At 40.7% G+C, this 57671-nt stretch carries 55 protein-coding genes, 17 tRNA genes and 1 rRNA gene (1 of these 73 running past the window's edge); 60 read left to right on the forward strand and 13 right to left on the reverse strand.

The genetic code is table 11. The annotated features are described in order from the left end of the window. Nucleotides 1–173 precede the first annotated feature (173 nt). The 20 genes from rrf to ES896_RS17835 all read left to right on the forward strand — a co-directional run bounded on the left by rrf (nt 174) and on the right by ES896_RS17835 (nt 4469). Nucleotides 174–289: ribosomal RNA gene (gene rrf / locus ES896_RS17740) — 5S ribosomal RNA — on the forward strand. A gap of 9 nt (nt 290–298) precedes the next feature. Beyond that, nucleotides 299–373, forward strand: a tRNA-Asn gene (locus ES896_RS17745). A 4-nt stretch (nt 374–377) separates the two neighbouring features. After that, a tRNA-Ser gene (locus ES896_RS17750) sits at nt 378–468 on the forward strand. A 17-nt stretch (nt 469–485) separates the two neighbouring features. After that, nucleotides 486–560 (forward strand) — tRNA-Glu (locus ES896_RS17755). 32 nt (nt 561–592) lie between these two features. After that, nucleotides 593–668: transfer RNA gene (locus ES896_RS17760), tRNA-Val, on the forward strand. Nucleotides 669–683: 15 nt separating this feature from the next. Continuing rightward, nucleotides 684–760: transfer RNA gene (locus tag ES896_RS17765), tRNA-Met, on the forward strand. A 14-nt stretch (nt 761–774) separates the two neighbouring features. Next, a tRNA-Asp gene (locus tag ES896_RS17770) sits at nt 775–851 on the forward strand. Nucleotides 852–870: 19 nt separating this feature from the next. Beyond that, nucleotides 871–946 (forward strand) — tRNA-Phe (locus tag ES896_RS17775). A gap of 6 nt (nt 947–952) precedes the next feature. Further along, a tRNA-Thr gene (locus ES896_RS17780) sits at nt 953–1025 on the forward strand. 15 nt (nt 1026–1040) lie between these two features. Beyond that, nucleotides 1041–1125 (forward strand) — tRNA-Tyr (locus ES896_RS17785). 13 nt (nt 1126–1138) lie between these two features. Further along, nucleotides 1139–1212, forward strand: a tRNA-Trp gene (locus tag ES896_RS17790). A gap of 24 nt (nt 1213–1236) precedes the next feature. Then, nucleotides 1237–1312 (forward strand) — tRNA-His (locus tag ES896_RS17795). Nucleotides 1313–1321: 9 nt separating this feature from the next. Further along, nucleotides 1322–1393: transfer RNA gene (locus ES896_RS17800), tRNA-Gln, on the forward strand. Between the two features lie 7 nt (nt 1394–1400). Next, nucleotides 1401–1475: transfer RNA gene (locus ES896_RS17805), tRNA-Gly, on the forward strand. 5 nt (nt 1476–1480) lie between these two features. Further along, a tRNA-Cys gene (locus tag ES896_RS17810) sits at nt 1481–1551 on the forward strand. 14 nt (nt 1552–1565) lie between these two features. Continuing rightward, nucleotides 1566–1654 (forward strand) — tRNA-Leu (locus tag ES896_RS17815). A 38-nt stretch (nt 1655–1692) separates the two neighbouring features. Continuing rightward, nucleotides 1693–1774: transfer RNA gene (locus ES896_RS17820), tRNA-Leu, on the forward strand. Nucleotides 1775–2028: 254 nt separating this feature from the next. Beyond that, a complete protein-coding gene (locus ES896_RS17825; protein ID WP_135227117.1) occupies nt 2029–2454 on the forward strand; it encodes a hypothetical protein in 426 nt (141 codons plus the stop codon). Nucleotides 2455–2850: 396 nt separating this feature from the next. Continuing rightward, nucleotides 2851–3645: a phosphotransferase gene (locus ES896_RS17830; protein WP_135227118.1), complete on the forward strand. Its 795-nt coding sequence runs from the start codon at nt 2851–2853 to the stop codon at nt 3643–3645. A gap of 119 nt (nt 3646–3764) precedes the next feature. Beyond that, nucleotides 3765–4469, forward strand: a complete 705-nt coding sequence (locus ES896_RS17835; protein WP_048003255.1) for a hypothetical protein — start codon at nt 3765–3767, stop codon at nt 4467–4469. Between the two features lie 42 nt (nt 4470–4511). Here ES896_RS17835 and ES896_RS17840 read toward each other — a convergent pair whose 3' ends face one another. The 5 genes from ES896_RS17840 to ES896_RS17860 form a co-directional block, all read right to left on the reverse strand. Continuing rightward, nucleotides 4512–5057 carry a histidine phosphatase family protein gene (locus ES896_RS17840; protein WP_056704288.1) on the reverse strand — a complete coding sequence of 182 codons (546 nt, stop codon included), beginning with the start codon at nt 5055–5057 and terminating at the stop codon, nt 4512–4514. A 71-nt stretch (nt 5058–5128) separates the two neighbouring features. Continuing rightward, a complete protein-coding gene (locus tag ES896_RS17845; RefSeq protein WP_045035292.1) occupies nt 5129–5320 on the reverse strand; it encodes a hypothetical protein in 192 nt (63 codons plus the stop codon). Nucleotides 5321–5437: 117 nt separating this feature from the next. Beyond that, nucleotides 5438–5731 carry a hypothetical protein gene (locus ES896_RS17850; RefSeq protein ID WP_024719925.1) on the reverse strand — a complete coding sequence of 98 codons (294 nt, stop codon included), beginning with the start codon at nt 5729–5731 and terminating at the stop codon, nt 5438–5440. A gap of 64 nt (nt 5732–5795) precedes the next feature. Next, nucleotides 5796–6485 (reverse strand): DUF1963 domain-containing protein, encoded by a 690-nt coding sequence (locus tag ES896_RS17855; protein WP_135227119.1) that lies wholly within the window; start codon nt 6483–6485, stop codon nt 5796–5798. An 18-nt stretch (nt 6486–6503) separates the two neighbouring features. Next, complete coding sequence (locus tag ES896_RS17860; protein ID WP_135227120.1) at nt 6504–7307, reverse strand: DUF2262 domain-containing protein; 804 nt, start codon at nt 7305–7307, stop codon at nt 6504–6506. Between the two features lie 534 nt (nt 7308–7841). Here ES896_RS17860 and ltaS point away from each other — a divergent pair. Continuing rightward, complete coding sequence (gene ltaS / locus ES896_RS17865) at nt 7842–9785, forward strand: lipoteichoic acid synthase (protein WP_046527435.1); 1944 nt, start codon at nt 7842–7844, stop codon at nt 9783–9785. A 156-nt stretch (nt 9786–9941) separates the two neighbouring features. Continuing rightward, nucleotides 9942–10508, forward strand: a complete 567-nt coding sequence (lepB, locus tag ES896_RS17870) for a signal peptidase I (RefSeq protein WP_019743962.1) — start codon at nt 9942–9944, stop codon at nt 10506–10508. A 42-nt stretch (nt 10509–10550) separates the two neighbouring features. On the opposite strand, the gene ES896_RS17875 is transcribed toward lepB, so the two are convergent. Next, the gene (locus ES896_RS17875; RefSeq protein WP_019743963.1) at nt 10551–11843 is read right to left on the reverse strand and encodes a homocysteine synthase; all 1293 of its coding nucleotides are present in this window, start codon (nt 11841–11843) and stop codon (nt 10551–10553) included. A 265-nt stretch (nt 11844–12108) separates the two neighbouring features. Here ES896_RS17875 and ES896_RS17880 point away from each other — a divergent pair, with 265 nt between their 5' ends. From ES896_RS17880 to ES896_RS17935, 12 genes are all read left to right on the forward strand, one after another. Beyond that, nucleotides 12109–12264 (forward strand): FbpB family small basic protein, encoded by a 156-nt coding sequence (locus ES896_RS17880; protein ID WP_019743964.1) that lies wholly within the window; start codon nt 12109–12111, stop codon nt 12262–12264. A 162-nt stretch (nt 12265–12426) separates the two neighbouring features. Then, entirely contained in the window at nt 12427–13194 is a 768-nt protein-coding gene (locus ES896_RS17885; RefSeq protein WP_135227121.1) for an ABC transporter ATP-binding protein, read from the forward strand. Nucleotides 13195–13208: 14 nt separating this feature from the next. Then, a complete protein-coding gene (locus ES896_RS17890) occupies nt 13209–14201 on the forward strand; it encodes an aliphatic sulfonate ABC transporter substrate-binding protein (RefSeq protein ID WP_135227122.1) in 993 nt (330 codons plus the stop codon). Nucleotides 14202–14245: 44 nt separating this feature from the next. After that, the gene (locus ES896_RS17895) at nt 14246–15034 is read left to right on the forward strand and encodes an ABC transporter permease (RefSeq protein WP_240688398.1); all 789 of its coding nucleotides are present in this window, start codon (nt 14246–14248) and stop codon (nt 15032–15034) included. A gap of 14 nt (nt 15035–15048) precedes the next feature. Continuing rightward, entirely contained in the window at nt 15049–16191 is a 1143-nt protein-coding gene (gene ssuD, locus ES896_RS17900; RefSeq protein WP_017366897.1) for an FMNH2-dependent alkanesulfonate monooxygenase, read from the forward strand. Between the two features lie 541 nt (nt 16192–16732). After that, complete coding sequence (locus ES896_RS17905) at nt 16733–16945, forward strand: hypothetical protein (RefSeq protein WP_003211695.1); 213 nt, start codon at nt 16733–16735, stop codon at nt 16943–16945. Between the two features lie 115 nt (nt 16946–17060). After that, complete coding sequence (locus ES896_RS17910) at nt 17061–17807, forward strand: ABC transporter ATP-binding protein (protein WP_008349096.1); 747 nt, start codon at nt 17061–17063, stop codon at nt 17805–17807. After that, the gene (locus tag ES896_RS17915; RefSeq protein WP_135227124.1) at nt 17785–19251 is read left to right on the forward strand and encodes a hypothetical protein; all 1467 of its coding nucleotides are present in this window, start codon (nt 17785–17787) and stop codon (nt 19249–19251) included. The genes ES896_RS17910 and ES896_RS17915 overlap by 23 nt, the downstream gene beginning before the upstream one ends. Next, on the forward strand, nt 19235–20140 hold the full coding sequence (locus ES896_RS17920; RefSeq protein ID WP_008349091.1) for a PqqD family protein: 906 nt from the start codon (nt 19235–19237) through the stop codon (nt 20138–20140). The genes ES896_RS17915 and ES896_RS17920 overlap by 17 nt, the downstream gene beginning before the upstream one ends. Then, nucleotides 20137–20418, forward strand: coding sequence for a hypothetical protein (locus tag ES896_RS17925; RefSeq protein ID WP_008349089.1), 282 nt, complete (start codon nt 20137–20139; stop codon nt 20416–20418). Before ES896_RS17920 ends, ES896_RS17925 begins: the two co-directional genes overlap by 4 nt. A 79-nt stretch (nt 20419–20497) precedes the next feature. After that, a complete protein-coding gene (locus tag ES896_RS17930; RefSeq protein ID WP_135227125.1) occupies nt 20498–21154 on the forward strand; it encodes a hypothetical protein in 657 nt (218 codons plus the stop codon). Between the two features lie 127 nt (nt 21155–21281). Next, nucleotides 21282–21355: transfer RNA gene (locus ES896_RS17935), tRNA-Gly, on the forward strand. Between the two features lie 96 nt (nt 21356–21451). On the opposite strand, the gene ES896_RS17940 is transcribed toward ES896_RS17935, so the two are convergent. Further along, complete coding sequence (locus tag ES896_RS17940) at nt 21452–22048, reverse strand: hypothetical protein (RefSeq protein ID WP_017366901.1); 597 nt, start codon at nt 22046–22048, stop codon at nt 21452–21454. Between the two features lie 83 nt (nt 22049–22131). Here ES896_RS17940 and queG point away from each other — a divergent pair, with 83 nt between their 5' ends. From queG to ES896_RS17985, 9 genes are all read left to right on the forward strand, one after another. Next, the gene (queG, locus tag ES896_RS17945; RefSeq protein WP_135227150.1) at nt 22132–23280 is read left to right on the forward strand and encodes a tRNA epoxyqueuosine(34) reductase QueG; all 1149 of its coding nucleotides are present in this window, start codon (nt 22132–22134) and stop codon (nt 23278–23280) included. A gap of 61 nt (nt 23281–23341) precedes the next feature. Next, nucleotides 23342–24244 carry an amidase domain-containing protein gene (locus tag ES896_RS17950; protein WP_035392596.1) on the forward strand — a complete coding sequence of 301 codons (903 nt, stop codon included), beginning with the start codon at nt 23342–23344 and terminating at the stop codon, nt 24242–24244. Nucleotides 24245–24287: 43 nt separating this feature from the next. Next, nucleotides 24288–24761: a tRNA (uridine(34)/cytosine(34)/5-carboxymethylaminomethyluridine(34)-2'-O)-methyltransferase TrmL gene (trmL, locus tag ES896_RS17955; protein WP_003211950.1), complete on the forward strand. Its 474-nt coding sequence runs from the start codon at nt 24288–24290 to the stop codon at nt 24759–24761. A gap of 442 nt (nt 24762–25203) precedes the next feature. Next, nucleotides 25204–27099 carry a PrkA family serine protein kinase gene (locus ES896_RS17960; protein WP_017360374.1) on the forward strand — a complete coding sequence of 632 codons (1896 nt, stop codon included), beginning with the start codon at nt 25204–25206 and terminating at the stop codon, nt 27097–27099. Nucleotides 27100–27239: 140 nt separating this feature from the next. Next, entirely contained in the window at nt 27240–28403 is a 1164-nt protein-coding gene (gene yhbH, locus ES896_RS17965; RefSeq protein WP_135227126.1) for a sporulation protein YhbH, read from the forward strand. A 362-nt stretch (nt 28404–28765) separates the two neighbouring features. Beyond that, nucleotides 28766–29398 carry a biotin/lipoyl-containing protein gene (locus ES896_RS17970; protein WP_007497037.1) on the forward strand — a complete coding sequence of 211 codons (633 nt, stop codon included), beginning with the start codon at nt 28766–28768 and terminating at the stop codon, nt 29396–29398. A gap of 39 nt (nt 29399–29437) precedes the next feature. After that, complete coding sequence (locus ES896_RS17975; protein WP_017360372.1) at nt 29438–31057, forward strand: DHA2 family efflux MFS transporter permease subunit; 1620 nt, start codon at nt 29438–29440, stop codon at nt 31055–31057. A gap of 17 nt (nt 31058–31074) precedes the next feature. After that, nucleotides 31075–31599 (forward strand): flavodoxin family protein, encoded by a 525-nt coding sequence (locus tag ES896_RS17980; protein WP_041507547.1) that lies wholly within the window; start codon nt 31075–31077, stop codon nt 31597–31599. Between the two features lie 13 nt (nt 31600–31612). Further along, nucleotides 31613–31972, forward strand: a complete 360-nt coding sequence (locus ES896_RS17985) for a hypothetical protein (protein WP_135227127.1) — start codon at nt 31613–31615, stop codon at nt 31970–31972. Between the two features lie 111 nt (nt 31973–32083). Here the strand turns inward: ES896_RS17985 and cspB are convergent, their stop codons facing one another. Both cspB and ES896_RS18000 read right to left on the reverse strand, forming a co-directional pair. Next, complete coding sequence (gene cspB / locus ES896_RS17990; RefSeq protein ID WP_008349061.1) at nt 32084–32284, reverse strand: cold shock-like protein CspB; 201 nt, start codon at nt 32282–32284, stop codon at nt 32084–32086. A gap of 211 nt (nt 32285–32495) precedes the next feature. Then, nucleotides 32496–33587, reverse strand: a complete 1092-nt coding sequence (locus ES896_RS18000; protein WP_019743742.1) for a GGDEF domain-containing protein — start codon at nt 33585–33587, stop codon at nt 32496–32498. Nucleotides 33588–33681: 94 nt separating this feature from the next. On the opposite strand from ES896_RS18000, the gene ES896_RS18005 reads away from it, so the two are divergent. Then, nucleotides 33682–34062 carry a hypothetical protein gene (locus ES896_RS18005; protein ID WP_008349057.1) on the forward strand — a complete coding sequence of 127 codons (381 nt, stop codon included), beginning with the start codon at nt 33682–33684 and terminating at the stop codon, nt 34060–34062. A 35-nt stretch (nt 34063–34097) separates the two neighbouring features. Here ES896_RS18005 and ES896_RS18010 read toward each other — a convergent pair whose 3' ends face one another. Beyond that, on the reverse strand, nt 34098–34514 hold the full coding sequence (locus ES896_RS18010; RefSeq protein ID WP_135227128.1) for a spore coat protein: 417 nt from the start codon (nt 34512–34514) through the stop codon (nt 34098–34100). Between the two features lie 153 nt (nt 34515–34667). Between ES896_RS18010 and ES896_RS18015 the strand changes: the two genes are divergently transcribed. Beyond that, nucleotides 34668–35174 (forward strand): YhcN/YlaJ family sporulation lipoprotein, encoded by a 507-nt coding sequence (locus ES896_RS18015; protein ID WP_008349054.1) that lies wholly within the window; start codon nt 34668–34670, stop codon nt 35172–35174. Nucleotides 35175–35330: 156 nt separating this feature from the next. After that, nucleotides 35331–36206, forward strand: coding sequence for a hypothetical protein (locus ES896_RS18020; protein WP_060832204.1), 876 nt, complete (start codon nt 35331–35333; stop codon nt 36204–36206). A gap of 28 nt (nt 36207–36234) precedes the next feature. Here ES896_RS18020 and ES896_RS18025 read toward each other — a convergent pair whose 3' ends face one another. Continuing rightward, nucleotides 36235–36879, reverse strand: a complete 645-nt coding sequence (locus ES896_RS18025; RefSeq protein WP_135227129.1) for a spore coat protein — start codon at nt 36877–36879, stop codon at nt 36235–36237. 144 nt (nt 36880–37023) lie between these two features. On the opposite strand from ES896_RS18025, the gene ES896_RS18030 reads away from it, so the two are divergent. The 3 genes from ES896_RS18030 to ES896_RS18040 all read left to right on the forward strand — a co-directional run bounded on the left by ES896_RS18030 (nt 37024) and on the right by ES896_RS18040 (nt 43974). After that, complete coding sequence (locus ES896_RS18030) at nt 37024–40386, forward strand: CheR family methyltransferase (protein ID WP_135227130.1); 3363 nt, start codon at nt 37024–37026, stop codon at nt 40384–40386. Nucleotides 40387–40468: 82 nt separating this feature from the next. Beyond that, nucleotides 40469–43375, forward strand: a complete 2907-nt coding sequence (locus ES896_RS18035) for a 5'-nucleotidase C-terminal domain-containing protein (protein WP_025207001.1) — start codon at nt 40469–40471, stop codon at nt 43373–43375. Between the two features lie 32 nt (nt 43376–43407). After that, nucleotides 43408–43974: a class D sortase gene (locus tag ES896_RS18040; protein WP_025207002.1), complete on the forward strand. Its 567-nt coding sequence runs from the start codon at nt 43408–43410 to the stop codon at nt 43972–43974. 34 nt (nt 43975–44008) lie between these two features. Here the strand turns inward: ES896_RS18040 and ES896_RS18045 are convergent, their stop codons facing one another. Beyond that, nucleotides 44009–44911 carry an RluA family pseudouridine synthase gene (locus ES896_RS18045; protein WP_135227131.1) on the reverse strand — a complete coding sequence of 301 codons (903 nt, stop codon included), beginning with the start codon at nt 44909–44911 and terminating at the stop codon, nt 44009–44011. Between the two features lie 108 nt (nt 44912–45019). Here ES896_RS18045 and ES896_RS18050 point away from each other — a divergent pair, with 108 nt between their 5' ends. The 3 genes from ES896_RS18050 to ES896_RS18060 all read left to right on the forward strand — a co-directional run bounded on the left by ES896_RS18050 (nt 45020) and on the right by ES896_RS18060 (nt 47886). After that, nucleotides 45020–45361: a DUF5365 family protein gene (locus tag ES896_RS18050; RefSeq protein WP_017366912.1), complete on the forward strand. Its 342-nt coding sequence runs from the start codon at nt 45020–45022 to the stop codon at nt 45359–45361. 306 nt (nt 45362–45667) lie between these two features. Beyond that, entirely contained in the window at nt 45668–46333 is a 666-nt protein-coding gene (locus ES896_RS18055) for an HAD family hydrolase (protein WP_135227132.1), read from the forward strand. Nucleotides 46334–46347: 14 nt separating this feature from the next. Next, entirely contained in the window at nt 46348–47886 is a 1539-nt protein-coding gene (locus ES896_RS18060; RefSeq protein WP_007497061.1) for a bifunctional GNAT family N-acetyltransferase/carbon-nitrogen hydrolase family protein, read from the forward strand. Between the two features lie 45 nt (nt 47887–47931). On the opposite strand, the gene ES896_RS18065 is transcribed toward ES896_RS18060, so the two are convergent. Continuing rightward, nucleotides 47932–48348 (reverse strand): hypothetical protein, encoded by a 417-nt coding sequence (locus tag ES896_RS18065; RefSeq protein WP_007497062.1) that lies wholly within the window; start codon nt 48346–48348, stop codon nt 47932–47934. A gap of 166 nt (nt 48349–48514) precedes the next feature. Between ES896_RS18065 and ES896_RS18070 the strand changes: the two genes are divergently transcribed. The 8 genes from ES896_RS18070 to glpD form a co-directional block, all read left to right on the forward strand. Then, nucleotides 48515–48931, forward strand: a complete 417-nt coding sequence (locus ES896_RS18070) for a VOC family protein (protein ID WP_135227133.1) — start codon at nt 48515–48517, stop codon at nt 48929–48931. An 83-nt stretch (nt 48932–49014) separates the two neighbouring features. Beyond that, a complete protein-coding gene (locus ES896_RS18075) occupies nt 49015–49932 on the forward strand; it encodes an AEC family transporter (protein ID WP_135227134.1) in 918 nt (305 codons plus the stop codon). A gap of 28 nt (nt 49933–49960) precedes the next feature. Further along, on the forward strand, nt 49961–51553 hold the full coding sequence (locus ES896_RS18080) for a PucR family transcriptional regulator (RefSeq protein ID WP_025207008.1): 1593 nt from the start codon (nt 49961–49963) through the stop codon (nt 51551–51553). 241 nt (nt 51554–51794) lie between these two features. Beyond that, the gene (locus ES896_RS18085) at nt 51795–53132 is read left to right on the forward strand and encodes an aspartate aminotransferase family protein (protein WP_017360357.1); all 1338 of its coding nucleotides are present in this window, start codon (nt 51795–51797) and stop codon (nt 53130–53132) included. 327 nt (nt 53133–53459) lie between these two features. Beyond that, complete coding sequence (locus tag ES896_RS18090; protein ID WP_008349014.1) at nt 53460–54017, forward strand: glycerol-3-phosphate responsive antiterminator; 558 nt, start codon at nt 53460–53462, stop codon at nt 54015–54017. A 216-nt stretch (nt 54018–54233) separates the two neighbouring features. Next, nucleotides 54234–55049: an MIP/aquaporin family protein gene (locus tag ES896_RS18095; protein WP_135227135.1), complete on the forward strand. Its 816-nt coding sequence runs from the start codon at nt 54234–54236 to the stop codon at nt 55047–55049. Between the two features lie 15 nt (nt 55050–55064). Next, complete coding sequence (gene glpK / locus ES896_RS18100) at nt 55065–56561, forward strand: glycerol kinase GlpK (protein ID WP_007497075.1); 1497 nt, start codon at nt 55065–55067, stop codon at nt 56559–56561. Between the two features lie 139 nt (nt 56562–56700). After that, nucleotides 56701–57671: the 5' portion of a glycerol-3-phosphate dehydrogenase gene (gene glpD / locus ES896_RS18105; RefSeq protein WP_017360355.1), read on the forward strand. The gene runs 691 nt beyond the window's last position; 971 of the gene's 1662 nt are visible here — the first part of the coding sequence; its start codon is at nt 56701–56703; the stop codon falls past the right edge of the window.

Genomic DNA, 57671 nt, shown 5'->3' on the forward strand with positions numbered 1-57671 from the left:
CTGAGGTGGAAGCGTGGTGACACGTGGAGCTGACAGATACTAATAGATCGAGGACTTAACCTATATTCTAATGTGAAGCATGAACATTGTTATCTAGTTTTGAGAGAACATTTTTTGAAATATCTCTTGATTTATTTGTAATACATAGTATAATATCTTTTGTCACTAAATTGTCTGGTGATGATGGCGAAGAGGTCACACCCGTTCCCATACCGAACACGGAAGTTAAGCTCTTCAGCGCCGATGGTAGTTGGGGGTTTCCCCCTGTGAGAGTAGGACATCGCCAGGCTTTCTTCATTCCGCAGTAGCTCAGTGGTAGAGCTATCGGCTGTTAACCGATCGGTCGTAGGTTCGAATCCTACCTGCGGAGCCAATTTGGAGAGCTGTCCGAGTGGCCGAAGGAGCACGATTGGAAATCGTGTAGGCGGTAACCCCGTCTCAAGGGTTCGAATCCCTTGCTCTCCGCCACAATTTACATAATAAAGGGCCCGTTGGTCAAGCGGTTAAGACACCGCCCTTTCACGGCGGTAACACGGGTTCGAATCCCGTACGGGTCACCATTTTTATAGAAATACATACCAGCATTTTATTCGGAGGATTAGCTCAGCTGGGAGAGCATCTGCCTTACAAGCAGAGGGTCGGCGGTTCGAGCCCGTCATCCTCCACCATATCTTTTATATCGTCGCGGGGTGGAGCAGTTCGGTAGCTCGTCGGGCTCATAACCCGAAGGTCGCAGGTTCAAATCCTGCCCCCGCAACCAAATTTCTCTTTATTGGTCCGGTAGTTCAGTTGGTTAGAATGCCTGCCTGTCACGCAGGAGGTCGCGGGTTCGAGTCCCGTCCGGACCGCCATTTTTCAAAAAGAATACTTGGCTCGGTAGCTCAGTTGGTAGAGCAACGGACTGAAAATCCGTGTGTCGGCGGTTCGATTCCGTCCCGAGCCACCACTATTTGCCGGTGTAGCTCAATTGGTAGAGCAACTGACTTGTAATCAGTAGGTTGGGGGTTCAAGTCCTCTTGCCGGCACTGTTTTTCAAATGTGGAGGGGTAGCGAAGTGGCTAAACGCGGCGGACTGTAAATCCGCTCCCTCCGGGTTCGGCGGTTCGAATCCGCCCCCCTCCACCATTTTTATTTTCATAGGGGCATAGTTTAACGGTAGAACAGAGGTCTCCAAAACCTCCGGTGTGGGTTCGATTCCTACTGCCCCTGCCAATTATATGATTCATAACATCTATGGCGGTTGTGGCGAAGTGGTTAACGCACCAGATTGTGGCTCTGGCACTCGTGGGTTCGATTCCCATCAATCGCCCCATTTTATTATTGGGCTATAGCCAAGCGGTAAGGCAACGGACTTTGACTCCGTCATGCGTTGGTTCGAATCCAGCTAGCCCAGTTGATATGCGGAAGTAGTTCAGTGGTAGAACACCACCTTGCCAAGGTGGGGGTCGCGGGTTCGAATCCCGTCTTCCGCTCCAATTATGGCGGCATAGCCAAGTGGTAAGGCAGAGGTCTGCAAAACCTTTATCCCCGGTTCAAATCCGGGTGTCGCCTTTTTTGAAAAGACTGCCGGGGTGGTGGAATTGGCAGACACACAGGACTTAAAATCCTGCGGTAGGTGACTACCGTGCCGGTTCAAGTCCGGCCCTCGGCACCATTTTTTATTTATTATAAGTTGCGCTCTTTAATGATCATGCCGGTGTGGCGGAATTGGCAGACGCGCACGACTCAAAATCGTGTTCCTCACGGAGTGCCGGTTCGACCCCGGCCACCGGTATCTAGTTTAAGATATTCTTTATTATCGTCAATTACAGAAGAATTAAGGAATATTAACGTTTAAAACGTCTTTCTACAAATTGTAGGAGGGCTTTTTTTATTTGTTGTTTACCTGATTTTTCACACGAAAAAATTACTTCAAATTGTGTTCAAAGGAGATTAACTTTTACTTTATTGATGGTTACCTTATGATTAAACTAAAGGGGCAGGACAATTGAAGATGGATTGGATCAATTGTACATAGGAGGTGTTGTAATGATTACGGTTAAAAATGCTGAAAGTTATCTTAAAGATAGCATCGGTGAAGATACCGATGAGATAAATAAGGTTTGGGAAACATTTAAGGCTTTTTCAAAGGAGACCATTGAGGGCGAAGAAGATAAAGAAATTTTATTTCAGTGTGGTGTCTATGATTTTACAGGAGAGGAACTATTTCATCTTGATTTTGTACGTCAGTTTACAATTTATGAAGAAGATGATTATTCTCACATGGAACAACTGCACTGTGAATTTTTATTTAAACCAACAAGCGAGTTAAAAAAGTTAAAGGTAGTAGAAGAATGGTCAATGGATTATGACGATATAGATCATTTTTTTCATCATATTGAAAGTATTCATGAGTTTAAAATTCCTTTGACTTTAAAGCCGATAAAATCAGCAATATATCAAGAAGAACTTTAATTCTTATTTCATTAACGGCTGCTTTACTTTCAGAGAGTATACCTTGCCTTTTTGGACTCATTTATCACGGAGTGTCGGTTCGACTCCGGCCACCGGTATCTATTATAATTTTGTTTTTTACCGTGAACCTAACGTTTCACCCTCGTGGTGAAACGTTTTTTTGTGGTTTAAATGAGTTATTTAGATGAAAATAGAATCCTATTAGAATAGAATGAGCATGTACTAATTTTAACAGAATAAACTTTAGATGATTTGCAACATTTGGTACGATACATTTAACCATATAAGGAAACAGAATGGATTGGCGCATTCACATAAAACAGTGAATTACCTTTGTGGGTACATGCACATCTTTAGCTGGCATCATCATTGTGACCCAAGTTTGGGGGAGAATTTATGAAAAAACAAAATGATCATGAAGAGTTATTGACAGGTGGAAATGTCTCCAACGTATATCGTTCGGGAGATACGGTTCGCAGAGAGGGAAAGTCAGACAATATGAATATACAAAAGCTGCTAAAGCATTTAGAAAAAAAGAATTTCTCCTATGCTCCAACATTTTTAGGGGTTGATGAAAAAGGTAGAGAGATCTTGTCCTTCATTGAAGGGGTGGCCGGTCATGATCCCTTAAAAGAATACATGTGCTCTCACAATGCTTTAAAAGAAATAGCGAAAATGCTTAGACTGTATCATGATGCTGTTTGTGATTTTCCCATTTCAGACGATTGGGAACGAATGGACAATACGCCTAACAACATAGAGGTTGTGTGCCATAATGATTTTGCGATGTACAATATTATTTTCAAAAATAAAAAGCCAGTGGGAATCATTGATTTTGATGTAGCCGCCCCTGGTCCAAGGCTTTGGGATATTGCATATACTCTCTATACTTGTGTCCCTCTCAGTAGGTTTTTTCGTACTGTAACAGGGGAGGTCGTAAATTATCATTCGTTAGAGCATGCAGCCCATATAAAGTATAGAGTCAAACTGTTTTTTGAAGCTTATGGTGAGGAAATACCAGAAGATTATGTGGACATGGTGTTGCTGCGTTTAGAAGGTCTATGTCAATACATGAAGCGAAAAGCGAATGAAGGGGATAGAGCCTTTCAAAAAATGATTCATGACGGGCACCTTGAACATTATCAAAAAGACATACAATTCATTCATGAACACAGAAAAGAATGGATTTGAGGATGCCAAGGGTTTTATAAAAGAAAAAGGACAACTCATTTTTTTACTAGTTTCATGTGGATGTTACAATTGGTTATAATAGTTCAATAAAATGAATGTAAAGAGGCGGAGTTGTTATTTTGCAAATGAAGACGATATTACAGACTATGATTGAAGATGAGCGATCACATGATTATCCGCTTTTTAGACAGTACTGTGTAAGGAAAGAACAGGGGCTGCGTAAAGATGCGTTAAAGGTTCTTCAGTCTTTTGTTGAAGAGATGAATAAGAACGAATTTACAGCACGGCGTTCATTTGTTGTTTGGCTGTTTGATTACATTGAACGTTTTGAGGATGGTCATCATTTGCTTGTGTATCCATTGGTACATGGGGTGATCCATCCTGTTATTCGAGAGTGGGAAAATATTGATCCAATGGATGTGAGACCGTATCGCTGGCAAGGCTTGTTTGTGCATCAGGGGGAAGGGCTGCCCTATTTATTGAAGGCACTAGAGATGGGAGGCAGCAAAGAGCAGCGAGTGATTGTTCAAATTTGCGAAACCTATTTCTCGGCTTTGTGGTATTCGTTTCATCATATACATGAAGATCTTTATTTAAGTACCTATGAGAAAGATCATGAGCGAATTCAAGGGATTCAAGATGTCATGAAACTGATCGAAGATAAAAAGGTTCAAACCAATGTTGAAAAACTAGCAGTCTACTATAACCAACTTTTATCGGACTGGAAGGAATTTCAGCAGACGGAGACAAGAGGCTTTGTGAAATGGTGTGCGGATCGTAAGAAGCCCTATGAGTGGGTACAGACATTTTACTATAATCAATAGTTGTTTTTCATAAGAAAAAGGCTGGGGTCAACCCTGCCTTTTTTATTTATGCCATATTCTTTCTATTTCTACATGGTCTGCTTTAAAATATTTCAGGATGTAGACATCAGGATTGCTTAGTTGTTCCCACTCCTTGAATCCAATTGCAGGATCGGCGTGTTTTAGAAGCAGGCTCATAATATTGCCATGAGTGGCGAATAAAGTATGATCTCTTCCTAAGTTTATTTGTTCATAGAGTGCCTCTACAATACGATTCATCGCTTCTTGGCTCGACTCTCCGCCTTCACAGGTCATATGCAAGTCCGAAAAACTGAGCTTTAGTTTTTCATACCAATCTTCCATTGGTTGACTGCTTAACCTACGTTCAGAGAGACGCTTATCCATTTGTACCTTTATCTGTTTGGCATGAGCAAGGGGCTCAGCGGTTTGAATCGCTCGTTTATAAGGACTTGAGATGATCTGGTTGAGCTGAATGTCGGAAAAAAACTGTGCGAGTTCATGCGATTGTGTGATGCCTTGAGGCGTTAAAGACGCATCCTCGGATTGTCCATCTGCTTGACAGTGTCTGACGAAATAATATGTCTTCATAGGGGGGACACCTTCCTCTAAGTATAAAAAAATCATCCAATATTGGATGAGGGTTCACGAAAGTTGAGGTTCTATTTGTTCGTGTCTGCTTCTTTGTATGGATCTATCAGTTTGGAGGTTAGGTCTAAGTTGAACAAAAAATCATCTACGGTGTCTGTGCCAAAGGGAAGGGCAGAAAAATTAATTGGGATGCTGTCTTCTTGCGTATCTGAAGTAATCGGCTGTTTGTGCTGCTTTTTTCTCCAGTTCTTAAACAAGCGCATGTGAGGCCCCCTTTTCTAAAAAAAGATGGATTTATACATAATATACGGGGAGAGTTGTCCGAGCGTCAATTGTTTTCTTCAAAAGGATTTACTACATTTGTACGGAAAGAGCCACAGCTAAGTGCGGATCTTTCCGTGTTTTGACATGGCACGGTGTATGGCTTGTTGTACCTTTCGTTCGCATCTGATGTTGTATGGCTTCTTATGGAGTTTACTCGTCTTAAATTGACCAATTACACGGCGGACTCCTTGATCATAAATGATCAGCTCTCTGCTCGTTTGATCACTTAATAACGCTTGAAACCAGCTGTATTTTTTTAGCTGAGCTGCATTTCGTGATATATCATCTTCATCTACCTGTAAAAAAGGGATATACAGAGCAAGATTGAAGATGTCTAAAATGAATCCCATATTACCGGCCCCCTTCATATCGTTTATTACGATTAGAAAGGGGAATGGTTCCATACAGTTGGTTTTAAAAACAATCCCAGTGCATGAACCATTCTTTATTGTTTTTGTCATAATAGAAATACATCGTGCCGTTATCACCAATCATGAACCGAGGTTTTTCTTCTGAGGCGATTTGCAGCATGAATTCTCCTGACATCTGGTGGGGAGGAGATTGGATGTAAGCTCCGTATCCACCGATTTTTGTGAACGAGTAGTTTGAGTAATACTCGAAGAAATGATCTGTCGCTTCTTCACTTTCATTAACCTCTGATAAGTCAACGTATGACCAAGCTTCCTCCCAGCATGGATAATCCGGTTGTTCCCCTTCGAGCCACTCTATCTGGAAAGGTTTCATTCCTTTCACGTCTTCAGGGGTCTCAGCGATTTCTAATCCTTCCATTGATGAATATTCAATGAGTTTCCAGCCCTCACCGTTTTTGGCGATATCGATCGGAAGGTTTTTCTTGTTGATGAAAATTTGAATCATCTTACATTCATCAAAGCCGTTCATTCCCCCTGGTACTTCGGGTAAATACATTTGTAAAATGGGAATCATAGCTCCATCTTGATCTGCCGGCCACCCTTTATCACGTTGGATGAAAAAATGACCAGCAAACCAGCTGTACTTAGAAGGATCAGGGCGAAACTCGCCTATTTTGGCTACAATAGGTGTTTTTCCTAGTTGATTTAATTCGTCAAAAGCTTTGATCTTCATTTATCCATCCCCCATTCTTTAGCCAGCAATGTGTGCATCTTGAAACGTTCCATTCATATTGCCAGAGACAATGATGACATGTCCCCAAAATAAATCTCCGTCATGATAGTAGGCTTCGAATTCTCCATTTGGATAAGCATGGAGGCTTTCAAGAGAGATGCGGCTGATAAATTGATCCGGTGTGATCTCTTCTGAATGTTCAGCGGAGTCGTCTTGTTCCTGCCAATCTTTTGCTAGTTCAATCAGCTGATTTGCTGCATATGACTTCATGGAGGCATCCCATGTTGTCTGCTCTTCTACGAGTTGTCTAGCCGTTTTCAGAGAGTCATTCATTTCTTCCTCTTCTTCAAGATTGAAGTAAAGAAGGCACTCCTCATTGCTCCACTGGATGGTTGTTTCAAATAAGTCTAGTCCTTTCACTAATTCAAAGGTACCCAGCTTGTCATCGTGGTAAAAAATAGGTTGTTGAGCTTCTTCTAATATTTCTTGAAGTTCCTTATCTTCAGTATCTGTATCAACAAGTGAAACGAGCATAAATTCACCTTCACCTTTACGTACTTGAAGTGTGACGATAGATTCTTTATGTAATTGCGCTTGTTTTTCTCGTAATCCCTTTTCATCTGTTAACCAGCACAGTCTCACTTTTTCGGTTATGATGCGGTCTTTTTCCTTCCATGCAATGAGTGGGATTGAAGCAGTCCAAAGAGTTTCTTTTCCTGCTTTTCCTGCGCCGACTCCAGAAGGTCCTGTAACAGCCATGATGTCTATCACTTCTTCTGAGAATCTTTGTTCAAATATGTTGATTTGTTTGTTTGATTTCATAGGATGTCCCCCAGCTTGATTTATTTGATGGAGCTATACCTTTATCACACCGTACATTGGCAGAGGAAATCAAGCTTTTTTTGTTTAAAACTGTTTTTTAGGTTTGTGGCAACAGAGAGGATACATGGATTGCTGGAGGTTGAGTCACAATAAAAAAGCAAATCGGTTCGGATTTTGTATAAATTTGGCTAAGTGAGTCGAAAAGCCTAGGTGATTCTTCCTTTTCTTTATAATTACTTTGACACGATTAGATGAAAAAAGTAAAGTAGTACTGAGTGATTTACAAAACCTTCATCATTCTCTCAAACATGAAGCGGCAGTAAATTTAATGTAAATGGATATTTTTCCTTTTATTTACTCGTATTTTTTTTGAAACTTATGATGCTTCTTATTCGTTATATTAAAGGAGCACATGTAACCTGCGGAGAAAAGAGCATCGGAATGCTTGGTGCAGAAGATTTACATTTGCAAAATCAATGTAAATTTTTTATGATTTCATTTATATCAGATCGAAAATAAGAAAGAAGAGGTTTTATGAAAAAAATATTTGCGAACAAATATAGCTTTTTTGTTTTGGCTGTCCTTTTATTTTGGGCAAAATCGTACACAGCCTACAAAATGGACTTTAATTTAGGAGTGAAGGGATCTTTTCAAGAGGGTCTTCTCTTATTAAATCCATTCAGTTCAGCCATCGTGTTTTTAGGACTTGCTCTCTTTTTGAAGGGGCGTAAATCGGCCATTGTTTTAATTGTCATTGACTTTATTATGACCGCACTTTTATATGCGAATGTAGCGTACTATCGTTTCTTTGATGATTTTTTAACATTCCCGACAATGAAACAAGCCGGTAATCTTGGGGGAGGTATGACTGGCGGTGTGTTAGCAAGTATTAAGCCGCATGACCTTTTGTACTTCCTAGATATCATCATTTTAATTGCCATTGTCATTTGGAGACCAGAAGTGAAGAAGTTCCAAATGAAAAAAACTTTCGCACTGCTGATTGTGGCTACAGGTGTTGGACTGTTCTTCGTTAACCTACACTTAGCTGAAAAAGATCGTCCAGAATTATTGACGAGAACATTTGATCATAAGTACATTGTGAAATATTTAGGTGTTTATAACTATGCGATTTATGACGGCGTGCAAACCGCACAAAATGCAACGCAGGTAGCAAATGCGAGCAGTGATGATTTAACGGATGTCGTGAACTATACGACTTCTCACTATGCGAAACCAAATGCAGAATACTTCGGTCAAGCTAAAGGGAAAAACATCATCAAAATCCATTTAGAAAGCTTCCAGTCATTTTTAATTGACTACAAGTTAAATGGAGAAGAAGTGACGCCATTTTTAAACAAACTAGCTCATGGAAAAGAAGATTTTACGTATTTTGATAACTTCTTCCACCAGACTGGTCAAGGGAAGACTTCTGATGCTGAGCTCATGATGGATAATAGTATGTTTGGCTTACCAGAGGGTGCAGCGTTTGTGACAAAAGGTGAAAATACTTTCCAATCACTTCCTGCCATCTTAGATCAAAAAGCAGGCTATACGAGTGCAGTGCTTCACGGGGATTATAAATCTTTCTGGAACCGTGATACGATTTATAAACATATGGGAATTGATCAATTCTTCGATGCATCTTATTACAACATGGATGAAGAAAACCTTGTAAACATGGGTCTGAAGGATAAGCCATTCTTTAAAGAATCAATCCCAATGTTAGAATCAATGAAAAAGCCATTTTATGCACACTTAATGACATTGACCAACCATTATCCATTTAATTTAGATGAGAAAGATGCGACAATCGCTAAGGCAACAACTGGCGATAAAACAGTGGATAATTATTTCCAAACAGCGAGATACTTGGATGAGTCATTAGAACAATTCTTTAAGGACTTGAAAAAATCGGGTCTGTATAAAGACTCAGTGATTCTATTATATGGTGATCATAACGGTATTTCTGAGAACCATAACCGTGCAATGAGTGAGATTCAAGGGAAAGAAATTACGCCATATCAAAATGCACAAAATCAGCGTGTACCGCTCATGATTCGTATCCCTGGGAAACAAGGCGGCGTGAATCATACGTATGGCGGTGAAGTAGACGTGATGCCAACGCTTCTTCACTTACAAGGTATTGATTCAAATGAGTACGTGAATTTTGGAACAGATTTATTCTCTAAGAAGCATGATCAAACTGTTGCATTCCGTAACGGAAATTATGTGACACCAAAATATACCCTTGTAGATAATACGGTCTACGATACAAAAACGGGTAAAGTGGTGAAACAAAACAAAAAGACAGAAGCGATTAAAGCCCGTGTTGATAATCAGTTAAGCTTGTCAGATAAAGTACTGTACAGAGATCTTCTTCGATTCCATAAGCTATCTGATTTTAAACCAGTGAATCCATCTGATTATTTCTATGGTAAAACAAACAAAGAGACAGAAGCGGATTCTTCTGCTAACTAACTGAGTTTTGGGCAAGCACAGAAAGGTGCTTGCCTTTTTCTCTCTTACAGCTTGATTTGTTGGCAAAATATGTTTATATTTAGGGAGAAACAAGCGTGGCGTCAGCGATCAGCTGGCGATAACTCATTTTGTCCTAGGGGATTTCAGGAGGAGCTTATGACAACAAATACAAAAACACAAAAAAAGAAATCAGAATTATGGGGCTGGATTAAAGCCATCTTAATCGCATTTATTGCTGTTTTTATCATTCGTAACTTTTTATTCGCACCGTATATTGTAAAGGGGACTTCTATGGAACCGACACTGCATGATACAGAGCGGGTGTTTGTGAATAAAACAGTCGATTACTTCGGCGATTATAAACGCGGACAAATCATTGTTCTTGATGGGGAAGAGCGCAGTACTCACTATGTGAAACGATTGATTGGTTTACCTGGTGATAAAATCGAAATGAAAAATGATCAGCTATATGTAAACGGTCAAAAAGTGGCAGAGCCTTATTTAGCATCAAACAAAAAGAAAGCTGCCGCAGATGGCACCTTGCTGACACCTGATTTTGGTCCTCTTACAGTCCCTAAAGGAAAGTACTTTGTCATGGGTGACAACCGCCAAAACTCAATGGACAGTCGCAACGGTTTAGGTCTTTTTACAAAGAGTGATATTCAAGGGACAACATCATTCGTGTTTTATCCCTTCCAAGATATTCGATTAATCAATCACTAGTCAATAAGAAAAAGCACACAGGCGTGTGCTTTTTTTGTTTGGTTAAGACTGGCTTTTTGAAATCGCCTGTTCTAGATCTGCCAGAATATCTTCAATCGCTTCTGTTCCAACAGATAAACGAATAAGTTCTGGTGTCACCCCTGTGGCTTTTTGCTCTGCTTCACTTAATTGCTGATGCGTTGTGCTGGCAGGATGGATGATGAGTGACTTAGAGTCGCCTACGTTTGCAAGATGTGAGAAAAGCTGAACCGAATCAATGAGTTTTTTTCCTGCGTCTTTGCCACCTTTAATGCCGAATGTGAGGATGGCACCTTGTCCTTTTGGTAAATAAGTTTGAGCCAGCTCAAAGGATTCATGGCCTTCAAGACCTGGATAGCTGACCCATTCTACAAGAGGATGATCTTGTAAAAATTGTGCTGTCTTCAATGCATTTTCACTGTGGCGTTCAAGGCGAAGATGCAATGTTTCTAAGCCTTGCAAGAGTAAAAATGAGTTGAATGGTGATAAAGCCGCCCCTAGATCACGTAAGAGCTGTACACGTGCTTTTGTGATATAAGCCGCTTCGCCAATTGCTTCCGTATACGTCAGGCCATGATAGCTTGGGTCTGGTTCAGTCAGTCCTTTGAACTTATCGCTATCACCCCAAGGAAACTTACCGCTGTCGACGATGACTCCGCCAATGGATGTGCCGTGGCCGCCGATGAATTTCGTCGCTGAATGGACGACAATGTCTGCGCCAAATTCAATCGGTCTTAACAAATAAGGGCTTGCAAGTGTGTTATCCACAATTAGAGGGATGTGGTGCTTGTGTGCAATGGCTGATACGGCTTCAATATGTAAAATGTCGCCTTTTGGATTTCCGATGCTCTCTGCATACACTGCTTTTGTTTTATCTGTAATGGCTGCTTCAAGTTCTTCAAGGTTTGAGGAATCCACAAACTTTACTGTTATTCCAAGCTTTTTCAAGGTATGCGCAAATAAATTATATGTGCCGCCATACAGACTGCTGGAGGATACGATTTCGTCACCAGCTCCTGCAATGTTTAAAATGGAGTAAGTGGTCGCTGCTTGTCCTGAGGAGACAGCAAGTGCACCAATTCCACCTTCAAGCTCAGCGATCCGTTTTTCAAACACATCATTTGTCGGGTTCATAATACGTGAATAAATATTACCGGGTTCCTGAAGTCCGAATAAATTCGCCGCATGCTCACTATCTCTAAAACCGAAAGAGCTTGTTTGGTAAATAGGTACAGCTCTTGAATAGGTGGCTGAATCCAGTTCTTGACCTGCGTGTATTGCTTTTGTTTCTAAACGAAATTGAAGTTCTTCTGACATGTGTGTATCCTCCTTTTGTTAGATAAAACCAACTACTTTAATAAGAAATATTTAATAAGACTATAAATCTTGTTTATTGCCCGGTCAATCATTTTTTAGATAAATCTGAAAAAACAATAAATATAGTTGACATGTCGGAATAGTATGTATTAACATAAGCATACTGAAAATACCAACAAGAATCGCTGATCGGTCAACCGAAGGCTCGTTCACTCAAGCATGAGTGAAGGGCCTTTTTTTATTTTAATCAGGAGGGAAGTTGAAGATGGAGAAAAAGAAAAAACGAAAAAAATACAGAAAACATTTGGATATCACATTAGACATTTTGATTGAGCGAAACAAATATGAGATTTACAGCAATCAAGAACGAATAGAAGCCATTTACGATCGTATTGATGAAAAGCATACAAGGTCGAAATAACTATTTTATAAAATATAGTTGATTTATAGGAATAATATGATTTAGGATGGTGCTAACAACTCAATATGAATAGCTGATCGGACAACACGAAGGCTCTTATCTCTCTTTTGGGATAAGGGCCTTTCTGTGTATCTATCTGATGACAAGAGGAGTGAACTTGCAATGACTATTTCCATTGATATTGTGGATAAGTCTTTTTGGAAAGACAAACAAACCATTCAAGTGCTTGAAAACGTAAGGCTCACCATCGTTCCTGGTGAATTCGTAACGGTGATTGGTCCGAGCGGATGCGGGAAAAGTACATTGCTGAAGATGATTGGAGGCCTTGATACAGATTATGATGGGCAGATCGTGATAGGAGAAAGGCGTGTGGTAGAACCAGGAATGAAACAGGGCTTTATCTTTCAAGAGCATCGCTTGTTTCCATGGCTGACGGTCGAAGAAAATATCGCTGCCAATTTCAATTTAAAACAAGCAGCTGTTCGCCGCAAAGTGGACGAATTAATTGACATTGTTCGGTTAAAAGGTTTTGAACACGCCTATCCACATGAGCTTTCAGGCGGGATGTCACAACGTGTTGCTATTGCAAGAGCACTCCTGCGTGATCCGGAGATTTTATTGCTTGATGAACCTTTTGGTGCGCTAGATGCATTTACACGGAAACACTTACAGGATGTGCTGCTGGATATTTGGCAGGAGAATAGAACAACGATGGTGCTTGTCACTCATGATATTGACGAATCCATTTATTTAGCCAATGAAATTGTGCTGTTACAAGCAAGACCCGGCCGAATTCATAAAATCCTTCCCGTGAACTTACCATTCCCGAGGAATAGAACGTCAACAGCTTTTCAGAGCTTAAGACAAAAGGTGCTTTCAGAATTTGAGAAAACAGATGAGCTGTTACTGACGAATGGCTCAGGAATTTAAGGAGGTCAAATCGAATGAAAAGGCAAAAAAGGATCGTTCTCTTTCTGGGTATCCTCCTTGTATTAGCTGGGTGTGGTCGTCAAGCAGCGAATGGATCAGAAGACAAGCCGAAAGAGATTCGGATTGGGATTCAGCAAAGTCTAAGCCCACTTCTTTTAGCAAAGGAAAAAGGGTGGTTTGAGCAATCATTTGAAAAAGAAGGTGTGAAAGTCAAGTGGGTGGAGTTCCAAAGTGGTCCTCCCCAATTCGAAGGGCTTGCCGCCAATCAATTAGATTTTTCACAGGTTGGTAATTCACCTGTTATAGCTGGTCAGGCAGCAGGTATTGATTTTAAGGAAATTGGTTTATCTCAGGATGGGTTAAAGGCGAATGGGATTTTAGTGAATAAGAACAGTGAGATTCAAAAAGTAGAAGATTTAAAAGGGAAAAAAATCGCCGTTGCCAAAGGAAGCAGTGGTTTTGACTTTTTATACAAAGTATTAGATCAGGCAGGTTTATCTGCAAAGGATGTCCAGATCATTCAGCTTCAGCCGGATGAGGCAATATCTGCGTTTGAAAATGGGTCAGTTGATGCTTGGTCGATCTGGGAGCCGTTCTTATCACTTGAAACGATAGAAAAGGGAGCAAAGCTACTGGTTAATGGAGAAGCGACCGATTTATATTCACCTGGATTCACACTTGTCAGAACCAAGTTTGCCGATGAGTACCCTGAACTAGTGGTGCAATTTTTAAAAGTATATGACAAAGCGGTGAAATGGCAGAAAGATCATCAACAGGAAGCCATTACACTTTATGCTCGTTTGAAACAATTAGATCAGAAGGTGGTGACACAAGTATTAAACAATACAGAGCCGCTCAATGAGCCCATTTCTAAGAAGATCATAAACGCTCAGCAGCATACAGCTGATTTTCAATATCAAACAAAGGCGATTCAGCGGAAGATTGATGTCAATCAGGTGGTAGATAATTCGTTTATTGAAAAAATGCTGAAAGAGGAGAAGAATTGATGAAAGCTGCATCTAACCCAGCCCTTGTGACTAAAACCGAGCGAATGAAGAAAAAAAGGAGAAAAGCTTCATCCTTCATCATGTTAAAAGGACTTGTATTACCTGCTTTACTCATTGCGATTTGGCAGGGAGCTGCTGCTTCCCAAATCGTTTCTTCTACTGTACTACCTTCACCCACTGTCATTGCGGAATCTTTTCGTGAGTTGATTCGTTCCGGTGAGCTGTTTGGCCATCTTTACATCAGTCTCTACAGAGCAATATGCGGGTTTTTACTTGGGGGAGGTTTAGGATTTGTGATGGGTCTGTGTGTCGGTTTTTCTAGGAAAACCGAGCAGTATGTAGATCCGACCTTGCAAATGCTGAGAACAGTTCCTCATTTAGCGGTGACTCCTTTATTTATTCTTTGGTTTGGTTTTGATGAATCAGCGAAAATTTTATTGATTGCACTTGGGGCTTTTTTTCCGATCTATATCAATACCTTTCTAGGAATTCGCAGTGTAGATAACAAGCTGTTCGATGTGGCTCGCGCTTTAGAGTTTAATCTGTATCAAAATATCACAAAGCTCATTTTACCTGCTGCCCTTCCTCATATTCTTCTGGGCGTGAGGCTTTCATTAGGCATTGCCTGGCTTGGTTTAGTGGTGGCTGAATTGATGGGGTCGAGTAGTGGAGTTGGCTACATGATTATGGATGCAAGACAATTCTCGCAAACGGATAAAGTGTTTGTAGGGATTATCATCTTTGCGGTAGTTGGTAAGATGACTGATTCATTTGTACGGCTGTTAGAAAAGCGACTGCTCAAATGGCGCACAAGTTATCAAGGTGGAAAATAATAGGAGGCGATATGATGAATATTCTATGGTTTATTCCAACGCATGGGGATGGGCGTTATTTAGGATCATCGAAAGGGGCAAGACAGGCAGACTATCCGTATTTTAAACAAATTGCTCAAGCTGCCGATCAGCTTGGGTACACAGGGGTCTTGCTGCCTACTGGTAGATCTTGTGAAGATCCATGGCTGACAGCGGCCGCTTTAGCTGCAGAAACAACTCATTTAAAGTTTCTTGTGGCTCTTCGGCCAGGGTTGATGCAGCCGTCTGTTGCTGCTAGAATGACCTCCACATTTGATCGGCTTTCAGGCGGGAGACTGCTGATCAATGTTGTAGCGGGAGGAAGTAAAGAAGAACTTGAAGGAGACGGGCTATTCATTTCTCATGATGAACGCTATGAGGCAACAGAAGAATTTTTGACCATATGGAAGAGATTATTGAAAGGAGAGAATGTTCAGTTTCAAGGGAAGCATCTGCAAGCACAAAATGGACGTCTGCTATTTCCACCAGCTCAAACACCACATCCACCCGTTTTTTTTGGAGGATCATCAGAAGCAGGCATTCAAGCAGCTGCAAAACATACAGATGTTTATTTAACTTGGGGCGAGCCGCCTGCACAAGTAAAAGAGAAAATCGCACAAGTGAAAAAGCAGGCTGAAAAGGAAGGAAGAACGGTGAGGTTTGGTATTCGACTTCATGTGGTCGTGAGAGAAACGGAAGATGAAGCTTGGCAGGCAGCGGAACATCTGATTCGTCATTTAGATCAAGAGACTATTGATGAGGCGCAAAAGACTTTACAAGGGATGGACTCAGTAGGGCAAAAACGAATGGTTGAATTACATCAAGGGAATAAAGAGAAGCTTGAAATTAGCCCTAATCTTTGGGCAGGCATTGGCTTAGTTAGAGGAGGGGCAGGGACAGCGCTCGTCGGGGACCCGCATACAGTAGCAGAACGTATAATAGAATATCAATCTCTAGGTATTGATACATTTATCTTTTCTGGTTATCCGCACTTAGAAGAATCTTATTATTTAGCAGAACTTGTTTTCCCGCTTCTCCCATTTAAAAGAAATGGTGATGCAGGACCACACGTTCCTGCTGGTGAAATTATTGGGAACAATTACTTTCCTGATACAGCCTCTGCTGCAAGTTCCTCATAAATGAAAGCAAAGCAGTCATACTTGTCGGGCTGCTTTGCTTTTTTTATAGAAAGAGAAGCAAGTAAAATGATATGTGCTGTGGAAGAAGGCAAGGGCTTTTTTCCCAACAGGTTTTCTTGTATATACATATTTTAAGAGACAAGAGAAGAAGGAAAATATGCTCACTCTTTTGTCGGAATTATCAGTTAATATGTCGTATTTGATGTGTTAACGACATATAATTAGGACTTTTATATCTGATATATCGGGGGAATTCTTTCTATCTCAAAAAAATGAAAGATTAAATAGAAGAGATGATGAAAATGAACTATTTGAAAAAAGGCAGAAAAAAGATGGATTTATTGCCAATATATGGGTTTGATGGTTCTTATGTTGTAGTTAAAAATAGTAAAAAAGGGAGAATTTATACAGTTGAACATGAATAATTGAATAAAAAGTCACATTTTACACGAAAATATGTTCGGTCAAAAATGGGATCTTCTGTTGATGTTTGGAGTGTGACGCCTATGATACGATCATCATAAGCTGGGAGGTGAAAAGTATGACTTATGCAGCGCCGCAAGTTGACTATTCCACTATGGAACCTGCTATTATGGACCAAGCTTGGTTCTTAGTATTTGTTGCTGTCCTTCTTGGATTGGGAGCAACAGTTGTTCTAGGAGCAGCAGTTTGGTGTTTAGCAAACGGCAAGGGTAGCTTTACAGGAGCCGTTCAGTGGGAAAGTGGCTTAAAAGTCCAAATTGAATGTAAGTAGCTATACTTAGGATTCATCTTTTTACTTCTTAGATAAGACACCAGGGCTAAACCGTCTGTGGCGGGCGGTTTAGCCTGATCTGTTTTTAAAGAATATGCAGACACTTGGAGGTTATATGTTTACGATCGAGAATTTAACCAAGACGTATAAAAATAACGTGACTGCTGTCAATGATTTTCATTTAAAAATTGCCCCTCATCAAATCGTTGCTGTGGCTGGACCAAATGGATCCGGTAAAACAACGATGATTAACTGTGTACTCGGCATCATTAAGCATACAGAAGGAACCATTCATATCAAGGATGTCACAAATGATGATCCATCCTTTAAAAAACAAGTCGCCTATGTTCCAGATGATCTGCTGCTCCCTGAAGCATTGACTGGTGCTGAATATTTAGATTTTGTTTCTTCTATGTATGAATGTAAAACAATTCAAAGAAGAAATCAACTAATTGAATTGTTTGATATGGAATCAGCTTTATCAAGACCGATTGAAACCTATTCCCATGGAATGAAAAAAAAGACACAGCTGATTGCTGCCTTTATGCTTGAGAGTCAATTAGTGATCATGGATGAGCCCTTTAGAGGACTTGATATTGAAGCGGTTATAAACACAAAGAAACTAATGAAACGTTATGCCGAGCACCATGGTGCAATCTTGCTTTCAACGCATGATATGCTTTCAGCGGAAGAGCTGTGCCACAAGATCGCCATTATTTCTAAAGGAAATAAAATGGATGAAGGGACGGTTTCAGCCTTAAAAGAAAAGTATCAATCAAGCACATTGGAACAGGTGTTTCTGAAAGCTTCAATGTTAAGTGATAGGGGTGCACATTTTGATGAAATCATTAATCATTTCTAAAATGATGCTTAAAATGTGGCAGCAGGAGATGTATAAGCTCTTTGATACTCAAACGAAGCGAATCATTGTGGTCTTATTCTTTTTGTTTGCAGTCACAATGGGAGCCATCATCGGATACAGTTTTACGGGTGTCTTTATGAAGGCTTTCTTAAATGGAGATGAACGTTCACTTGGGTTGTTGGTTGTGTCGATGGCAATCAATGCATCCATTTTTACAAGCTTGTTATTTGTGCTGATCAAAGTCAGAACACCTGAACAAGACCGTTTTTCTATGCAGCTCAGCTGGTTTCCGCTGTCTACCTTTCAAAAAAGTCTTGGTTACTTCATTCCGATGGTGACAGTCGTGACAGGGCTTGTTTTATTTTTCATCGGGATCTTGCTTTTACCTAATTTTATTGCACAAGGGATTGGTATTTTCTTTATTCTTACATTCTTTTTGATGGTGCTGTTGCAATCGCTCTTTGTCTTAACACTGCTTCAGCTCATTTACAACGTGACTTATTTACTCGTACTAAAATTAAAATTACCGTTGCAAAAATTTGCAGCGATATTTGTTTTATTAGCGCTAGTTGTAGCGTATGGAATGACGCATTTCGACATCAATCAAATACAGCAATCATATGTACAGTTTGATTATCATTTGATGTATTTTACAGCACCGTTTTTCTTAGCGGCACAAGGGATGTCTCCTGACGGGGTGAATTATGCGATTTTGATCCTCTTCATCTTATTATCTGCGGGAGGCGCATTTATTTCTCTTGCTTTAATGCCAATTATGGCTGAGAAAAAAGCGTTAACCTTTCTGCACAAACTGCCATTTTCCTCTTCGAAAAAGTGGTCACTCATTGTAAAGGAAATAAAGTCACAAGTGAGAAATGAAGAAAATATTTTAAACTTTCTCATCCTCCTTATTGTCATTTTATTTGTTCGTTATCAGTTTGCCTTCCGCTTTGAAGGAGAAGCTTTTTTTGTCCTATGTGCGCTAGCTGGATTAACAGCTTTTAATTCATTCGGCAATGATAAACGAATGCTGGGGATGTATAAAACGTTCGGTCTAAGATCGAGGGAAGTGGCTCTTTATAAGTTTCTCGGGCTTTTGCTCGTTGGTGTGATCCAAATTGTTTTATTTATGATCACAACACTGACGCTCCCCGATCAGATCTGGATCGTGTTGATTGGCGCTGCTGTCTTGTGTAATGCAACGGCTCTCTTTTATGTGGTGGGTATTTTATTGCCCCTTGATCGAAATAATCCATACACAGGCATTTTCTCGTTTGGAGCGCTTATTTTAATCATGATTCCGATTGTATTTATTGGAAACTATGTGCTAGGGGAATCGAGTCAAATGCTTCAGTGGCTGCTTGTGGCAGGATTTGAATGTCTGCTCATCTTTGCCATATATAAAGGTTTTTCATGGAGGTATTCACATGATTCAACTTCTTAACAATAAGCTAAAGATTGAGCGGGTGCCGGCACTTGCGCCATATGTGACTTTACAAAAAAGACATTTGACTGATACGCAGTACGGAAGTTCGCTTCCGATTAACGAAAGTGCATATCATATGTTAACGAAAGTGGATGGTCAAAGGACAGAGGCGAGTATTACGGCAGAGCTCGCCGATTTGTTTCAGGTCGATGAGTCTGTGATTGCCCGCGATTTTTATCAATTGATGATGGGGCTGAATCAGCATCACTTGCTGTCGATTCATTATCAATCGCCATATCGGACTGTCACAGCCTTCTGTCAATTTTTTAAGCAGTATCAAGTAAAGATGAAAGAGCGGTTTGACTGCACGGGTCATTCATTTCTTCACATATTGGGTACGGCTCTGCTGATGGTGACGCGCAAAATCATCTTTTTCTGGGTGCTTTTTATGATCATGGCGGGAATCGCCTTTTTATTTATTCCTGATCCATCGATTGCAGCCATTGCGATTTATTTTACGATTATTTATTTCGGATTAATTACTGGAACTGCCTTGCATGAGGCGGCGCATGGGTATGCACATCGGAAGTTCGCCGGCCGGGATGGCCCTCAAGGCTTTTTTGCGAGCGATATGATGTCTGTGAAATTTGTGAGGCCTGTTTTAGATCCGTTTCAGAAAAAACAGGTGTGGATTACACTGCTTGGTCCGCTTTTGCCGGGGCTCATTGGCGCAGCCGGAATCATTGTGACTGTTTTATTTCTAAAAGAAAATCCAATTTCGACAGGGTTTTTCATTTTTTCAATCACGTATTTTATTCAATTGCTCTACCTTCTTCCGTTTATGGGGGATGGTAAGTCTATTATGAAGCAGTTATTGCTTGGTGGAATGGGAGGACAACGATCATGAACGTTCAGGCAATGAAACAAGGTGCAATTGTTGGTAGTTTCCTAGGTTTCTTAGGTTTTCCGATGCTGACCATTGGTGTTCTGTTCTATCACTTATTTCAATCAAAAACAAATAATGAATTATTATTTAACAGTCTTGCTTTTGAAATGGAAGGTTCGTCTGCATTTACGTTCCAAATCAAACCAAACTTTTTTATTTATATGGTTGTCATTTTTGCTGTCAGTTTTCTCATTGTGGCATTCCTATCAGCCATGAAACAGAAAAAAGCGAAAGATTAGGAGAATTCTCCTAATCTTTTTTTGTATATTAAACCAAATTTTAGTATAATAAAAAATAAATATATAAAAGGGGATATCAATGATTAAGAAATGGAGCATTCTTTTATTTACTGTTTTTCTATTAGCAGGATGCGGCGAGAAGGCTGCAGAAACAACAACGACAGAGAAAACGGTCTCTAAAATAGAAACAGAGTCTGACTCTAAAAACCAAGTAACTATTGAAAAAATGAAATTGACAAAGAAAGAAAAAAACTTACTAGAGGCATCAACGACGAATGAAATAGTAGCTCTTACACTTAAAGGATTAACGAAGAATGATAAGAGTATTACTTTTATCGGGAGCCACTACAAAAATGGCCGGCTAGTTAATAAAGAGGCATCTTCTTCGACTTTTACGTTACATCAGGATGGTACCGACCAAACGATGAATGTACTTTTACAATTAAGGCATGAGAAAGATACATATGAATCACAATTTAGTATGTGGTCAGATAACAAGAATGAGGGAATGACAAAAGCAACAGCAAGCTTTCCATTCAAAGTAAGTGATTATGTTTTTTCTGCACAATCTGATACTGTCAAAGTCTCTTCTGGAGGAAAGGCACTAATTGCATATACAGCGGCAATGGGGAAAGACGGAAATTCACCAATGATTGAAGTGATTGAGAAAAATCCTAAGCAAGCGCTGAAGAATAAGTCACATGCCTACTTATTTTATATCCAGCTCGATAAATAACTATCGTAATATATATGGAGAATATGAAATTTTTTGACGAAAAATCTTCATATTCTCTTGACGAATTGTTAAGAAAGTTGTAACATAATAAAAGTCAACGCAATGACGATGTCTTTAAAAGATTGATGCGGGTGTAGTTTAGTGGTAAAACCTCAGCCTTCCAAGCTGATGTCGTGAGTTCGATTCTCATCACCCGCTCCAATACATAATTTTGTTTATAACGCAGTATTTCGTTTCATAGATAAACGAAGTGTTGCGTTTTTTATTATGTCAGTATAATGTAAAAAGCACTGTGACCTACAGTGCTTTTTCAATGAGTTCATATTTGCTTTCTCCACCATGTATTTGTATAAACATCTTCGTCAAGGATTGTATAAGTGCCTCACTCTTTTCCCGGGAAATAGATGGTGGGAAGAGAATGATTTGAAGAATGTTTTTTGTGTCTTGAGAAATTTGAGCTTTACTTGCTTGAGAAAATAACCCTTTAAGCTCTGCGCCATCCTGCCATTCAATATGACCAGTTTCATTTTTGGATAATGAAAGAGGCCCTTTCAATTGATCGGCATCTAATGTGAGGATAGGCAAGAAATATTTTAGTGAGAAAAATATCGACAAATCCTGTACGGAATTGGTCGAGTTAATAAATTGTTCTTTTTGAATATCAGCAAGAAGCGGAAGAAAGGGGATACCTTCTAGAAGATTCGTCCATTCTTTGATCGCTGGTACTTCTTCCAAAGTTTGATCTTCATATTCAAAAAACAAAGATTCTTGAAACAGGCGCAGTCGGCCTTTTAACATTTGAGGGGATTTCCCTATCTCAATATGTGAATATTCAATCTGTCCAACATGGATAGACGGGCTTTGAGGTTGGGAGATTTCCAGTTGTATCTTCACAGTGACTCACTCCAATCGGTCATGATACACTCGTATTATACTGAAAACAACTGAAGAAACAAAGAAAGGAGGTTTGCAAGGTGATTCATGTTGGACAATTAAAAGAAGAATTAATTCAATATGCGAACGAAATTGGTGTCGATAAAATTCGATTTGCAAGTGCTGATACATTTGATTCATTAAAGGACCGCCTCATCTTACATGAATCGTTAGGGTATTTGTCCGGTTTTGAAGAACCTGATATCGAAAAACGAACAAATCCTGCTTTGCTGCTTCCAAAAGCAAAATCAATTGTCGCCATTGCGCTCGCATACCCTTCCAAAATGAAAGATGCTCCCCGAAGTACAAAGGATGCAAGAAGAGGGATTTTTTGCAGGGCTTCATGGGGAACTGATTATCATGTTGTGCTGAAAAAAAAGCTCGACATGCTTGAAGAATTTTTGCGCAGTAAACACGAAGATATACGGACAAAATCAATGGTGGACACAGGTGAATTGTCTGACCGTGCTGTAGCCGAACGTGCTGGCATTGGCTTTAGTGCAAAGAACTGTATGATTATCACACCAGAGTTCGGATCTTATGTCTATTTGGCTGAGATGATTACAAATGTTCCATTTGAACCGGATGAGAAAATAGAAGACCAGTGTGGAACTTGTAATAAATGTGTGGATTCATGCCCAACGGGTGCTCTTGTGAATCCAGGCCAGCTCAATTCTCAAAGGTGTATTTCGTTTTTAACACAGACAAAAGGGTTTTTACCTGACGAATTTCGCTCGAAAATAGGAAATCGGTTGTATGGATGTGATACGTGCCAAACGGTCTGCCCAATTAATAAAGGGAAAGACTTTCATCTACATCCTGAAATGGAGCCGGACCCTGAAATTGCAAAGCCGCTCTTAAAGCCACTGCTGACAATCAGCAATCGTGAATTTAAAGAGAAGTATGGTCATGTTTCTGGATCATGGCGAGGGAAAAAGCCTATTCAGCGGAATGCCATTTTGGCACTTGCTCACTTTAAAGATACATCTGCTTTGCCAGATTTGGTTGACCTGATGCATAAAGATCCAAGACCGGTCATTCGAGGCACGGCTGCTTGGGCAATCGGTAAAATTGGCGATGGTCAGCAGCTTTCAGAACTGGAAAAAGCCCTTGAGTGGGAAAGTGATGAAGAAGCAAAACAAGAGATCATCAAAGGGATTGAATTGTTACAAACACCTTTAAATACTAAATAACCTCCCATTGAACATAGAATGAACCAAACAGAGATGTTAAAAAAAGTTTGGTGGTGTCTGTGTGAAACAATTATTAGAACAAACGTTAGAAGACAGACTGGCATATTTATTAAATGGCAGTACGATCAAACAGCCGCAGCTGATGTCTGATGTGGACGCTGTGGAGCGAAAGAAAGAGCTGTTTGCAAGAAGACAAGTTGAGATTGTCAAGGCGAAAGCAAAAGCAAAACTTCTCGATTCAGCTATTCAAGATGATGGAGCTCAGCAAGTACAATATCTCGCTCACCTCACTTATGTCTGTAAGGATATAGACGATTCTTTTTATTTAGAGGAACAGGTTGAGAAAAGAGAAGCGTTTCTTTATAACGACATGCTTGTGAAAGATCGGATGATGTTAGAAGAACGACAAAAGGAAGATCAGGTGGATGAGCGCTTCCAAAAAGATGACCAATTTGGAAGAGCTTTTCACTATGACCGGCGTGCAGCTGTTCAATATGCTGAGACGTATTGGAATAAACGGAATCCAGCATATAAAAATTTTGAAGATAACTGTACGAATTTTATTTCACAATGTCTAAAAGCAGGGAATGCGCCAACGAGAGGATATCCGAACCGTGGATCTGGCTGGTGGGTTCGTCCACATACATGGAGCTACAGCTGGACGGTGGCACATTCGATGAAAAATTATTTAGCCAATTCCAAAGCGGGGTTGAGAGCAAAGAAACTCAACGAGCCGCAAGAGCTTCAAATAGGTGATGTGATTTGCTACGATTTTGAAGGTGACGGTAGGTATAATCATACAACCATTGTCGTTGATCATGATAAAGGCGGAATGCCTCTTGTGAATGCACAAACGTATGACAGCCGTATGCGTTACTGGTCGTATGAAGATTCAACGGCTTATACACCTAATATTCGTTATACGTTTTTTCACATTTTGGACGATGCTCCAAAGGATAGTTAATGGTATAATGTTGAGCGGAAAAGAAAATTAGAGGTGAACTTTTTTGGGACTTCATGTCGTTTTATATCAACCAGAAATTCCAGCTAATACTGGAAATATTGCGCGAACATGTGCAGCAACAAATACAACACTTCATCTGATTCGTCCGCTTGGTTTTTCGACAGATGATAAAATGCTGAAGCGTGCAGGACTCGATTATTGGAAATATGCCAATGTCGTCTATCATGATTCATTAGATGAATTGTTTGAGGCTCATCCGAAGGGGCAATTTTTCTATATCACAAAGTTTGGGCAAAAGCCGCATACAACGTTCGATTACTCGCAACTAGATGAAGACTACTTCTTCGTATTTGGCAGAGAGACAAGTGGATTGCCAAAAGATTTGATTGAACGGAATATGGATCGCTGTCTACGTTTACCAATGACAGAGCATGTTCGTTCACTGAATCTATCGAATACGGCAGCGATTCTTGTGTATGAGGCGCTTCGCCAGCAGCAATACCGAGATTTGATATAAGAACATGATAAAAGCCGAGATCCGATCTCGCTTTCAGTGAATATGTAAGTACTGAAAATATGAACGAAATGAAAAAGGATGTTCCGCTGATGGAACATCCTTTTTTTCATTTACCAGGCTTGCCTTCGTAGCCAGCTGTGAAAATGGATACTAAAAACGTAATGATGACGCCCATCATAATGACCGTTCTCATATAAGCTCCCCCTTATCCCTTTGTTCCTTCGCTGCCGGTTTCATATGTTGTGAAGTTCGCCTTGAAAAGCAGGAGATGAAGATCATTTTTCTCCTGTTTTTCCTTTATTATGAAGGGTCTTGCGGATGGTTGTCAATTCAGTTTGCCAATTCGTCATTTTGAAGAACGAAAGCATGTAATAGGACGCCTCCGCATAGATTGTAAAACAGTATCTGATTTCTAGCTTCAATCTTGAAAGAGGAGGTTCATATGGATATTTTAAAGAAAATTGAACAGCACAGAGAAGAAGAGCAGCGACTGAAATGGGAAGGCACCTTCAGCGAATATTTAGATATTATTAAAGAAAATCCACTTGTCGCTCAATCTGCTCATTCTCGCGTTTATCATATGATTAAGGACAGCGGGATTGAAGAGGAGAATGGGGTCAGAACCTACAAATTTTTTGATCAGGAGCTTTTTGGTTTAGAGGAATCATTGGAAAGGCTAGTGGAAGAGTATTTTCACCCTGCGGCTAAACGTTTAGATGTCAGAAAGCGTATTTTATTGTTAATGGGGCCAGTCAGCGGCGGGAAATCGACGCTTGTCACAAGGCTGAAAAGAGGGCTGGAAGAGTATTCACTAACAGATCATGGCGCAGTCTATGCGATTAAAGGCTGCCCAATGCATGAAGATCCGCTTCATCTCATTCCGCAAAATCTGCGGGAGGATTTCTATAGAGAATACGGCATACGTGTGCAGGGGAATTTATCACCTTTGAACTTGATGAGGCTCGAAGAGGAATACGGTGGCCGCATTGAGGATGTGAGAGTGGAACGAATTTTTTTCTCAGAGGACAAACGGACCGGCATTGGTACCTTCAGCCCGTCTGATCCGAAATCTCAGGACATTGCTGACTTAACAGGAAGTATTGATTTTTCAACGATTGCTGAATTTGGTTCAGAGTCAGACCCGCGTGCGTACCGGTTTGATGGAGAGCTCAATAAAGCGAACCGTGGAATGATGGAATTTCAGGAGATGTTAAAGTGTGATGAGAAATTTCTATGGCATCTTCTTTCATTAACGCAGGAGGGAAATTTTAAGGCGGGGCGTTTTGCGTTGATTAGTGCGGATGAATTGATTGTTGCACATACGAATGAAACGGAGTACCGATCATTTATTTCGAATAAAAAGAACGAGGCTTTACACTCAAGAATTATTGTGATGCCGATCCCTTATAATTTAAAGGTGACAGAGGAAGAACGCATCTATCATAAGATGATTTCAGAAAGTGATGTCTCAGATGTTCATATTGCGCCGCATACGCTAAAGGTAGCTGCGATGTTCTCTATTTTGACAAGGCTGAAGGAGCCGAAGCGGTCTGATATCGATTTGGTGAAAAAAATGCGACTGTATGATGGGGAAAGTGTCGAAGGTTTCCAATCTGTTGATATTGATGAGATGAAAAAGGAATTTCATGACGAAGGAATGAGCGGAATTGACCCGAGATATGTCATTAACCGCATTTCATCCACCATTATTCGAAAGAACATGGAATCCATCAATGCACTGGATGTCCTCCGTTCCTTAAAAGAAGGACTCGATCAGCATCCATCGATCTCAAGTGAAGATCGGGAACGTTATTTGAATTTTATTTCTGTCGCACGAAAAGAGTATGACGATATGGCGAAGAAGGAAGTTCAAAAGGCATTTGTGTATTCCTATGAGGAGTCTGCGAAAACTCTCATGGATAATTACTTAGATAATGTTGAGGCGTACTGCAATAAAAACAAACTGCGTGATCCGTTAACAGGTGAAGAAATGAATCCTGACGAAAAGCTCATGCGTTCAATTGAGGAACAGATCGGCATTTCTGAAAACGCCAAAAAGGCATTCAGAGAAGAAATCCTTATTCGGATTTCAGCTTATGCAAGAAAGGGCAAACGCTTTGATTATAATTCTCATGAGAGATTAAGAGAAGCCATTCAGAAGAAGCTCTTTGCCGATTTGAAAGATGTCGTGAAAATTACGACATCGACGAAAACGCCGGATGAGCAGCAGTTGAAGAAGGTCAATGAAGTAGTGGCGCGATTGATTGATGAGCATGGCTATAATTCCACAAGTGCAAACGAACTCTTAAAATATGTAGGTAGTCTTCTGAATCGTTAATAAATGAAGGAGGCATTATTGGCGCAAACCAGCACCAGTAATGTCTTTTTTAGAAATCGTCGTCATTTCGACGACGGCCAGCATACGATAATGGAATCGATGGTTACAAGAATTGTCCAAAAAGGTGAGGAGGGGGATGGATGTCCCGGCAAGAAAAAAGTCAGTTTATTGTGTCTCAGGAAGACTGGTCCCTCCATCGAAAAGGCTTTGATGACCAGCAGCGTCATCAGAAAAAAGTCAAAGAGGCGATTAAAAACAATTTGCCGGATCTTGTCACAGAGGAAAGCATCATCATGTCTAATGGCAAAGATGTGGTCAAAATTCCGATCCGTTCTTTAGATGAATATAAAATTCGGTACAACTATGATAAGAATAAGCATGTAGGTCAGGGGGATGGAAACAGCCAGGTTGGCGATGTGGTCGCTCGGGATGGATCTGACAGTAAGCAAGGGCAGGGAAAAGGGCAAGGTGCTGGAGATCAAGCCGGTGATGATTATTACGAAGCAGAAGTCTCATTAATGGATTTAGAGGAAGCGCTGTTTCGTGAGCTGGAGCTACCAAATCTTAAACAAAAGGAACTTGATGATATCGTTGTCGAGGAAATTGAGTTTAATGATATTCGCAAAACGGGGTTAACCGGTAATATCCATAAAAAACGAACAATGCTGTCAGCATTTAAACGAAATGCCATGACAGGAAGCCCTTCCTTTTATCCCATTTATCCAGAGGATATTAAATATAAGACGTGGAATGAAGTCACCAAACCAGAATCAAAAGCGGTTGTCCTAGCGATGATGGATACGAGCGGAAGTATGGGGCTTTGGGAAAAATATATGGCGAGAAGCTTTTTCTTTTGGATGACACGTTTCTTGCGGACAAAGTATGAGACAGTCGAGATCGAATTCATTGCCCACCATACAGAGGCGAAGGTCGTAGACGAGGAGCACTTCTTCTCTCGGGGAGAGAGCGGGGGAACCATTTGTTCTTCTGTCTATCGAAAGGCACTAGAGCTCATAGACGAACGATATCCGCCGTCACGATATAATATTTATCCTTTCCATTTTTCTGATGGTGACAATTTGACCTCTGATAATGCACGGTGCGTGAAGCTCGTTTCTGAAATTATGAAAAAAGCCAATTTATTTTGTTATGGTGAAGTGAATCAATATAATCGGCATTCTACGTTAATGTCAGCATACAAACATATTCAGGATGAGAAATTTAAGCATTATATTTTGAAGCAAAAATCAGACGTTTTTCTCGCATTAAAAAAATTTTTTCAGCAGGAAGAAGTTCTTTCTTAAAGAGAACATTCAAAAAAACCTTTCAGCATAAGGGCTGAAAGGTTTTTTGTGTGGAGAAGGAAGGGATCACCAGAAAAAAAGTAAAACTTTCTCTTTGACATTTCAATTTTCATTTATTAATATTTAATCTTGTTAAATATAAGTTTTTCAAAAAAGATGCCGATCGTCTTTTCTTCTTTTTCTGCTTTTTGCTCATAAGTGAACAATAAGTATAAATGGGCTGCACACCATTTTCAGCGGAGTAGAAAAAGGGGAAACAGGCAGCTCTATGAGCTTGTTTCATAATCTGTCAGATGATGGGCATTCTAAGTTTGCTAAAGCAGATGACACTATATTTTTATACATGAAAGGAGAAACAAAACATGAACAGAGGGCGTTTATTGCTAACGAATATTATTGGCCTTATTGTGATTCTTGCCATTATTGCCGGAGGTGCTTATTACTACTACGAAAGCACAAACTTCGTAAAAACTGATGAAGCAAAAGTGACAGGTGACATGTACCAAATTACAGCGCCAGCAGCTGGACAAATTAAAGGCTGGGACATCAATGAAGGTGACGAAGTGCAAAAAGACAGCACAGTTGCAAAAGTTGAAGGAGAAGCAAAAACAAACATTAAAGCAGTGGCTGATGGCACATTAGTCAAAAAAGAAGTACAAAACAACCAACAAGTGCAGCCTGGGACAGTTCTTGGTGAAACGATTGACCTAAGCAAGCTTTACATTACAGCGAATATTAAAGAAACAGACATTAAGAACATTGAAAAAGGCGACAAAGTGGACATCGTTGTAGACGGCGATCCTGATACAACATTTGAAGGAACAGTTGAACAAATTGGTTATGCAACAAACTCAACATTCAATATGCTGCCAGCAACAAACTCAAGTGGTAACTACACGAAAGTGACACAAAAAGTAGCAGTGAAAATTTCAATTAAAAATCCATCTGACAAAGTACTTCCAGGTATGAATGCTTCTGTCAAAATTTCATCTTAATGATGACTGATATCAAAAAATGAAAGGAGGTTGTCTGAGATGGCAAATCAACCTGCAGCGACAAAACAGGGAGCAGGCTCCTTGTCTTTACTGATCATTTTAATGGCCGGTTTGTTCGTAGCGATTTTAAACCAAACGCTTTTGAACGTAGCCATGCCCCATTTAATGACTGAATTTAATGTGAGTGCGACGACAATTCAGTGGCTTACAACAGGTTACATGCTTGTCAACGGGGTGCTCATTCCGTTATCTGCGTTTTTAATCACACGTTTTGGCCAGCGCAGCTTATTCCTCGTGGCGATGATTTCATTTACACTAGGGACTTTTATTTGCGGTATTGCGCCAAACTTTTCTACGATGCTGATTGGTCGTTTGATTCAGGCAGTCGGTGGCGGTATCTTACAGCCGCTCGTCATGACAACAATCCTTTTTATTTTCCCTCCAGAAAACAGAGGGAAAGGAATGGGGATTTTTGGTCTTGCGATGATGTTTGCGCCAGCTGTCGGACCAACGTTATCTGGTTATATTATTGAACACTATTCATGGCGTATTATGTTTTATGGACTTGTACCAATCGGTGCGATTGTCATTATCGCGGCTTTCTTTATGTTTAAAAATATTGTAGAGCCTAAAAAAATCAAGCTGGACAGTCTTGGTGCGATTCTGTCGATCGTTGGTTTTGCTTCGCTTCTATACGGAGTGAGTGAAGCGGGAAGTGATGGTTGGACAGATCCAATTGTTCTATCTACGATTATCATTGGTGCGATTGCGATCATTCTCTTTATTTTCCAACAGCTAAAAGCGGATAATCCGATGCTTGATTTCCGCGTGTTTAAATACAGCATTTTCTCATTATCAAGTGTTATCAACATTATTATTACCGTTGCCTTATACACTGGGATGTTCTTACTTCCGATCTACTTGCAGAACCTCGTTGGGTTTACTGCACTGCAATCGGGGTTATTAATGCTTCCAGGGGCACTTGCGATGCTGATTATGTCTCCAATTTCAGGGATCTTGTTTGATAAATTTGGACCTCGTCCACTTGCCATTGTGGGGATGCTGATTACGGTTGTCACCACATACGAGTTTACAAGGCTGACGATTGATACATCTTATAGTCACATTGTGCTCATGTATGCAGTACGTGCCTTTGGTATGTCACTCTTGATGATGCCAGTCATGACTGCTGGGATGAACCAATTACCGCAGCATTTAAACAGTCATGGTACAGCGATGTCAAACACACTGAGACAAATCAGTGGTTCGATCGGTACGAGTTTGATCACGACGATTTATACAAATCGCACGACATTCCATTATTCCAATATGGCAGATCAAACGAATACGGCTGACCCGTTCTTTATGAATTCATTCCAGGCGGCTGTCTCTAATGTGATGCACCATATGGGCATGACAGCAGAAGCTGCTCAAAAATATGTGTCGACCCAGCTCTTTACGAAAGCACAAGTCGATTCCAATGTGATGGGCATCAATGATGCTTACATGTGGGTGACATTATTCTGTGCAGCGGGTGTGATTCTCAGCTTGTTCCTGCGAGATGTACGTAAGGATAAAAAGCGAAAAGAAAAGCAGGATAAGAAACAAGAAATGACATTGCTTCCAGCACCTAAGGAAGCAAACCAAGATGCAAGATAAGTGTGGAGGGACCGTACATGAAAATTTATGTCGTATATGATAGTGAAGGTGACCATACAAAAGCACTTGCAGAAGCGATTGCAGCTGGCGCAGGTGAAACAGAGCACGCTGAAGTGTTCATTGATCATGTGAAAGATGCGGATATCCGCAAGCTTGATCAAATGGATGCAATCATTTGGGGCTGCCCTGGTCACTTTGGTACCATTAGTTCTGGATTAAAGACTTGGATTGACCGTCTTGGGTATTTATGGGCAGAAGGAAAACTCATCGATAAAGTCGGTGCCGTTTTCTGTACCACTGCAACAACACACGGCGGATTAGAAATGACGATGCATAATTTGATTACGCCAATGTTCCATCAAGGGATGCTTGTGGTCGGCCTTCCTGGAAATGTTCCAGAAAATGCGTTATACGGCTCTTATTATGGAGCAGGTGTGACGTGCCCGATTGATTCTGATGAAGTGATTTCTTCAGAAGGCATTGAGCTGGGGAAAGCATTAGGAAGACGTGTAGCATCAGTCACTGCGTCATTTAAGCGATAAGGAGAGGGTTCTTTTGGCGACGATTATTGTAGCGTTAGTAGCTGCTGTTCTAGTCATTATCGGATTAGTAGCGTTCAATGTCAGACACGCTTCGGCCGAGAAGGAAGAGATCAAAGAAGATGTATCGAATCATCCTGACGTGCCGCATAGCGAGCCAGAAGTTGCGGCGAGACCTGTAGAGCCTGAAGTGGAAGAAAAAGCGTCAGAGCCTTCTCAGGCAGATGATGCTCCGTCAGGTGATGATTTCTATAGACAGGCGCTTCAAAAGTTTAAACAGCCAGAACCACCTGTCAAAGAAGAAGAACCAGAGACGAAAATGAATGATGATATGTATCGTTCTGCTTTACAGAAACTAAAGCAGAAGGACAAATAAAAAGAGAACCTCTCGTCAGGTTCTCTTTTTTATTACACAAAAAAACCGCCGACATAAGCCGAGCGGTTTTCCTTCACTCTATAAAGTGCTAAAAGAGCAGATGCTCTTAAATTACGCTTTGTTAACGTTAGCAGCTTGTGGTCCACGGTTACCTTCAACGATTTCGAAAGAAACTGATTGACCTTCTTCTAAAGTTTTGAAGCCTTCGCCTTGGATAGCAGAGAAGTGAACGAATACATCGTCTTGACCTTCTACTTCGATGAATCCGAAACCTTTTTCAGAGTTGAACCATTTTACTTTACCTTCTAACATGAAATTTCCTCCTAAAGCGATCTTAACGCTTAAATTCACTATTCTTGCTCTTACACAAACTTCAAAGACGAAAACTCTTTCAAAACTTTCTTCTTAAAGATGATACGAACAAAAATAATTACCTTTACTTTACCAGTGTTTGCGGGAAAAAACAACTGTTATACGAAAACTTTTTTAAAAATAATTAGCGCTAACAAATTGAGGAAAAAGCCTATGTTAAGTGTTCTCTTTTACGTCCAGAAAAGCTCACTTGGTTTCTGCCTGACTGCTTCGCTTTATAGAGCTCCTGGTCTGCAATAATCGGTAATTGTTTCATGTTTTCACTTGTTCCTGCATCATAAGCACAGCCAATTGACACCGTAATGTGAATCGATGTTCCGTTTTGTAAATAAATTGGGTGATCCGCCATTTTTTTTCGTAAACGTTCCGCAATTTGCCATGTTTTTTCAACGGAACAATTCGGTAAAAGCACAGCAAATTCTTCACCGCCGATTCGCCCAATATAATCAGAGCTTCTTGTGTTCTTAATTAGCCTTGTTCCGATTTCTTTTAAAACGATATCTCCCTCATGATGTCCATACTGATCATTGATGGTTTTGAAATAATCGATGTCTAGGTAAATCAAGGACATTTGATGGATAGGTTGCTTTAAGTTCAGAGAAAAAGCATCACTTAATATTTCATCGAATTTCCGTTTATTTAAAACACCAGTTAAAAAGTCATAATGAGCTTGGAATTTATACAAATTTAACATCTGATACGCTTTTGTTTGATGCTCAATGACATAAAAGTTAAATAAACCGGCAATATACGAGAAAATCCAATAGGCAGTATGCAGTTCAAACGATCTTTCATTGACAATGATGATAAATAAAATCGTCGCAATGACGTTGCTCATGGTAATAGATAACAGCATTTTTACGACGTGATTGATATGACGCTCAGCAATTAAAAAGGAAGCTGTGGCGATAAATATCATGGAAAAAATATTAATGAAAGAAGCGACATTGGCTTCGATTAATAATCGGCCAATAATGATCACACAGGCTGCAATGAACGTTTGTGCAATGCCTCCATAAAATGCCGTTAAAATAAGGGGGATATGTCTTAAATCGATGATGGCTGGTCCTGCTTTAATAGAGAAAAACATTAAGAGGACACCGAGTAACCCAGAAATGATTCCTTTAAAAATTTGTCTGAGCAAGGTGTCTTCCTTTTTTAAAAAATTCTCTTTAAACACAAGCATCAATAAATAATGGAAAGTGACAAGAATTGTTAAATTAATAAAGAGGTCTCTTAGCAAAATAAAATCACCTTTTTAAAATTACTAAAATTTGTTGCAAAAGAAAAGGGGAAACAAGATAATTAATAAAAATTTCACTTATGAGGGGTTTAAAATGAGGAGAAAACAATTTCCAGATCGAACAGACTGGCTTTCTTTTTTTGAGACGTGGCCTGATGAAGGATTTGAACGAGATATGCCCATTGAATATCAAGATCTAACGTTTCGGTTTGAGAATGAGGAAGAGCGATTTGTGGTGACGATGTCTCTTGGAGTACAAGAATTTTCTTTGAAGGCTGTTCGAAAAAAGGACGCATCCGTTTTAGGAGTATATGCCTTTAAAACTGTGCGACATGTAGAAATAAAAAAGGATCGGCAGCATGAAAAAGAGCTGTTGATACTATTAGATGGTGTGGAACGGTTTGTTATCACGATCGAAATCACCTTCTTGCCTTCCTTCTGCATCATGGTGAAAGAGCATTTTTCAGGAGAATAAACAGGAGCCTTTCTGAAAAAAGGCTCCTGTTTTAGTTATTTGTGCTCGATGTCATTGAGCACTTGCTGAATGGATTCATCATCCATTACATTCATGACACTTTCATCAATGTGAAGAGACTGGGCGTAAGACTTTCTCGGCGGCTGATGAGTTTGGTATGTTTTTGATGATGTTTGATGCTGATTTGTTTCATTGGGCTGGACAGCGGTGAATGCCTGCTTGATCATTTGACCTACTTCAGCCGTGCCTTTTGAGTCTTTACGTGAATGCGAATGGGACTCATGGCGAGATGGCTCATGATGGTGTTGATCTTTGCCTTTCATCATTGAGGACAAATTCATTTGAGTCATGCTGCTTAGTCTTCTCCGTAATAGTGGTGAAAATAATGCAATGATGGCTGTTGATGCTGCGATCATTGCACCAGTACTCATACCTTTTCTCTTTTTAAACAAACGAATCCCTCCATTTGATCGTGATGATACTTCTTCATCATGTTTAGGATGACCAATCAAGGCTGATTTATGAATTCATTGCTGAAATAGAGGATGTGTGCATAAAAAGTCTGCTGGATGAAAAACCTATGAGCAAAAGGAGGGAATCAATTGATGAATAAGAAATGGATGCTATCTTTATTACTCGTTCCAACATTGATCACTGCTGGGTGTGGAATGAACAACCAAGGCGATGAACGAAGAGGAACAATGAAACGACAGTATGAAAATGTCACATATAAGAACGACAACATGAGACAGGATCAACCAAATGTGCAAACACCTCAGAAGGTGAAAGTGGCAGATAAGGCATCAGAGCTTGTTGCCAACATGTCTGAAGTGAAAACAGCGAACGTACTTGTCACAGGGAAAAATGCATTTGTTGCTGTCGTGCTTGAAGGCAATAAAAGCGGAGATGTAACAGACGATTTGAAAAAGAAAATTTCTGACAAAGTCAAATCGACGGATCAACAAATTGATAATGTGTATGTATCTGCTAATCCAGACTTTGTCGATCGTATGGCAGGGTACGGAAAACGTATTAGAAGTGGAGAACCAATTTCAGGATTCTTCGACGAGTTTACTGAAACGGTTCGACGTGTCTTCCCTGAATCAAAATAGCTACGACAAAAGCCGTATGTCATATGCGGCTTTTTTGTTTGGAACCGCACCTTGCGCACCTGACTGCATAAAGTAAAAAATATATCACCTCTTGTTGATCTTTGTTTTTTCATAGAAAGAGAAAGAGGTTGCAGGATGAATTCAGGTGGGGAGTAAATGAAAGCAAAACCGTCATTAATTCATAAAAAACTTGTAAGCGGAATGATTGCAGCAGGTTTGATTTTTTATGCGTTCACTGCGTACTTGATTTATGTAGCGTTCCAGCTGGCAGGGCAATATCTAGAGCAGCATTCTTCGCCTAAAACGGTCTTAACGGAAGGACTCAATAAGCAAGTCTATGAACATATTCGAATCTACTATGCAGAGGATGAGGGCGCCTTTGTCGATCTGACCATAGAAGCGCTTGAGCAGGCAAAGAAGAGAACGATGTCAGTGTTTCAGTATGAAGCTGATAAACCGTTAGATATCATTTATTTTGATGATAAAGAGACGATTGAGCAATTTGCTGGCATCAAGCATATTACAGGTTTTTATTCTGATGTTGATCATATGATTGGATTATACCCAGATAAACGGGAAGAATTGTTGAAGAAAGAGACACTGCCTTTATACTTTTTCAACACGTTATTCATTCATGAGTATGCCCATTTTGTTTTCTATGAAAAGGTGCATGCATACAATGTATCTCCAGTCGTCTTTCCTCTTTGGTTCCATGAAGGAACAGCAGAATGGACGGCCTATGATGTGCTGAACGCCACGTCTGAACGGTTTGACGTCATTCCTTTTAAATCTCTTTATTCTGATCAAGACTGGCAAGAATCTCGCACGACGTATGAGACAGATGTTTATTTACAAAGCTACTATATGATCTATGAGCTTGTGGAGCTTTATGGACGAGATGTCATACATGAGATCATGGAGGAAACGGCGAAAACTAGTCGTTTTGATAGAGGGTTTGAACAAGCGACAGGACAACGTCTCACAGATTTTGAAGAGCAATTTAAACTGAATTATCAAAGAAAAAACGGCTGACCTGTAAATAGGTTAGCCGTTTTTTTGTTTAATGAAGCGGTTTTTGCTGGTTGGCTTTGCTTGGCGGCATCTGCACTTGTCCCTGCATAGGGGCAAATGTAGATGTCATCGCCTGCATATCTTGAGCTGTAAGCTGCGGAACTTGATAATAGCTATGTTTGTTTTGATATAAGAAAATTTCATACGCCATTTCAATAAAGTTCGGGATTTGCGCTGCAAGCACACGTCGTACCACAGGGTTTGTGACCTCTAATGCAGTCATTGAGAGTAATCCAGCATGAGATTTCATAAGACCAAGCATATGCCCTGTAATTCCCGCATCTTTTACATCCTGTAATGATTGATTTGGCTTCTTAGGCTGAGATGGTTTTATTCCGTATGTCACCTGTGTCTGTTCTTTCATCATATAAGTAGATGTTTCTTCACTAGGCTTTTGACCAGTAGAAAAACAATCTACCGTGACGTTGTACTGGGACAATACAAATTGATATTGTCGATCTAACATGTCGGATAATGCGGGATCTTGGGTAAATTGCCGAAAGATCATGTATTGATCCAAAATATTAATGGTCCCTGCCAATACCTCATGTAAATCAAATAACTCATGCCCGCCATGATTGAATTGGGGCTGCTGGACATGTCCTTGAACGTTTGGTTGCTGATCGTTTTGCATAAAGAATCCTCCTTCTGTTTATACAGTCTGTTTTAATGTGAGGAAGTTTTCCTCCTTTCATGCAAAAAACATTATTTACAATTAGAGGGTTTTCTTCCTTTTTGTCGAAAAAATGTATCAGACGAATGAACATGGGGGTACCAGATGCAGGACAAAATCATTAATCGTTTGATAGAAGACGAACATGTGCAGGCACCAGTGATTGGCATCGGTGTTTCGCCGTTTGAACAGCATCATCTTGAGGCTTTTTTTCAATCATTTCCGCATGAATTAAATGCCTCTTTTATTGTTGTGCAAAATCATGTGACAGGCGATTGTGTAACTGATTTGGAAGCACTTGTTTTACCGATTGGCTACAGGGCAAAGCCGATTAAGCATGGTGAGAAAGTCATGAAAAATACGATTTATGTTTGTCCGCAGCATGCAGCTGTGACATTGACAGAAGACAAACGGCTACACATAACAGAGCAGCATCCTACAAACAAGGCGTGTGCTGTAAATTCGTTGTTTCAGTCACTTGCCAATGTGCAAAAGGAAGAGGCCTATGCGATCTTTTTTCAAAAAGGCTATTGTGTAGGAAGTGGTTTGCTTCAAATCGTTGAGCAAGGCGGTACAGCCATATCGTGCAGTGAGACAAATAGTGGGTTTGATCGTATGTATCATAAAACATTTCAAGACCCTTCTGCACTTGCGTCATATATAGCCAACATCATCAACGTTCCGCATACAGATGTTGCAGACCCTATTTTGATCAGAATCATTGAACGTCTTGAAATGCATAAAGGAATTGCATTTTCAACCTATGAGAAGCGCAGACTGCTCTCTGTCATTCAAAAAAGAATGAGGAGTGCGAACCAATCGATCTCCTTATTGTCCGAGTACGATCGTTTATTAGAGAGAGAACCAGATGAGCTTGATCGCCTGCATGTACAGCTTTTAAGCGGCACGACTTCCTTTTTTAGAGATATGGAAGCCTTTCGAGTATGTGAACATCACATCATTCCGTCGATCATTGAAAACACAATGAAAAATGGGAAATCTCGATGCCGCATTTGGATTGCAGGATGTTCTACAGGTGAAGAAGCCTATTCTTTTGCGATGTTATTTTTAGAAGAAATGAAACGAAGACAAGTGTCCATTGAACTTCAAGTGTTTGCAACAGACATCAACCGGAAAGCCATCCAAAGTGCAAGCAAAGGTGTTTATTCGCTTGAGTCTATGGCACGGATGCCAGAAAAATGGAGGGCGCGATATTTCGAAAAAAAAGGTGACGCTTTTATTGTGAAGCAGTCGCTTAGAAAACATATTGTCTTTGCTCCTCACAATTTATTGATCGATTCACCTTTTATCCACCTCGATTTTATCAGTTGCCGAAATGTTCTGATGTACTTCCAGCCAGAAGTACAAAAACGAGTCTTATCTCGATTCCAATATGCACTAAAGGATCAAGGGATGTTGATATTAGGACCGAATGAAAAGGTACCCAATTTCCCTCGTTTATTTCATTTGTTAAATGAAAAGTGGAACATTTACACCCACTCAAACGTTCCTAAATACAATGCAGGTCGTACGGAGTTAAAAGAACGAGCTGTCCAATATATGAAAGAAGTAGAGCAGGAGTATGATGCATGTTTCATCATAGACGATTGCGAGCAAATTCTCGCGATATCAAACGGTGCCTATTCTTTCTTAGCGCATGCAGAAGTCTCAGATGAATTATGTGAATATGTAACCCCTGATTATATGAAAGAGATACTAAGTCAAAGCTTTCAAAAGGTGTGGACTGAAGAGACTGAGGTTGACTTTCAACATGTCCTCATTTCGGAAAATGGAAGAAAGCAGTATGCTGATTTTACAGTGAAACATTTTGATCGCCGTTTTAAAGGAGTATACGTCATTCTCATTCGGATGAGTGAGAGAGGAAAAAATCAAAAGAACGGCAGGGACAAAGGGATGTCAGAGCAGAATTCGGTTTATCAACAGCGAATTGTCGATTTAGAAAATGAGCTCAATGAGGTCAAACAAAAGGAGCAAGAAGCAAGGGCTCAATTAAAAGAAAAAAACAAGCAAATAGAAGTGCGCGAGAAAACAAACGAGCATTTTATTAATATCATAAACAACTTAAAGGTGACAAGAGAAGAACTGTACCGGCCGTCTGTGAAGCCAGAACTTGCCACGTTGTTTGTGGACCGGGAAATGAATATTCGCTATCACACTCCTACAGCTGCCTCTTTATTTACTTCAGCTCAAACCCGGCACCAGCAAACTTTTCAGTCGATGGTGAAGAAGCTATCGAAGGAAATGCTCTATCAGGATATTCAATCTGTCATTTCAGATAGGCGCGTGATCGAACGTGAAATTGAAACGAACGAAGGAGAACAATTCACGGTTCATATGACGCCTTTCTATGATCAAGATCGCGAGGGAGCAGTGATGACCTGGATCAAGATGACCGAAATGACGAAATTGAAGCAGGCTCTTCATCTTGCGGTGACAGCACTTGATAACAGCCATATTCATATTGTGGTTGCAACAGGAGAAGGTGTCATTCAGTGTGTCAACCAGCGCTTTTGTCAGTTTGTACAGCAGCATGAATATGACTTGATCGGAAAAGATATTTTTTCTGTCTATTATGCGTTGTGTCAATGTGATGATCTAGCGAAACAATGGGACGTGTGTTTAAGAGAGGGCAGCTGGACAGGAGAGTTGTATTTTCAGGACTTATCAGGGCGTGAGCGATGGGAAAGAGTCTCTTTACACCGAATCGATGACCCTGACAAAATGCAGTCTACTGTCATGCGGATTTCAGAGGATATTACAAGTCAAAAACAGTCTGAGAAAATGCTGATGAAGTCTGAAATGCTGTCAGCAGTTGGACAGCTTGCAGCTGGTATTGCCCATGAGATACGTAACCCACTTACGTCGTTAAAAGGCTTTTTACAGCTAATGATTCAAAGTAAAAAGTATCAGAAGGATTATGCCGATGTGATGATGTCAGAGTTTAATCGGCTTGAGTCTATTATTAACGAATTCCTTGTGCTCTCTAGAAGCAAATCTGTTAAATTTGAACCGGTGAATGTGAATCTTCTCCTCGAAGAAGTCATTATGGTCGTTGAATCTCAGGCGGTCTTAAAAGGAGTGTCGATTCAAAAGAATTTGGCGCCCTCTCTGCCACATATTCAAGGCATTCCAAATGAATTAAAACAAGTGTTTCTTAACATTCTTAAAAATGGAATTGAAGCGATGGATGGAGTAACAGGTGTGATCCAAGTGACTTCATTATTGAAAAACGACCAAATGATGCTGATATTTGAAGACCAAGGAAAGGGCATACCAGAAGACGAGATTGGGAAATTAGGTGAACCTTTTTACACAACGAAAGAAAAAGGCACGGGTCTTGGATTAATGATGACCATTAAGATTATTGAAAGCCATGGCGGTACCATTCGTTTTGAGAGCAAAAGCTTTGAAGGGACACGTGTGATTATTACGTTTCCAAGTAATTGAGATCAGCTTTACATGAAATCCATCCATTCTCAATAATTGCTTTGTACAATAGAAGAGATGAAGTTCAAAGGGGAGAAATCTAATGAAACGTATACAATCCATTCGAATGGTCTGTTGTTTGATTTTGGTGATATTTAGTCTGCAATCTTTACTGCCTAGTATGATGACAGCTGAGGCGTTTTCTTCTTCTGAGAAAAAGGAGACTTTATGGAAACAAACAAAGCCGATGAACATAAAAAAAGCCCGAAAACTGATAGGAGAAACGGTAACGGTGAGCGGAATCGTAACAGCAGATCAATCCGCTATAGGGAATGGGAAACTATCAACATATATTCAAGACAAAACAGCTGGTCTCAATATTTATTCTGCGCAGCCGAAGAATTTTCCAGAACTGAAAGCAGGCATGAAGGTCACGGTGACTGGCAAGGTGACGACTTATAAAGGGCTCGTTGAAATTGTGCCAGATCAAGATCGTCTGAAGATAGATGCTGTGAATCAGCCATTGCCTTCGCCAAAGAAAGTTTCCATTAAACAATTGGAATCGGATCAGGCAAGCAAATATGAAGGAAGATTAGTGAAGGTAAAAGGCTATGTAGAACAAGCGCCAGATCAGCCAGCTGGCGGTGGATACAATGTGGTCATCATCGATAAAAAATATCATAGCACAGTTCTTAGAGTCATGGTTGATACGGGTGCCATTGATCAAGTGAAGACCGGAAAATGGTATGAGTTTACTGGCGTTTTAAGCAGATATGATACGCTGCAAGTACTTCCAAGACACAAAACCGATGTCAAATTGCTGAAGCACCAGCCAAAGCCGCCAAAAATCAAAAAAGAATATGAGGCAACGGTAGATCGTGTTGTGGATGGAGATACCATTCATTTGAAGAAGCCTGTGCTCGGCACAACAAAGGTACGCTTCGTGAATATGGACACACCAGAAACCTACCACCAGCCCAAAAATGAATTAGATCAAAACCAGCTGCGCTTTGGACAAAAAGCGACGGATTATTTAAAAACGCTTCTTTCAAGTGGTGATCGAGTCACATTAAAGATTGGCCCGGAAGCAAAGGATGGATATGGACGTCTTTTAGCTCAAGTCAAAACCAAAAAAGGGCTGAATACGAACCTAGAGCTTGTGAAAAAAGGATATGCCCCTACTTATTTCATTTGGCCTGTTGGAGATGAAAAAGAGTATCGGATGTTCCAGCAAGCAGTGAAAGATGCCAAGGAAAAAGGGCTTGGTATTTGGAATGAAGAAGATCCTCTGCTAGAACAGCCGTTTGAATTTAGAGCACGCGAGCAGAAAAAAGGGCTCACACGTTATGTGGGGGATTCATCTGCAAAAACCTACGTATCGCCTGACAGCTGGAATGAGATCGATGTGGATAAACGTATCTTTTTTGCTTCTAAAGAAGAAGCAGAGCAGGCTGGATATCAGGCGTCAGCATCAACCCGTGAAGTTCCATTAACCATTTTAAGCATGAATGATTTACATGGGAAAATTGATCAGCAATATGAGCTGGATGTAAAAGGTGATGGCAGTAAAGGAACATATGGACGGATGGATTATGTGGCGGCTTATATAAAACAAAAGCAAGCTGCGCAAAAAAATACACTGACAGTTCATGCAGGAGATATGATAGGCGGAAGCTCGCCGGTTTCTTCTCTTTTACAAGATGAACCAACCGTTGAACTAATGGAGAACATCGGCTTTGATGTTGGGACTGTCGGCAACCATGAGTTTGATGAAGGTGTAGATGAATTATTGCGCATCTTAAAAGGTGGAGATCACCCGAAAGGCACAAAAGGATACGATGGGCAGAACTTCCCGCTTGTTTGTGCAAACTGCGAATACAAGGACACTGGCAAACCACTTTTACCGGCCTATGAAATCATGGATGTCGAAGGAATTCCTGTGGCTTTTATCGGGGTAGTGACAACATCAGCGGCAGGAATGGTCATGCCAGAAGGAATTAAAGATATTCAATTTACTGATGAAGTCAAAGCTGTCAATGAAGCAACGAAAGAATTAAAGCAAAAAGGGATTAAAGCGATCGCAGTTCTGGCTCATATGACCGCCTCTCAAAATGGTGATACCATTACTGGAGAAAGCGCAAGGCTCGCCAAAGAAGGTGATGACGAAATTGATGTCATTTTCGCTGGCCATAATCACGAAGTGGTCAATGGAGAAATGAATGGAAAATTAATTGTCCAAGCCTTTGAATACGGAAAGGCAATTGGAGAAGTCAATGTCACACTTGACCGGAAAACAAAGGATATTGTCAAAAAGAGTGCAAACATCCAGTATGTAGACCAGGCTGGTATTGAAAAGGATCAGGAAGCAGCGGACATTTTAGCCCATTACGGAAAAGAAGTGGAGCCGATTATTAGTGAGGTTGTTGGAGAAGCTGGCGTCAAGATGGAAGGTGGCTATTCCAATGATGGTGATACACCACTTGGCAACCTCATTGCGGATGGCATGAGATATTCAATGAAAAGTGACTTTGCCATGATGAATGGCGGCGGTATCAGACAAAATCTCGAAAAAGGACCCATTACTTGGGGAGACCTCTTTAATATTCAGCCATTTGGAAATGTGTTAGTAAAGCTGGACATCAAGGGGAAAGATTTAGTTGATATCATTGAAGCTCAAATATCTCCTCAATTTGGACCAGATTATAGCATTTCAGGCTTTTCTTATTCGTACGATCCGTTAACATATAAAGTAGTCGACTTAAAACTGCCTGATGGTTCTTCCGTTGATTTCGATAAAACGTATACACTCACAGTGAACAACTTCATGGCGACTGCCACTGGAAGTAAGTATGCACCGATTGGGCGGCTAGGGAAAAATCCGGAAACAGGCCCAGAAGATTTAGAAGCAACGGTTGCTTTTGTAAAGAGCTTCGAGGGAGCTTCTATTGTGTATCAAAAAGAGGGCCGAATTCAACAAGCGAAACAAGAAGAAAAGGCAGCAGCAAGCTAAAGAATCATCAGCAAAGACAAAGGAGTTAACGCATGAAAAAATGGCTTGCAGTGATTGTCATGTCAGCGGGAATTGTGGTGCTTGGCTGGGGAATCTGGCAAATCGCTTCTACTCACTTACAAACAGCACATTCGTTAGAGGAAGCAAAGAAGGTCGTAGAAACTGATCAAGGGATGACAAAGGAAAAATTTTCACCTGAAATGGGGAAAGCCTCTGGCATCCTGACCATTCCGAAATTAAAAGCCGATTTGCCGATTGTTGAAGGGACAGATGCGGACGACCTTGCCAAAGGCGTCGGTCATTATAAAGGCAGTTATTACCCTGATCAAAATGGACAAATCGTTTTGTCGGGACACAGGGATACGGTCTTCCGCCGGACTGGTGAACTGGATATTGGGGATCAGCTGAAAATCACTGTACCGTATGGTGAGTTTGTTTATGAAATCACGCATACGAAAATTGTGGATCAGCATGATACATCCATTATTACCTTACAAAATAAAAAAGAAGAGCTTGTGTTAACCACATGCTATCCATTTCATTTTGTCGGCAACGCACCAGAGCGGTACATTATTTATGCGAAAAGAGCATCTGTCTAACGTCAAAAGAGCCTGTATGATCAGGCTCTTTTTTCTACATATTGTCCATTAATTCAGCCATATCAGGTGGGAGCGGTGCTTCTATCGTCAGCTTTTCACCTGTGAATGGATGGTTCATGTCTACTTGTTTGGCATGAAGGGCGCATCTGTTTATCAGGTCACGCTTCCCGCCATATAATGTATCGCCAGCTAAAGGATGCCCGAGACTGCTAAGATGGACCCGAATTTGATGCGTTCTGCCTGTTTCTAATCGCAGCTTAACGGCCGTCACCTGTAAACGTTTATTGAGATAGAAGACCTCATAATGAGTCTTGGCGCTTTGACCAGTAGGAGAAACCCTCCTTCTGACAGCATGGTGTTTATCACGTCCAATGGCTGCTTTGATCGTTCCTTTCTTTTTCTTAAACAGTCCTTGTGCGATGGCAAGATACGTTCTGTTAATTGCTTTTTTTGAAAGCATTTGATCGAGTACAGCATGTGCCAACCTGTGTTTGGCAAAAATGACGGTGCCACTTGTGTCTTGATCCAGCCTATGTATATGTCTGACCCGCTTTTCTTCTCCATTTGCTTGAAAATGGAAAGCGACTAGATTCGCCAGCGTACCTGTTTGTCCTTTTTCATTTGGATGCGTCGGTCTTCCAGCAGGCTTTTGGACAACTAATAAATGCTCGTCTTCAAAGAGTACCTCTAATTTACCGTATTCTGGCGTCACATCACTTTCTTCCGTCTCAAATAAATCAATGAGAATCTGATCACCTGTACTCACTTTTGCAGCATGGTGGGCAGGTTTTTGATTGAGACGGACTTTTTGGTGCTCCATCCAAAAATGGATAATCGGTTTAGAGGCAGACACTTCGTCTTTTAAAAATTGACTTAAGGAAATGCCATTTTGCTGCTCTCCTACTTTTAGGGAGAGCGTGTGTCCTTTTATGATCATGATATTCGTCCTCTCTTTGGGTATATATAGGAAACACTTACCTTAGCGAATGACTTTTTTTCTGTGCTATTCTGAATGGAGTAATAACGACAGAGAGGTAGATGCCACGTGAGATTAATGAAAGCTGCGACAGACCTTCAGGAGCAAGAAATTGAAGAAATATCAAAGGAAATTGAAGATCTTTTATCCCATTCTGTTAATGGAGAAGAGCAGGAAAAACAACCCCCGCTTACATTCATTGATGGTGTGTATAACGGGACAATGGATGATGCTTTTCGTATTTTATCAGGTCTTCAGTTATTACATACCATTATTTTAAAGCCGAAGCGTCATATCACAAAACGAGATCGTGAGTTATTTGAACTCAACCGTGAACAAGTTAATGCGTGCGGCTTTTCTTTCCCGTTTGATTTAGATGATTTTGCAGGCCGTCACCTTCAAAATGCGTAAAAGTTGGTGTGAACTTCCTTGTTAACTTACAAGGTCGTCGCACATACTATTTTTAAGGGAACGGAGAAACCTTCAAGATCTGTAATACCAATTCCGCTCTTTTTCAACAATGTCTATTCTCCACGAATCGGAGCGCTTGGATCTCTTGCAGAAAGAATCGAACATGACAGGAGCCTGACCAAACGATGCAGGCTCCTTTTATACATAATCATTTTAGCAGACATTCATCTTTGAAAGTCAATTTTATTCACGATATGATAGCAGTATGGAAGATATTTCAGACTTTCGGAAAAAGGAGTGGCCTCTTTGGTAAAGGCGATTATATTTGATTTTGATGGATTAATTTTAGATACAGAAACACATGAATATGAGGTTCTGCAGGAAATGTTTGCTGAGCATGAATCGGAGCTGCCTCTGTCTGTATGGGGAAATGTGATTGGAACGCAGGCGGGTTTTAAGCCTTTTGAATATTTGGAAGAGCAGTTAGGGAAGACATTAGATCATGAGGCACTCACAGCGGACCGGAGTTCACGTTTTCAAAAGAGAATGAAGGACGAAGCAGCAAGACCTGGTGTAGAAGCTTATTTAGAAGCGGCAAAGGAGCTTGGAATTAAGATTGGACTTGCTTCCAGCTCAGATTATAAATGGGTGTCTGATCACCTGAAACAAATTGGACTTTTCGATTACTTTGAATGTATCCGCACGTCAGACGATGTGGAAGAAGTGAAACCTCACCCAGAACTTTATTTGCAAACCGCACAATGCTTAGGCGTTGAGCCAAAAGATTGCGTGGCATTTGAGGACTCTGTGAATGGGTCAATCGCTGCCAAACGAGCGGGTATGAAATGTGTCATCGTGCCAAATAAAGTGACGAGCACACTGCAGTTTGAAGAATATGACGCGAGATTAGAATCCATGGCTGAAATCGAATTGCTCCAGCTATTCCATCAGCTTGAAAAAGAGGATCAGTAAGGGGGCAATACATCATGGCAGAAAAACTAGATTTAACGCGATTTGAAAAAAGAATGGTGATTCGAAATATTAGAGAAGAAGATATCGACCGAATCATCGCATTGCAAGAGGTATGCTTTCCAGGCATGGACCCTTGGAAAAAAGAGCACCTTGAAAGCCACCTTGAACATTTCCCAGAAGGCCAGTTCTGTGCGGAATTCGAGGGAGAAATTATTGGCTCATGTTCAAGTTTATTAATTAACTTTGATGAATACGATGATCGTCACACATGGCAGGACATCACAGATGATGGATATATCACAAACCATAATCCAGATGGGATGAATATGTACGGAATTGAAGTAATGGTCAGTCCTGAGTACCGCCGGATGAAAATCGGTCATCGTTTATACGAAGCAAGAAAAGACTTAGCGAGAAGATTAAATTTAAAAAGCATCATTATTGGCGGACGTATCCCGAATTATCATAAATATCAAGAGGAAATGACGCCTCGCCAATATGTAGAGCAAGTTATGCTGCACCAAATTTATGATCCTGTGCTATCTTTTCAGCTGTTAAATGAATTTAGCCTGATGCGGATCAATCCGAATTACTTGCCGGATGATAAAGCTTCCAGCACGTACGCAACGCTAATGGAATGGAACAATGTCGATTATCGCCCGCAATCGAAAAGATATTATAAATCGGCGTTCCCAGTACGTATTTGTGTCATTCAATATGCAATGAAGCAAATTCATTCCTTTGAAGAGTTTATGAATCAAGTGGAGTATTACGTGGATGTGGCATCAGATGCGTCAGCTGACTTTGCCGTTTTCCCGGAAATCTTTACAACGCAGCTTATGTCATATTTAGAAGAGAGATCACCAAGTCTAGCAGTGCAGCGGATCACAGAATATACTGAGGACTACATCAATTTGTTTACAGATCTCTCGGTCAAGTACAACATTAATATCATTGGTGGTTCTCATTTCGTTGAAGAGGAAGGGAAAATTTATAATATCGCCTATTTATTTAGACGTGATGGAACGATTGAAAAGCAATATAAGCTGCATATCACGCCGAATGAAAGAAAATGGTGGGGGATTTCAGCTGGTGACCAAGTCCGGGTATTTGATACGGACTGCGGTAAAATTGCGATCCAAATTTGCTACGATATTGAATTCCCTGAGCTTGCTCGAATTGCAGCTGACAAAGGAGCGAAAATTATATTCACTCCATTCTGTACAGAAGACCGTCAAGGCTATTTACGTGTGCGTTACTGTGCGCAGGCGAGAGCGGTTGAAAATCAGATATATACGGTCATTTCTGGAACGGTCGGAAACCTTCCGCAAACAGAAAACATGGATGTCCAATATGCACAATCAGCCATCTTTGCACCATCTGATTTTGAATTCGCAAGAGATGGCATTGTAGGAGAATGCAACCCGAATATTGAAATGGTGGTTGTCGGTGATGTCGACTTAGAAATATTAAGAAGGCAGCGTCAAGATGGGACGGTTCGTCAGCTGAAAGACCGAAGAAGAGACGTGTACCATATTGAATATAAGAAATAACCAAAACAAGCGCCCCGCAGTTATGCGAGGCGCTTTTCTGTATGTTTACATTTTCTTTAATGCCACTGTAGCAAAATGGGCAATGCTTTTGGCAGCTAAAAATGGAACGTCTGATTTAACAAGAGATTGATAAATCGTTTTTTCTACTTGTTTCCATGTAAGATCAGACTCTTCTAAAAGATTTTTTAAATCAGGTCCTACATGCTGGTTGAAAAACTGTTCAAATTGTTCACGTTTTTCTTGTCCGGCAATCACTTCTAATTTTTGTAGCCACTTTTCTTGTTTTTGGAAAGATTGTTCGATGTTTTGTTTAATGGTGTCTGTTGTTGAAGGAAGCTGAAAATCACTTTCTGCTGTCACCTGCTTCGTTTGAATAGATGCAGCATCAGCTGTCTGTGTAATAGGTGAAGCGAATAAAAGGACAGTGGTGGAGAGCATCAAAGATTTTGCGATTGTTTTCATTAAGAAAACCTCCTAGTTCATTTAGTATTGTGCACGAGATTTATTATACATTTTTGTTAAAATAAGGTAATGAGACTTACCGCTTATTTTTTCATGCGACAAAGGGATGCCAAATGAAAAGACGAATATACTGAATGGAAATGATGTTTTACAAAGGGAGAGGGATATGGGGCGACAATCTAAACATTTGTATATCAATTTGCCGGTTAAGCATGTAAATGAGTCAAAGGCTTTCTTTGAACAGCTGGGTTTTGACTTTCAACAAGAACTGACGAATGAACATGCTGCTTGTTTTGTGATGAATGAGACGATTACCGTCATGCTGTTATCACTTAAGCATTTCCAATCCATTTCAGAGAAGGAATTGGTAGATGCCAGAAATGGCGCAGAGGTCATTATCTCTTTACAGGTCGAGACGAGGGAAGAGGTTGATGAGCTTGTAGAGCGTGCGATCGCAGCTGGTGGTTCACCGTTTAAGGAAAAACAAGACCATGATCTCATGTATGGCTGGAGCTTTCAGGATCGTGATGGTCATTTATGGGAAGTGTTTTATATGGATGAGGAGAGAAGCGACCTTTCATAAGGGTGCTTCTTTTTTATTGATGATCAGTGGTATGATAAGAGGGTAAAAAAGAAGGAATTCATCTAGAGAAAAGTAGGTGCTACATGGAGTTTTTACTTGTCTTAATGCCAGTGTTCGGCATATTCCTTATAGGGTATATTGGGCAGAAGACAATTGGTTTTGATATACATACGCTCTCATCAATGTCTTTATATTTAATGTCACCATTTCTTGCGTTTGAAACCTTTTATCAAAATAAAGTATCGATGGACTATGTGTACTTATCAATATTTGTCGTAGGGCTTTGTCTTTCACTTGTTTTATGTGTCTTCATTTTATCTCGAATTTACGGGTATTCGAATGAAACGTATTGTGCCATGATTTTGTCATCAGCATTTATGAATAATGGAAATTACGGCACACCTGTTGTCCTTCTTGTTTTTGGAGCAGCTGGTTTAGATATTGCGATTGTGCTAATGGTCCTTCAACAGATCGTCATGAGTACGATCGGCATGTATTATGCAGCAAAAGGTGGAGAGGACGCGGGAGACTTGAAGGTCGTTCTAAAAAAAGTGCTGCGTATGCCGGTTGCTTATGGGGCTCTTCTTGGTCTATTATTTCAGCTCATTGACCTTTCATTACCTAAAGAGCTTATGACAGGTGTTCAGCTGGTCGGGGATGCAGCGATACCAACGATTATGCTGATTTTAGGTATGCAGCTCGCAGTGATTTCTTTTAAACAAGTGGATTATCGTAATATTTCCTATGCGGTGCTGCTGAAGCTGTTTATCTCACCACTCATCGCATTCGGCTTTACGCTTATTTTACCGGTAGATGATTTGGTGAAACAAATTATGATTTTAGTTGCAGCGATGCCGACTGCGGCGAATACCACGCTGATGGCTGTGCAATTTCGAACGAAGCCTGAGTTTGTCTCAAGCACGACGTTTCTCAGTACGATTTTAAGTATTGTGACTTTACCTGTTTTATTATGGATTTTATCCATGCACCCTCTGGGATAGGGGACGGCAAACAAAGGGGGACTTATGAATGAATGTAGATGTTCATTTTCAAGTAAGTGATGTGTTAAAAACGAAGCATTTTACGCATGCGAAAGTGTTAGCTGGGGAAAAGGGATTGTTTCGGCAGGTAAAATGGGTACATGTACTTGAAGTGCCTGCTGTAGAGGATTTGTTAAACGGAGGCGAGCTGATTTTAACGACGGCCGCAGGCTTCCATGATCAATTGGAAGTCTTTCAGGCGTTTTTAAGGCAGTTGATTGACTCAGGTGCGGCTGGATTATGTATTGAGTTTGTACCGCTCCGGTTTGATGTACCGGAAGAACTGATTATTTATGCAGAAGAACGTGATTTTCCGCTAATTCTGTTTACAAAAGAAGTGAAGTTCGTCAATATTACACAGCATCTCCATACGATGATGATTGAACGTCAGTATCAGATGATGGCAGATTTAGAAGCCTTGTCGTCAAAGCTGAATGAGCTTTTACTAACTCCTCATCCGCAGATGGATATTTTGGATCAAGTGTATCAGCACGTGAGAGGGATACTACTGCTGATCCCTGTTCAAGGTGAGCCGATTATTTTATGTGATTCTTCCAAACAAACAGAAGAGCTGGTGATGAATTATTTGCAATATGCTTCATTACCAAAAGGATATGAAGTGACGCAAAAACAAGTCCTTGCACTCAAACAAACCTTTGCAGACCTCGTCCTCATTCATCAATCGAACACGCTCTCGGAATTTGAACTGCTTGTGATGGATAAAGGAGCGAATGCCCTTGCCCAGCAAACTTTAAGAGAGCTGTATACAGAAGAGCTGAAGAAGACAAAAGAGAATGAATGGCTGCAAAAATGGTTTCATGAAGAGCATACAGAAAGAGAAATCATAGAACACCTTGAGGAAACAGAAGGACTGAAAAAACCGACCGGCTGTGTGGTGATGCTCTTTCAAAAAAACCACCAAATAGAAGAAATCGCAGGGAATCTTTATTTTCTTGTCTCTTGCCGTTCTATTTTTCAGCGTGCTGGTTTCTATTTGATTGTGTACGAGCATCAAGGACAAACCTTATTTATTTTATTGAATACAAGAAAAGTTGAGGACTGGAAAGAGCGTGCAGAAAAAGCGGCAAACGACATCACGCAATTATATGACCGAGAGAAGCCCGGCGAGGCAGTCATCAATTATGGAATCGGTTCATATTGTGAGCAATTTCAGCACATGAGAAAAAGTTTTCAAGCAGCGAAAGAAGTGCTGCATTTAAAGAAAGTGATGCCGCAACGGATAAAAAGCCCATTTTATCAAGATTTACATATGCTTCGGTTGATGCCTGTCATGAAAGAAAGCGGGTTATTAGAATGCATGGTGAAAGAGTATTTAGAGCCGGTGATTTTATATGATAAACAAAATAGCGGCAGGCTCTATCAGACGCTGAATATCTTTTTACAGACAAACGGTTCTAAAAAAGAAACCGCAAGCCAGCTCTATATTGTGAGGCAGACGCTTTATCACAGATTGGATAAGCTTCATGCTTTACTTGGTGAGGATATGATGCAAGCGCCAAAACGTCAAGCGCTTGAATTTGCGATCCTTGCTTATGAATTTTTACAGGGGAATCGCCATTAACGGTATATGTTAGATTTTGCCGAGGGATCAAGTAGAGTGTCTCATGGTTCTTTTCAATCAGTTGACGATCTGTCTAATGTAATGTGTCTGGCCCCTTTTTTATAATGAGAGTAACGACACGGGCGGTCTTGTTTCAGTTTCATATGCCTCACTTTTATCCATATAATGAATGGAGAGGTCATATGCAGGACCGGTTTAAGCTTCTTTGATGATGAAAACGGATACATGGGGGCGTGGGAAGATGAAAACACATAACGCACAAGATCTTCAGGCGAAAGATGATCAGTTCATTTGGCATCATATGAAAGGGACAAACAAAGAAAATGAAAGTATGGTGATTCATGAGGCAGAAGGCGCATGGGTGACAGATATTCATGGAAATCGCTATTTAGACGGAATGTCAGGACTATGGTGTGTCAATGCCGGATATGGACGTAAAGAGCTTGCAGAAGCGGCGTATAGGCAATTAAATACGATGCCTTACTACCCACTGACACAAAGCCATGTGCCAGCGATTCAGCTGGCTGAGAAGCTCAATGAATGGCTAGACGGGGACTATGTGATCTTCTTTTCTAACAGTGGTTCTGAAGCGAATGAAGCGGCATTTAAGATTGCCAAACAATATCATGCGCAAAAGGGAGAGAGTACACGAACAAAATTCATTTCCCGATATCGATCGTATCACGGCAATACAGCAGCAGCTCTTGCCGCAACGGGTCAAGCGCAGCGTAAGTACAAATATGAACCGTTAGGACAGGGGTTTATCCATGTCGCACCGCCTGATATGTACCGGCACCCTGAAGATCAAGAGAGCTTGGCAAGTGCTGATGCAATCGATCAAGCAATGACGTGGGAATTAAGTGAGACCATTGCTGGCGTCATCATGGAGCCGATGATTACAGGAGGCGGTATCTTAATGCCGCCAAAAGGATATTTGAAGAAGGTGAAAGAAATCTGTGAAGATCATGGGGCGCTCCTCATTGTGGATGAAGTCATATGCGGCTTTGGCCGGACAGGAAAGCGGTTTGGATTTATGCATGAGGAAGTGAAGCCAGATATCATCACCATGGCAAAAGGGATCACAAGTGGATATTTACCGCTATCTGCAACGTGCGTAAAACGAGACATTTATGAAGCGTATGCAGGAGAAGATACGTATGACAGGCTACGGCATGTGAATACATTTGGCGGTCACCCTGCTTCCTGTGCGGTTGCGCTTGCTAACCTAGAGATCATGGAAAACGAGCAATTAGTGGAGCGGTCACGCACGCTTGGCCAAGACATGCTCGAACGTTTGCAAGAGTTAAAAGAGCATCCATTTGTCGGTGATGTGAGAGGAAAAGGTCTGCTGTTTGGGATTGAGCTTGTGCAGGATCAGGCGTCAAAAAAGCCAGCTGATCCAAGTGTAGTCGGTCAATTGATTGCAGAATGTAAAAAGCGGGGATTGATCATCGGGAAAAATGGCGATACAGTGGCTGGCTATAATAACGTGGCACAGCTCGCACCACCGCTAAATATCACTGATGAAGACGCCTCATTCATTATTCATACTTTAAAAGAAAGCATGGCACAATTATAGCAGAGATTTCTCTGCTTCAGATTGTTGACAAAGGGCTAAAATATTATTTATTTTAGCCCTTTGTCTTCTTTTCAGCGTGATAGAAAATCTTTGCAGCCCTAGGAAGGGTGAGCACCAGCACGCAGGACTGACAAAGAATGCGAGGATTTGCCTACACGCTGTAGCAGAGAGGTTTCTCTGCTTTTTTCTATGCCCTGAAAGGATCAGGTTTTGATCGATTTGCTAGGCTGAATGGTCAATGGGCACACTAGGTGTATTGAAAAAAACATGTGATTCTATTACTGTAAGGAGAAGATAGAACCAATACACACGAGAAGGAGACGGCATATGAGTTTTCATGATCAACCCATTCTACCTGCTGTTCGCAATATGAAGCAATTTGAGGAATTTTTAAAAAGTCCATTTACATATGGGGTCTTACTAGATGTTCATTTAGGGCGGCTTAAGGGCATCATGAATGAGGCGAATGCGCATCATAAAAAAATGTTTGTCCATGTCGATCTCATTCACGGAATCAAACATGATGAGTACGGAACGGAATTTATTTGTCAGGAAATGAAACCAGCTGGCATTATTTCTACTAGGTCTTCTGTCATAGTGAAAGCCAAGCAGAAAAAGGTATATGCCATCCAGCGAATGTTTTTACTTGATACAAGTGCGATGGAAAAAAGCATGGAGTTTGTCGGAAAACATCGTCCAGATTTTATTGAAGTATTGCCGGGTGTCGTGCCAGATTTAATTACAGAAGTGCGCGAAAGAGCTGGAATACCAATATTTGCAGGAGGATTTATCCGAACAAAAGAAGATGTAGAACGGGCGCTTGCAGCAGGGGCGACAGCTGTCACCACATCGAATACAAAGCTTTGGAAAGCGTTCCAAAAGTGAAAAAGATAAAATGTGAAAATTGATTGACAACGTTTTCATCCTCTGATACTATAGCACTAAGTTAATATCATGTGATGGAGAAACGGAGATCCACAACGACGCTTTACTAGGTGACAAATGACCCTGATGTAAAGTATGTTTGTTGTGGATCTTTTTTTCTGTATCTTTTCTACACATTTATAGGGGATGGCAACTGAACCAGAGGAGGAATTTTTCATGACACCATTTTGGGGTGAAGTCGTTGGTACAATGCTTCTTATTATTTTTGGAAGCGGTGTGTGTGCGGCAGTCAGTTTAAAGAAATCGCTCGCTTATCAGTCCGGTTGGATTGTAATCGCTTTCGGATGGGGATTTGCAGTAGCGATTGCAGCTTATGCCACTGGAGGAATCAGCGGTGCACATTTAAACCCGGCGCTGACAATAGGTCTTGCATTAGAAGGAAGTTTTCCTTGGGCTGATGTTCCAATGTATATTGTCGGTCAAATGCTTGGCGCATTACTCGGAGCTATTATTGTCTTCTTACATTACTTACCGCACTGGAAAGCGACAGACGATCCAGGTGCAAAACTAGGCGTATTCTCAACTGGTCCTGCGATTCCGCATACTTTTGCAAACGTGCTCAGTGAAGTCATTGGTACATTTGTATTGGTGGTAGGAATTTTAGCGATTGGTGCAAATAAATTTGCAGACGGAGTCAATCCGTTGATTGTTGGTTTCTTAATTGTTGCGATTGGTCTTTCATTAGGTGGTACAACTGGTTACGCAATTAACCCTGCACGTGATTTAGGTCCAAGAATCGCACATGCCATTCTGCCGATTCCAGGTAAAGGTCCATCAAATTGGAAATATGCTTGGGTTCCTGTTGTTGGTCCAATTTTGGGCGGTGCATTTGGCGGTGTTTTCTATAATGCAGCCTTTAAAGCGAACGTCACACCAGCCTTTTGGATTGTAAGCGTTATTTTAGTTGTGGTATTGTTAGGACTCTATGTTTCTACGAAAAACCAGACAAATGCTGTCAATGAAAGTATGTAAGGGGAGGAAAACACCATGGCAAAAGAAAAATATATTCTCGCATTAGATCAAGGGACAACAAGCTCAAGAGCGATCTTATTTGATCAAGAAGGTAAAATTGCACATACAGCTCAGAAGGAATTCAATCAATATTTTCCGAACCCAGGCTGGGTAGAACACAATGCAAATGAAATTTGGAGCTCTGTTCTATCAGTTATTTCAACTGCTTTAATCGAATCAGGAATTGAAGCAGATCAAATCGCCGGTATCGGAATTACGAACCAGCGTGAGACAGCTGTTGTTTGGGATAAACATACAGGCGCACCTGTTTACAATGCAATTGTTTGGCAGTCACGACAAACATCGGGTATATGTGATGAGCTAAAAGCGCAAGGACACGATGAAACGTTTAGAAATAAAACCGGTCTTCTGATTGATGCTTATTTCTCAGGTACTAAAGTGAAATGGATTTTAGACAATGTAGAAGGTGCTCGTGAGAAAGCAGAAAATGGTGACTTGCTGTTTGGCACAATTGATACATGGCTCATTTGGAAAATGACTGGCGGTCAATCACACGTGACAGATTATTCGAATGCATCAAGAACGTTAATGTTCAATATTTACGATCTGAAATGGGATGAAGAACTACTTGATATCTTAGGTGTTCCAGCTTCCATGCTGCCAGACGTCAAACCATCATCACACATTTATGGTGAAACAACAGACTATCACTTCTTCGGTAAAAATATTCCGATTGCAGGAGCGGCAGGAGATCAGCAGTCTGCGTTATTCGGTCAGGCTTGCTTTGAAGAAGGAATGGCGAAGAACACATATGGTACAGGATGTTTCATGTTGATGAATACAGGGGAAAAAGCAATTAAGTCGGATCATGGATTGTTAACGACGATTGCATGGGGCATTGACGGCAAAGTTGAATATGCTTTAGAAGGAAGTATTTTCGTTGCTGGCTCAGCGATCCAGTGGCTGCGTGATGGACTTAGAATGTTTAAAGACTCAAAAGACAGTGAAGCTTATGCTGAGCGCGTTGAGTCAACAGACGGCGTATATGTCGTACCAGCATTCGTTGGTTTAGGCACACCATATTGGGATAGTGATGTCCGAGGCGCTGTATTCGGTTTAACACGCGGCACTTCTAAAGAGCACTTTGTTCGTGCAACGTTAGAATCACTTGCTTATCAAACGAAAGATGTTTTAGATGCGATGGAAAAAGATTCAAACATCTCACTTAAAACATTGCGCGTCGATGGCGGGGCTGTAAAGAATGATTTCTTAATGGGCTTCCAAAGTGATTTGCTCGATGTACCAGTAGAACGTCCAGAAATTAATGAAACGACGGCACTCGGTGCGGCCTATCTTGCGGGAATAGCAGTTGGCTTCTGGAACGACCGTTCAGACATTGCAAAACAATGGAATCTTGACAAGCGCTTTGAACCTAAAATGGAAGAAGACAGCCGTGACTCGTTATACAGCGGGTGGAAAAAGGCTGTAAAAGCAGCTCAAGCTTTCAAATAAACAAAAAGTATGGTATACTTCAAGTAAGTTAATAGAACGGTTGGAGAACTGGAGAGACCGCAAGCACCGAAGTGTAGAAATACGCTTTGGGTGTTTGCGGTCTCTTTTTCTTTACCGTACAACATGGGAGGAACAAGAGATGACTTTTTCTAGCTTAGAAAGAGAACAAATGCTTCAGGACATGACAAAAAAACCATATGATGTGTTTATCATTGGTGGGGGTATTACTGGCGCTGGTACAGCACTTGATGCGGCTTCACGCGGAATGCGTGTCGGTCTTGCGGAAATGCAGGACTTCGCAGCAGGTACGTCTAGCCGCTCAACGAAACTAGTGCACGGTGGACTTCGTTATTTAAAACAATTTGAAGTGAAAATGGTCGCAGAGGTCGGTAAAGAGCGTGCCATCGTATACGAAAACGGTCCTCATGTGACAACGCCAGAATGGATGCTTCTTCCGATGCATAAAGGCGGGACATTCGGTAAGTTTTCAACTTCAATCGGACTTAGAGTATATGACTTTTTAGCTGGCGTTAAGCATAGTGAACGCAGAAGTATGCTAAGTGCAAAAGAGACACTTGCAAAAGAACCACTTGTGAAAAAGGATGGCTTAAAAGGCGGGGGCTACTATGTTGAATACCGTACAGATGATGCACGCCTGACAATTGAAGTCATGAAAGAGGCTGTGAAATTCGGGGCAGAAGCGGTCAACTATGCGAAAGTAAAAGAATTTATTTATGATAAAGGCAAAGTTGTCGGTGTTGTCATTGAAGATGTCACAACACAGAAAACATACGATGTATATGCGAAAAAAATCGTCAATGCGACAGGTCCATGGGTCGATCAGCTAAGAGACAAGGACCACTCAAAAGAGGGGAAACATTTACAGCATACAAAAGGAATTCACTTAGTATTTGATCAATCTGTTTTCCCATTAAAACAAGCAATCTACTTTGACACACCTGATAAACGAATGGTCTTTGCGATTCCAAGAGAAGGAAAAACGTACGTGGGAACAACAGATACCGTTTACAAAAAACAGCTGGAACATCCGCGTATGACAAAAGCAGATCGTGATTACGTGATCAAAGCCATTCAATATATGTTCCCAGA

The sequence above is a fragment of the Bacillus sp. 005/A4HT-01/001 genome, from assembly GCF_004634445.1.
GTDB lineage: Bacteria > Bacillota > Bacilli > Bacillales > Bacillaceae > Bacillus > Bacillus altitudinis.

Bases quoted from the DNA above. Each gene is read 5' to 3' on its own strand.
- ES896_RS17910 (WP_008349096.1), top strand. From the start codon at position 17,061: ATGTTTACGATCGAGAATTTAACCAAGACGTATAAAAATAACGTGACT.
- ES896_RS17840 (WP_056704288.1), bottom strand. From the start codon at position 5,057: ATGAAGACATATTATTTCGTCAGACACTGTCAAGCAGATGGACAATCC.
- glpK (WP_007497075.1), top strand. From the start codon at position 55,065: ATGGCAAAAGAAAAATATATTCTCGCATTAGATCAAGGGACAACAAGC.
- ES896_RS17905 (WP_003211695.1), top strand. From the start codon at position 16,733: ATGACTTATGCAGCGCCGCAAGTTGACTATTCCACTATGGAACCTGCT.
- ES896_RS17875 (WP_019743963.1), bottom strand. From the start codon at position 11,843: ATGTCAGAAGAACTTCAATTTCGTTTAGAAACAAAAGCAATACACGCA.
- ES896_RS18080 (WP_025207008.1), top strand. From the start codon at position 49,961: ATGAATGTAGATGTTCATTTTCAAGTAAGTGATGTGTTAAAAACGAAG.
- ES896_RS18020 (WP_060832204.1), top strand. From the start codon at position 35,331: ATGAAAGCAAAACCGTCATTAATTCATAAAAAACTTGTAAGCGGAATG.
- ES896_RS18035 (WP_025207001.1), top strand. From the start codon at position 40,469: ATGAAACGTATACAATCCATTCGAATGGTCTGTTGTTTGATTTTGGTG.
- ES896_RS17850 (WP_024719925.1), bottom strand. From the start codon at position 5,731: ATGGGATTCATTTTAGACATCTTCAATCTTGCTCTGTATATCCCTTTT.
- ES896_RS17915 (WP_135227124.1), top strand. From the start codon at position 17,785: ATGAAATCATTAATCATTTCTAAAATGATGCTTAAAATGTGGCAGCAG.
- ES896_RS17860 (WP_135227120.1), bottom strand. From the start codon at position 7,307: ATGAAATCAAACAAACAAATCAACATATTTGAACAAAGATTCTCAGAA.
- ES896_RS18085 (WP_017360357.1), top strand. From the start codon at position 51,795: ATGAAAACACATAACGCACAAGATCTTCAGGCGAAAGATGATCAGTTC.
- ES896_RS17825 (WP_135227117.1), top strand. From the start codon at position 2,029: ATGATTACGGTTAAAAATGCTGAAAGTTATCTTAAAGATAGCATCGGT.
- ES896_RS18025 (WP_135227129.1), bottom strand. From the start codon at position 36,879: ATGCAAAACGATCAGCAACCAAACGTTCAAGGACATGTCCAGCAGCCC.
- yhbH (WP_135227126.1), top strand. From the start codon at position 27,240: ATGTCCCGGCAAGAAAAAAGTCAGTTTATTGTGTCTCAGGAAGACTGG.
- ltaS (WP_046527435.1), top strand. From the start codon at position 7,842: ATGAAAAAAATATTTGCGAACAAATATAGCTTTTTTGTTTTGGCTGTC.
- ES896_RS18065 (WP_007497062.1), bottom strand. From the start codon at position 48,348: ATGAAAACAATCGCAAAATCTTTGATGCTCTCCACCACTGTCCTTTTA.
- ES896_RS17830 (WP_135227118.1), top strand. From the start codon at position 2,851: ATGAAAAAACAAAATGATCATGAAGAGTTATTGACAGGTGGAAATGTC.
- ES896_RS17960 (WP_017360374.1), top strand. From the start codon at position 25,204: ATGGATATTTTAAAGAAAATTGAACAGCACAGAGAAGAAGAGCAGCGA.
- ES896_RS17895 (WP_240688398.1), top strand. From the start codon at position 14,246: ATGAAGAAAAAAAGGAGAAAAGCTTCATCCTTCATCATGTTAAAAGGA.
- ES896_RS17885 (WP_135227121.1), top strand. From the start codon at position 12,427: ATGACTATTTCCATTGATATTGTGGATAAGTCTTTTTGGAAAGACAAA.
- ES896_RS17930 (WP_135227125.1), top strand. From the start codon at position 20,498: ATGATTAAGAAATGGAGCATTCTTTTATTTACTGTTTTTCTATTAGCA.
- ES896_RS18005 (WP_008349057.1), top strand. From the start codon at position 33,682: ATGAGGAGAAAACAATTTCCAGATCGAACAGACTGGCTTTCTTTTTTT.
- ES896_RS18070 (WP_135227133.1), top strand. From the start codon at position 48,515: ATGGGGCGACAATCTAAACATTTGTATATCAATTTGCCGGTTAAGCAT.
- ES896_RS18075 (WP_135227134.1), top strand. From the start codon at position 49,015: ATGGAGTTTTTACTTGTCTTAATGCCAGTGTTCGGCATATTCCTTATA.
- ES896_RS17970 (WP_007497037.1), top strand. From the start codon at position 28,766: ATGAACAGAGGGCGTTTATTGCTAACGAATATTATTGGCCTTATTGTG.
- ES896_RS17845 (WP_045035292.1), bottom strand. From the start codon at position 5,320: ATGCGCTTGTTTAAGAACTGGAGAAAAAAGCAGCACAAACAGCCGATT.
- ES896_RS17925 (WP_008349089.1), top strand. From the start codon at position 20,137: ATGAACGTTCAGGCAATGAAACAAGGTGCAATTGTTGGTAGTTTCCTA.
- ES896_RS18060 (WP_007497061.1), top strand. From the start codon at position 46,348: ATGGCAGAAAAACTAGATTTAACGCGATTTGAAAAAAGAATGGTGATT.
- ssuD (WP_017366897.1), top strand. From the start codon at position 15,049: ATGAATATTCTATGGTTTATTCCAACGCATGGGGATGGGCGTTATTTA.
- ES896_RS17880 (WP_019743964.1), top strand. From the start codon at position 12,109: ATGGAGAAAAAGAAAAAACGAAAAAAATACAGAAAACATTTGGATATC.
- ES896_RS18090 (WP_008349014.1), top strand. From the start codon at position 53,460: ATGAGTTTTCATGATCAACCCATTCTACCTGCTGTTCGCAATATGAAG.
- ES896_RS18030 (WP_135227130.1), top strand. From the start codon at position 37,024: ATGCAGGACAAAATCATTAATCGTTTGATAGAAGACGAACATGTGCAG.
- ES896_RS17890 (WP_135227122.1), top strand. From the start codon at position 13,209: ATGAAAAGGCAAAAAAGGATCGTTCTCTTTCTGGGTATCCTCCTTGTA.
- ES896_RS18015 (WP_008349054.1), top strand. From the start codon at position 34,668: ATGAATAAGAAATGGATGCTATCTTTATTACTCGTTCCAACATTGATC.
- cspB (WP_008349061.1), bottom strand. From the start codon at position 32,284: ATGTTAGAAGGTAAAGTAAAATGGTTCAACTCTGAAAAAGGTTTCGGA.
- ES896_RS18045 (WP_135227131.1), bottom strand. From the start codon at position 44,911: ATGATCATAAAAGGACACACGCTCTCCCTAAAAGTAGGAGAGCAGCAA.
- ES896_RS17855 (WP_135227119.1), bottom strand. From the start codon at position 6,485: ATGAAGATCAAAGCTTTTGACGAATTAAATCAACTAGGAAAAACACCT.
- ES896_RS17975 (WP_017360372.1), top strand. From the start codon at position 29,438: ATGGCAAATCAACCTGCAGCGACAAAACAGGGAGCAGGCTCCTTGTCT.
- ES896_RS17980 (WP_041507547.1), top strand. From the start codon at position 31,075: ATGAAAATTTATGTCGTATATGATAGTGAAGGTGACCATACAAAAGCA.
- lepB (WP_019743962.1), top strand. From the start codon at position 9,942: ATGACAACAAATACAAAAACACAAAAAAAGAAATCAGAATTATGGGGC.
- ES896_RS17920 (WP_008349091.1), top strand. From the start codon at position 19,235: ATGATTCAACTTCTTAACAATAAGCTAAAGATTGAGCGGGTGCCGGCA.
- ES896_RS18095 (WP_135227135.1), top strand. From the start codon at position 54,234: ATGACACCATTTTGGGGTGAAGTCGTTGGTACAATGCTTCTTATTATT.
- ES896_RS18040 (WP_025207002.1), top strand. From the start codon at position 43,408: ATGAAAAAATGGCTTGCAGTGATTGTCATGTCAGCGGGAATTGTGGTG.